Annotated in this window: 52 protein-coding genes, 5 tRNA genes, 1 other RNA gene and 2 pseudogenes (2 of these 60 cut by a window edge); 27 read left to right on the top strand and 33 right to left on the bottom strand. The window is 64.9% G+C overall.

Annotation, left to right across the window (positions count from 1 at the left end):
• Both CMASS_RS00840 and CMASS_RS00835 read left to right on the top strand, forming a co-directional pair.
• Window positions 1-1,208, top strand: partial view of a Mur ligase family protein gene (locus CMASS_RS00840; RefSeq protein ID WP_022863768.1) — the 3' portion only. The gene continues 91 nt to the left of window position 1, outside the view; the window shows 1,208 of its 1,299 coding nt (coding positions 92-1,299); its start codon lies beyond the left edge, outside the window; its stop codon occupies window positions 1,206-1,208.
• Window positions 1,201-1,962 carry a type 1 glutamine amidotransferase gene (locus tag CMASS_RS00835; RefSeq protein WP_022863767.1) on the top strand — a complete coding sequence of 254 codons (762 nt, stop codon included), beginning with the start codon at window positions 1,201-1,203 and terminating at the stop codon, window positions 1,960-1,962. The genes CMASS_RS00840 and CMASS_RS00835 overlap by 8 nt, the downstream gene beginning before the upstream one ends.
• 8 nt (window positions 1,963-1,970) lie before the next feature.
• Here the strand turns inward: CMASS_RS00835 and CMASS_RS00830 are convergent, their stop codons facing one another.
• Both CMASS_RS00830 and CMASS_RS00825 read right to left on the bottom strand, forming a co-directional pair.
• Window positions 1,971-3,137, bottom strand: a complete 1,167-nt coding sequence (locus tag CMASS_RS00830) for an aminotransferase class I/II-fold pyridoxal phosphate-dependent enzyme (protein WP_027018828.1) — start codon at window positions 3,135-3,137, stop codon at window positions 1,971-1,973.
• Window positions 3,137-3,871: a 6-carboxyhexanoate--CoA ligase gene (locus tag CMASS_RS00825; protein ID WP_027018827.1), complete on the bottom strand. Its 735-nt coding sequence runs from the start codon at window positions 3,869-3,871 to the stop codon at window positions 3,137-3,139. Before CMASS_RS00825 ends, CMASS_RS00830 begins: the two co-directional genes overlap by 1 nt.
• Before the next feature lie 114 nt (window positions 3,872-3,985).
• Between CMASS_RS00825 and CMASS_RS00820 the strand changes: the two genes are divergently transcribed.
• Window positions 3,986-5,236: an adenosylmethionine--8-amino-7-oxononanoate transaminase gene (locus CMASS_RS00820; protein ID WP_022863766.1), complete on the top strand. Its 1,251-nt coding sequence runs from the start codon at window positions 3,986-3,988 to the stop codon at window positions 5,234-5,236.
• Window positions 5,233-5,919 carry a dethiobiotin synthase gene (gene bioD, locus CMASS_RS00815; RefSeq protein WP_022863765.1) on the top strand — a complete coding sequence of 229 codons (687 nt, stop codon included), beginning with the start codon at window positions 5,233-5,235 and terminating at the stop codon, window positions 5,917-5,919. The genes CMASS_RS00820 and bioD overlap by 4 nt, the downstream gene beginning before the upstream one ends.
• Here bioD and recR read toward each other — a convergent pair.
• The 7 genes from recR to ffs form a co-directional block, all read right to left on the bottom strand.
• The gene (recR, locus tag CMASS_RS00810) at window positions 5,908-6,564 is read right to left on the bottom strand and encodes a recombination mediator RecR (protein WP_022863764.1); all 657 of its coding nucleotides are present in this window, start codon (window positions 6,562-6,564) and stop codon (window positions 5,908-5,910) included. The two genes, bioD and recR, sit on opposite strands and share 12 nt — an antisense overlap.
• Window positions 6,565-6,651: 87 nt before the next feature.
• Window positions 6,652-7,005, bottom strand: coding sequence for a YbaB/EbfC family nucleoid-associated protein (locus CMASS_RS00805; RefSeq protein ID WP_022863763.1), 354 nt, complete (start codon window positions 7,003-7,005; stop codon window positions 6,652-6,654).
• 70 nt (window positions 7,006-7,075) lie between these two features.
• Window positions 7,076-7,393: a hypothetical protein gene (locus tag CMASS_RS00800; protein WP_022863762.1), complete on the bottom strand. Its 318-nt coding sequence runs from the start codon at window positions 7,391-7,393 to the stop codon at window positions 7,076-7,078.
• A gap of 38 nt (window positions 7,394-7,431) precedes the next feature.
• Complete coding sequence (locus CMASS_RS00795; protein ID WP_022863761.1) at window positions 7,432-10,224, bottom strand: DNA polymerase III subunit gamma and tau; 2,793 nt, start codon at window positions 10,222-10,224, stop codon at window positions 7,432-7,434.
• Window positions 10,225-10,241: 17 nt separating this feature from the next.
• Window positions 10,242-10,721 carry a suppressor of fused domain protein gene (locus CMASS_RS00790; protein WP_022863760.1) on the bottom strand — a complete coding sequence of 160 codons (480 nt, stop codon included), beginning with the start codon at window positions 10,719-10,721 and terminating at the stop codon, window positions 10,242-10,244.
• 76 nt (window positions 10,722-10,797) lie between these two features.
• On the bottom strand, window positions 10,798-12,123 hold the full coding sequence (locus CMASS_RS00785; protein ID WP_022863759.1) for an aspartate aminotransferase type Ic: 1,326 nt from the start codon (window positions 12,121-12,123) through the stop codon (window positions 10,798-10,800).
• Window positions 12,124-12,276: 153 nt separating this feature from the next.
• Window positions 12,277-12,373: signal recognition particle sRNA small type (gene ffs / locus CMASS_RS00780), an RNA gene on the bottom strand.
• A 245-nt stretch (window positions 12,374-12,618) separates the two neighbouring features.
• Between ffs and CMASS_RS00775 the strand changes: the two genes are divergently transcribed.
• Window positions 12,619-12,707, top strand: a tRNA-Ser gene (locus tag CMASS_RS00775).
• Window positions 12,708-12,889: 182 nt separating this feature from the next.
• On the opposite strand, the pseudogene CMASS_RS00770 reads toward CMASS_RS00775, so the two are convergent.
• Window positions 12,890-13,315: pseudogene (locus tag CMASS_RS00770) on the bottom strand (IS1249 family transposase); the annotation flags it as partial.
• Window positions 13,316-13,357: 42 nt separating this feature from the next.
• Here CMASS_RS00770 and CMASS_RS00765 point away from each other — a divergent pair.
• Window positions 13,358-14,592 (top strand): IS3 family transposase gene (locus CMASS_RS00765; RefSeq protein ID WP_273665894.1). Its coding sequence is split into 2 segments (ribosomal slippage): window positions 13,358-13,646 and window positions 13,646-14,592, totalling 1,236 coding nucleotides; the frame shifts between segments, so codons are not numbered across the junction.
• A 21-nt stretch (window positions 14,593-14,613) separates the two neighbouring features.
• Here CMASS_RS00765 and CMASS_RS00760 read toward each other — a convergent pair.
• Both CMASS_RS00760 and CMASS_RS00755 read right to left on the bottom strand, forming a co-directional pair.
• Window positions 14,614-15,378 (bottom strand): annotated as a pseudogene (locus tag CMASS_RS00760) (IS256-like element IS1249 family transposase); the annotation flags it as partial.
• A gap of 414 nt (window positions 15,379-15,792) precedes the next feature.
• Complete coding sequence (locus CMASS_RS00755) at window positions 15,793-16,740, bottom strand: cation diffusion facilitator family transporter (protein ID WP_027018850.1); 948 nt, start codon at window positions 16,738-16,740, stop codon at window positions 15,793-15,795.
• 73 nt (window positions 16,741-16,813) lie between these two features.
• On the opposite strand from CMASS_RS00755, the gene CMASS_RS00750 reads away from it, so the two are divergent.
• Window positions 16,814-17,455 carry a hypothetical protein gene (locus CMASS_RS00750; protein WP_022863853.1) on the top strand — a complete coding sequence of 214 codons (642 nt, stop codon included), beginning with the start codon at window positions 16,814-16,816 and terminating at the stop codon, window positions 17,453-17,455.
• Here CMASS_RS00750 and CMASS_RS00745 read toward each other — a convergent pair.
• The 3 genes from CMASS_RS00745 to CMASS_RS10315 form a co-directional block, all read right to left on the bottom strand.
• Window positions 17,439-19,007 (bottom strand): cation:proton antiporter, encoded by a 1,569-nt coding sequence (locus CMASS_RS00745; protein ID WP_022863852.1) that lies wholly within the window; start codon window positions 19,005-19,007, stop codon window positions 17,439-17,441. The genes CMASS_RS00750 and CMASS_RS00745 overlap by 17 nt on opposite strands.
• A gap of 22 nt (window positions 19,008-19,029) precedes the next feature.
• On the bottom strand, window positions 19,030-19,950 hold the full coding sequence (gene gluQRS, locus CMASS_RS00740; protein ID WP_027018849.1) for a tRNA glutamyl-Q(34) synthetase GluQRS: 921 nt from the start codon (window positions 19,948-19,950) through the stop codon (window positions 19,030-19,032).
• 145 nt (window positions 19,951-20,095) lie between these two features.
• Complete coding sequence (locus CMASS_RS10315; RefSeq protein ID WP_169460817.1) at window positions 20,096-20,563, bottom strand: trypsin-like serine protease; 468 nt, start codon at window positions 20,561-20,563, stop codon at window positions 20,096-20,098.
• 440 nt (window positions 20,564-21,003) lie between these two features.
• On the opposite strand from CMASS_RS10315, the gene CMASS_RS00735 reads away from it, so the two are divergent.
• Window positions 21,004-21,312, top strand: coding sequence for a hypothetical protein (locus tag CMASS_RS00735; RefSeq protein ID WP_156831840.1), 309 nt, complete (start codon window positions 21,004-21,006; stop codon window positions 21,310-21,312).
• Between the two features lie 245 nt (window positions 21,313-21,557).
• Here CMASS_RS00735 and CMASS_RS00730 read toward each other — a convergent pair whose 3' ends face one another.
• Window positions 21,558-23,114 carry an SDR family oxidoreductase gene (locus CMASS_RS00730; RefSeq protein ID WP_240482830.1) on the bottom strand — a complete coding sequence of 519 codons (1,557 nt, stop codon included), beginning with the start codon at window positions 23,112-23,114 and terminating at the stop codon, window positions 21,558-21,560.
• A 34-nt stretch (window positions 23,115-23,148) separates the two neighbouring features.
• On the opposite strand from CMASS_RS00730, the gene CMASS_RS00725 reads away from it, so the two are divergent.
• Window positions 23,149-23,847, top strand: a complete 699-nt coding sequence (locus CMASS_RS00725; protein ID WP_027018848.1) for a queuosine precursor transporter — start codon at window positions 23,149-23,151, stop codon at window positions 23,845-23,847.
• Here the strand turns inward: CMASS_RS00725 and tgt are convergent.
• Together tgt and CMASS_RS00715 are read right to left on the bottom strand one after the other, a co-directional pair.
• Window positions 23,829-25,085, bottom strand: coding sequence for a tRNA guanosine(34) transglycosylase Tgt (tgt, locus tag CMASS_RS00720; protein ID WP_022863848.1), 1,257 nt, complete (start codon window positions 25,083-25,085; stop codon window positions 23,829-23,831). The two genes, CMASS_RS00725 and tgt, sit on opposite strands and share 19 nt — an antisense overlap.
• Complete coding sequence (locus CMASS_RS00715; RefSeq protein WP_022863847.1) at window positions 25,086-27,629, bottom strand: MMPL family transporter; 2,544 nt, start codon at window positions 27,627-27,629, stop codon at window positions 25,086-25,088.
• A 103-nt stretch (window positions 27,630-27,732) separates the two neighbouring features.
• Between CMASS_RS00715 and CMASS_RS00710 the strand changes: the two genes are divergently transcribed.
• Window positions 27,733-28,815 carry an App1 family protein gene (locus CMASS_RS00710; protein WP_022863846.1) on the top strand — a complete coding sequence of 361 codons (1,083 nt, stop codon included), beginning with the start codon at window positions 27,733-27,735 and terminating at the stop codon, window positions 28,813-28,815.
• 31 nt (window positions 28,816-28,846) lie between these two features.
• Here CMASS_RS00710 and CMASS_RS00705 read toward each other — a convergent pair.
• From CMASS_RS00705 to CMASS_RS00690, 4 genes are all read right to left on the bottom strand, one after another.
• A tRNA-Ser gene (locus CMASS_RS00705) sits at window positions 28,847-28,937 on the bottom strand.
• A 69-nt stretch (window positions 28,938-29,006) separates the two neighbouring features.
• Window positions 29,007-29,207, bottom strand: coding sequence for a CsbD family protein (locus CMASS_RS00700; RefSeq protein WP_022863845.1), 201 nt, complete (start codon window positions 29,205-29,207; stop codon window positions 29,007-29,009).
• 60 nt (window positions 29,208-29,267) lie between these two features.
• Entirely contained in the window at window positions 29,268-29,699 is a 432-nt protein-coding gene (locus tag CMASS_RS00695) for a nucleoside deaminase (protein ID WP_027018847.1), read from the bottom strand.
• Window positions 29,700-29,749: 50 nt separating this feature from the next.
• The gene (locus tag CMASS_RS00690) at window positions 29,750-30,244 is read right to left on the bottom strand and encodes a tRNA adenosine deaminase-associated protein (protein WP_022863843.1); all 495 of its coding nucleotides are present in this window, start codon (window positions 30,242-30,244) and stop codon (window positions 29,750-29,752) included.
• 39 nt (window positions 30,245-30,283) lie between these two features.
• Here CMASS_RS00690 and CMASS_RS00685 point away from each other — a divergent pair, with 39 nt between their 5' ends.
• Complete coding sequence (locus tag CMASS_RS00685; RefSeq protein WP_022863842.1) at window positions 30,284-31,312, top strand: prephenate dehydrogenase; 1,029 nt, start codon at window positions 30,284-30,286, stop codon at window positions 31,310-31,312.
• On the opposite strand, the gene CMASS_RS00680 is transcribed toward CMASS_RS00685, so the two are convergent.
• The 3 genes from CMASS_RS00680 to CMASS_RS00670 form a co-directional block, all read right to left on the bottom strand.
• Entirely contained in the window at window positions 31,309-32,049 is a 741-nt protein-coding gene (locus CMASS_RS00680) for an ABC transporter ATP-binding protein (RefSeq protein WP_022863841.1), read from the bottom strand. The genes CMASS_RS00685 and CMASS_RS00680 overlap by 4 nt on opposite strands.
• Entirely contained in the window at window positions 32,049-33,050 is a 1,002-nt protein-coding gene (locus tag CMASS_RS00675) for a FecCD family ABC transporter permease (protein ID WP_240482832.1), read from the bottom strand. The genes CMASS_RS00680 and CMASS_RS00675 overlap by 1 nt, the downstream gene beginning before the upstream one ends.
• A 189-nt stretch (window positions 33,051-33,239) precedes the next feature.
• Window positions 33,240-34,439, bottom strand: a complete 1,200-nt coding sequence (locus tag CMASS_RS00670) for an ABC transporter substrate-binding protein (RefSeq protein WP_022863839.1) — start codon at window positions 34,437-34,439, stop codon at window positions 33,240-33,242.
• Window positions 34,440-34,648: 209 nt separating this feature from the next.
• On the opposite strand from CMASS_RS00670, the gene CMASS_RS00665 reads away from it, so the two are divergent.
• The 4 genes from CMASS_RS00665 (at window position 34,649) to CMASS_RS00650 (ending at window position 41,211) form a co-directional block, all read left to right on the top strand.
• Window positions 34,649-35,929, top strand: a complete 1,281-nt coding sequence (locus CMASS_RS00665) for an alpha/beta hydrolase (RefSeq protein ID WP_022863838.1) — start codon at window positions 34,649-34,651, stop codon at window positions 35,927-35,929.
• Window positions 35,926-38,274, top strand: a complete 2,349-nt coding sequence (locus tag CMASS_RS00660) for a bifunctional lysylphosphatidylglycerol flippase/synthetase MprF (protein WP_022863837.1) — start codon at window positions 35,926-35,928, stop codon at window positions 38,272-38,274. The genes CMASS_RS00665 and CMASS_RS00660 overlap by 4 nt, the downstream gene beginning before the upstream one ends.
• A gap of 356 nt (window positions 38,275-38,630) precedes the next feature.
• Window positions 38,631-39,980 carry an IS256 family transposase gene (locus CMASS_RS00655; RefSeq protein ID WP_273665896.1) on the top strand — a complete coding sequence of 450 codons (1,350 nt, stop codon included), beginning with the start codon at window positions 38,631-38,633 and terminating at the stop codon, window positions 39,978-39,980.
• 70 nt (window positions 39,981-40,050) lie between these two features.
• Window positions 40,051-41,211, top strand: a complete 1,161-nt coding sequence (locus CMASS_RS00650; RefSeq protein WP_273665904.1) for an IS481 family transposase — start codon at window positions 40,051-40,053, stop codon at window positions 41,209-41,211.
• Window positions 41,212-41,344: 133 nt separating this feature from the next.
• Here the strand turns inward: CMASS_RS00650 and CMASS_RS00645 are convergent.
• From CMASS_RS00645 to CMASS_RS00635, 3 genes are all read right to left on the bottom strand, one after another.
• Window positions 41,345-41,417 (bottom strand) — tRNA-Arg (locus CMASS_RS00645).
• 94 nt (window positions 41,418-41,511) lie between these two features.
• Window positions 41,512-42,870 carry a magnesium transporter gene (gene mgtE / locus CMASS_RS00640; protein WP_420536145.1) on the bottom strand — a complete coding sequence of 453 codons (1,359 nt, stop codon included), beginning with the start codon at window positions 42,868-42,870 and terminating at the stop codon, window positions 41,512-41,514.
• 96 nt (window positions 42,871-42,966) lie between these two features.
• Window positions 42,967-43,058, bottom strand: a tRNA-Ser gene (locus CMASS_RS00635).
• A 67-nt stretch (window positions 43,059-43,125) separates the two neighbouring features.
• Between CMASS_RS00635 and CMASS_RS00630 the strand changes: the two genes are divergently transcribed.
• Window positions 43,126-43,533 carry a phage holin family protein gene (locus CMASS_RS00630; protein WP_022863204.1) on the top strand — a complete coding sequence of 136 codons (408 nt, stop codon included), beginning with the start codon at window positions 43,126-43,128 and terminating at the stop codon, window positions 43,531-43,533.
• Here CMASS_RS00630 and CMASS_RS00625 read toward each other — a convergent pair.
• Window positions 43,530-43,802: a MoaD/ThiS family protein gene (locus tag CMASS_RS00625; protein ID WP_022863203.1), complete on the bottom strand. Its 273-nt coding sequence runs from the start codon at window positions 43,800-43,802 to the stop codon at window positions 43,530-43,532. The two genes, CMASS_RS00630 and CMASS_RS00625, sit on opposite strands and share 4 nt — an antisense overlap.
• Window positions 43,803-43,828: 26 nt before the next feature.
• On the opposite strand from CMASS_RS00625, the gene CMASS_RS00620 reads away from it, so the two are divergent.
• The 5 genes from CMASS_RS00620 to CMASS_RS00600 all read left to right on the top strand — a co-directional run bounded on the left by CMASS_RS00620 (window position 43,829) and on the right by CMASS_RS00600 (window position 48,079).
• Window positions 43,829-44,980, top strand: a complete 1,152-nt coding sequence (locus CMASS_RS00620) for a molybdopterin molybdotransferase MoeA (RefSeq protein WP_022863202.1) — start codon at window positions 43,829-43,831, stop codon at window positions 44,978-44,980.
• A 2-nt stretch (window positions 44,981-44,982) separates the two neighbouring features.
• Window positions 44,983-45,456 (top strand): MogA/MoaB family molybdenum cofactor biosynthesis protein, encoded by a 474-nt coding sequence (locus CMASS_RS00615; protein WP_027018709.1) that lies wholly within the window; start codon window positions 44,983-44,985, stop codon window positions 45,454-45,456.
• On the top strand, window positions 45,446-45,913 hold the full coding sequence (locus CMASS_RS00610) for a molybdenum cofactor biosynthesis protein MoaE (RefSeq protein WP_027018708.1): 468 nt from the start codon (window positions 45,446-45,448) through the stop codon (window positions 45,911-45,913). The genes CMASS_RS00615 and CMASS_RS00610 overlap by 11 nt, the downstream gene beginning before the upstream one ends.
• A gap of 2 nt (window positions 45,914-45,915) precedes the next feature.
• Window positions 45,916-47,019 (top strand): ThiF family adenylyltransferase, encoded by a 1,104-nt coding sequence (locus CMASS_RS00605; RefSeq protein WP_027018707.1) that lies wholly within the window; start codon window positions 45,916-45,918, stop codon window positions 47,017-47,019.
• Between the two features lie 73 nt (window positions 47,020-47,092).
• Window positions 47,093-48,079, top strand: coding sequence for a hypothetical protein (locus tag CMASS_RS00600; RefSeq protein WP_022863200.1), 987 nt, complete (start codon window positions 47,093-47,095; stop codon window positions 48,077-48,079).
• A gap of 1 nt (window position 48,080) precedes the next feature.
• Here CMASS_RS00600 and CMASS_RS00595 read toward each other — a convergent pair.
• Window positions 48,081-48,168, bottom strand: a tRNA-Ser gene (locus tag CMASS_RS00595).
• 90 nt (window positions 48,169-48,258) lie between these two features.
• Here CMASS_RS00595 and CMASS_RS00590 point away from each other — a divergent pair.
• A complete protein-coding gene (locus CMASS_RS00590) occupies window positions 48,259-49,215 on the top strand; it encodes an NAD(P)H-quinone oxidoreductase (RefSeq protein ID WP_027018706.1) in 957 nt (318 codons plus the stop codon).
• Between the two features lie 11 nt (window positions 49,216-49,226).
• Here CMASS_RS00590 and CMASS_RS00585 read toward each other — a convergent pair whose 3' ends face one another.
• Window positions 49,227-50,471 (bottom strand): aminotransferase class V-fold PLP-dependent enzyme, encoded by a 1,245-nt coding sequence (locus CMASS_RS00585; protein WP_022863199.1) that lies wholly within the window; start codon window positions 50,469-50,471, stop codon window positions 49,227-49,229.
• Window positions 50,472-50,601: 130 nt separating this feature from the next.
• Between CMASS_RS00585 and wzm the strand changes: the two genes are divergently transcribed.
• The 5 genes from wzm (at window position 50,602) to CMASS_RS00560 (ending at window position 55,675) form a co-directional block, all read left to right on the top strand.
• Entirely contained in the window at window positions 50,602-51,453 is an 852-nt protein-coding gene (gene wzm / locus CMASS_RS00580; RefSeq protein ID WP_051126857.1) for a galactan export ABC transporter permease subunit Wzm/RfbD, read from the top strand.
• Window positions 51,454-51,477: 24 nt separating this feature from the next.
• Window positions 51,478-52,278, top strand: coding sequence for a galactan export ABC transporter ATP-binding subunit Wzt/RfbE (wzt, locus tag CMASS_RS00575; RefSeq protein WP_022863197.1), 801 nt, complete (start codon window positions 51,478-51,480; stop codon window positions 52,276-52,278).
• Window positions 52,279-52,291: 13 nt separating this feature from the next.
• Complete coding sequence (gene glfT1, locus CMASS_RS00570; RefSeq protein WP_022863196.1) at window positions 52,292-53,194, top strand: galactofuranosyltransferase GlfT1; 903 nt, start codon at window positions 52,292-52,294, stop codon at window positions 53,192-53,194.
• Window positions 53,195-53,270: 76 nt separating this feature from the next.
• Window positions 53,271-53,834 carry a hypothetical protein gene (locus CMASS_RS00565; protein ID WP_156831804.1) on the top strand — a complete coding sequence of 188 codons (564 nt, stop codon included), beginning with the start codon at window positions 53,271-53,273 and terminating at the stop codon, window positions 53,832-53,834.
• 248 nt (window positions 53,835-54,082) lie between these two features.
• The gene (locus CMASS_RS00560) at window positions 54,083-55,675 is read left to right on the top strand and encodes an alkaline phosphatase D family protein (RefSeq protein ID WP_022863194.1); all 1,593 of its coding nucleotides are present in this window, start codon (window positions 54,083-54,085) and stop codon (window positions 55,673-55,675) included.
• Here the strand turns inward: CMASS_RS00560 and CMASS_RS00555 are convergent.
• Window positions 55,672-56,169, bottom strand: a complete 498-nt coding sequence (locus CMASS_RS00555) for a GtrA family protein (protein WP_022863193.1) — start codon at window positions 56,167-56,169, stop codon at window positions 55,672-55,674. The genes CMASS_RS00560 and CMASS_RS00555 overlap by 4 nt on opposite strands.
• A 15-nt stretch (window positions 56,170-56,184) precedes the next feature.
• Window positions 56,185-56,291, bottom strand: partial view of a GtrA family protein gene (locus CMASS_RS00550; protein WP_027018704.1) — the 3' end only. Its footprint extends 283 nt past the window's final position; 107 of the gene's 390 nt are visible here — the last part of the coding sequence; the start codon falls outside the window, past its right edge — the gene reads right to left on this strand; the stop codon is at window positions 56,185-56,187.

Raw genomic sequence — 56,291 nt, 5'->3', positions numbered from 1 at the left:
CGGGCCGCGGTGCCGGCGGGATGATCGGTGGCCTGATCGCGGGCGCCATCGACCCGGACATCATGGCCTCCCTCGGCGGCGGGCGCCCGGCGGTGTTGGTCACCGGCACCAACGGCAAGTCCACCACCACGCGCATGCTTGCCGCGGCGCTGCGTAAGGACTGGACGGTAGCCACCAACGACGGCGGCGACAACATGGACGCCGGGATTATCTCCGCGCTGATGGCCAACAAGGACGCCTCCACGCTCGTCCTCGAGGTCGACGAGCTCCACGTCCCGCACGTGGCCGACGCACTCAATCCCACCGCGCTGGTGCTGCTCAACCTCTCGCGCGATCAGCTCGACCGCGTCGGTGAGATCAACAAGATCGAGCGCGCCCTGCGCGGCGCGGTAGAAGCGCACCCGGAGATGACCGTCATCGCCAACTGCGACGACGTGCTCATGACGTCCGTGGCTTATGACACGCCGAACGTCGTGTGGGTTTCGGCCGGCGCCGGCTGGCTGGGCGATTCGGTTACCTGCCCACGCACCGGTGGGCACATCGTCCGCACCGATGACGACTGGTACGCGGTGAAAAAGCTTCCCGATGGCCGCGAGTTCCGCCGCCCCGCCCCGACCTGGTCGGTGGATGCGGACAAGCTTTCCTCCCCCGACGGCGATTACGACCTCAACCTCACCCTGCCGGGGCGGGCGAACCGCGGTAATGCGACCCAGGCCGCCGCGGCGGCGGTCACCGCTTTCGACTCCGACCTGGAGCGCATCCTCCCGGAGATCGAGGGCATTGACGATGTCGCCGGGCGCTACTCCACCATCACCTACGGCGACCACGAGGTACGCCTGCTGCTGGCCAAGAACCCGGCCGGCTGGCAGGAGGCGCTGTCCATGGTGGACCGCGACGCCGACGGCCTGGTTATCGCGGTCAACGGCCAGGTGGCCGACGGCGTGGACATGTCCTGGCTGTGGGACGTGAAGTTCGAGGACTTCGGGGATCTCGCGGTGAAGGCTGCCGGGGAGCGCGGCACGGATCTCGCCGTCCGGCTCGTTTACGCGGACATCACCCACGAGCTCATCCCGTCCCCGCTCAAGGCGATCGAGGCCTGCCCGGCCGGCCGCGTTGAGGTGCTGGCCAACTACACCGCGTTCCGGGATCTGAAGAAGGATCTGGAGCGCGCCGCCAACGAGGAGAAGAAGGAGTCCCGCCGTGGCTAACACGCTTACTATCGGCCTGGTCCTGCCGGACGTACTGGGAACGTACGGCGACGACGGCAACGCCCTGGTCCTGCGCCAGCGCGCCCGCCTGCGCGGCTGGGACGCGGAGATCCGCCCCATCCGCCTCGGCGAGCCAGTGCCCGAGTCCCTCGACATCTACACCTTGGGCGGTGGCGAGGACTCCGCGCAGATCCTGGCTGCGGAGCACCTCATCTCGGACGGCGGGCTGACCCGCGCGGCGCAGGCGGGCTGCCCCATCTTCGCGGTGTGCGCGGGACTGCAGGTGCTCGGCGAGTCCTTCCGTGCCTCCGGGCGGGTCATCGATGGCGTGGGGCTTATCGATGCCACCACGTCCCCCCTCGCCGAGCGCGCCATCGGAGAGGTGGCCTCCGCGCCGGTCACGGACGGCTCGCCGATTACCGCCGAGCTCACAGAACCGCTCACCGGCTTTGAAAACCACCTCGGCGCCACCATCCTGGGCCCGGCGGCGCGCCCGCTCGGCACGGTGCGCACGGGCACCGGCAATGCGGATCAGGCCGCCACGGCCGACCTGCGCGACGGCTCCGCGCAGCGCACCTACGAGGGCGCTGTCCAGGGCTCGGTCATCGCCACCTATATGCACGGCCCGGCCCTGGCCCGTAACCCGCAGCTTGCCGATGCCCTCCTTGCCCACGCCACCGACCAGAAGCTCGGCGACCTCGAGCCGCTCGATCTCCCCGCGGTCGATCAGCTGCGCAAGGAGCGTCTGGGTTAAAAGGCAGATCATCTGCTCCGAAATTTCAGCTGGCTGCGCACGTCAGTAGCGAAGCCAGCCAACTGTTGCTCCGTGTGGGTCGCCATAACGGTGGCGCGAATGATGGCCTCGCCGCGGGGCACGCTAGGCCACCGGATCGCCGGGGCGAACCAGCCGCGCGCCCGAAGCCGGTCAGCCGCTGCTACCGCGTCCTTTTCTCCACCCACGGAGATGGGGACAATCGGCCCACTGTACGGGCTCTGAAATCCCAGGCGATCACGCAGGAACTGCGTGTTGTACCGCAATCGCTCCACGAGCTCGTTGGACTCTTCGAGAGTGTTCAGCGCAGTGACAATGGCTGCGCACACACTGGGACTGAGCGACGTGGAGTACACAAACGATCGGGCCTGCTGGCGCAGTAGCTCGGCAAAGTTCGAACCGGTAAGCACGCAGCCTCCCTGCGCGCCCAACGCCTTGCTGGCCGTGGCCACCACGATGTCGGGCTTTTCCTCCATGCCGAAATACTCGGCCGTGCCGCGCCCTTGATCACCGAGCGTTCCAATCGCGTGCGCATCGTCAACCATCAGTACCGCCCCGTGCGCGCGGCACACCTCCACAAGATCCGGCAACGGGGCGACGGTCCCGTCCATGGAGAACAGACCATCGGTAACCACCACCGTGTGAGGAGTCGCACGCTCCTTAAGAGCCGCAGCTACGGCCGACACGTCGCGGTGAGCCACTACCCTGACCGTCGCGCCACGCGCTTTGGCTAAGCGGCACCCATCGATAATGCTGGCGTGGTTTTTCGCATCGGAAATGATGGTGGTCTCCGGCCCAGCCACGGCCTGCAACACGGAGATATTCGCGTCGTATCCGCTGGCGAACAAGACGCCGTCGGGGTAACCCACAAAACGGGAAAAGGCCTTCTCTGCTTCGGCATGCACCGAGGTTGAGCCAGTCGTTAGCCGGGATCCTCCGGATCCGACCCCATACCGCTCTAGCGCACTCCTTGCTGCACGAATGACCCGCGGATGGGTAGAAAGCCCGAGATAGTTCGACGAGCTTAAAAGAGTGAATTCCTCGGCATCTATCTCAACGACCGGGTCCTGCGCCGTGGACAACGTGGCAGGCCGGCGTACAAGCCCCGCAGCGCGCCAGTGTTCTAACCGCGCTGCCGCCCATTCCTCCAGAGCCACTACTCCCCGATCCCCTCGACCAACACTGGCGCGCTTTCAAGGTAAGTAATGAGCCCATCCACGTCGTCGCTGCGGCAGAGGAAAGCGCGACCGCCCCGGTGGGAACCGCGCCTTTTAATGTTCGGAATGCGGTGATAGCCACCGTCATCCGCCACATACCCCGTCGTGTAGTCCGGATCGTCTGAGATGCAGACCTCCGCAATGATGTCGGGATGACTCAATACCTTTGTCGCCAGCACGATGGCCTCGCGGGCGGCACTTTTTAACGGCACGTCGCGCACCGTGCCGACATCGGCAGCCGCGGCGTCAGTATCCGCTTCACCCATGCGGGACACCCGAACGCCGCGCTGCAGGTCGGGCTCAAGGCGGGCGGCGGTGTCGGCATCGACAAGCATGGCGCCGCGCATAGTGCGTACGCGAATGAGATGCTCCCACACCTGTTGTGCATGCGGCGTGTGCTTTTCCAGCAGCTCCACCACCACGTGCCGCGCGTGACGGGTGTCCCTAGTTCCCATATCCACCACCGGCAGCGCCTTCACGCGCCGCACCGCAGCGGGATCTACACGGTCAACGGAGATGGTGATACTGCCCGGCTCACCCTTCGGGTGACACAACGCCCTTTCCACCATCTGGTGCGCGAGCCGGCCGAGCTGTGTCGCCGGAACAATATTTTCCGCCCCAGAGATATGCCGGCCGTCTTCTGCGGCACGCATTCGAACCGAATAGATAGACACGGACGTAGTGTATATACCGCCCTTGTACAGTGTTCAATTATGCCGTTGAACACTAGCAATAGAGATCCCCGCACGCCCTTACAACAACGTTTGGGCCCAGCCGACGTGAGCGCTATGGACACCGCCCACATCTGGCACCCGTACGCCCCTGCTGGCGTCAGCAATTACCCCGTCGCCTCCACGGAGGGGGTGTACCTGCAGCTTGCCGATGGCCGCCGCCTCATCGACGGCATGAGCTCCTGGTGGGCAGCCGCCCACGGGCACAGCCACCCGCGGCTAGTGGAAGCGGCAAAGGAGCAGATCAATGCGATGAGCCACGTTATGTTCGGCGGGCTTACCCATGAACCGGCCGCGCGGCTCACCTGCAACCTCCTCGAGCTCACCGGCCACGTTTACGACCAAGTCTTCTACGCCGACTCCGGTTCCGTGAGCGTCGAGGTAGCACTCAAAATGGCGTTGCAGTACCAGCGCGGGCGCGGCCACCCGGAGCGCGATACCTTCCTTACCTGGCGCTCCGGCTATCACGGCGACACGTTCGCGGCGATGAGCGTGTGCGATCCGGACGGCGGGATGCACTCCCTGTGGCGCGGCATCCTCGCCCAGCAAGACTTCGCCCCGGCGCCGCCGATTGCGGGATCGAGCGAGACAGAGATTCGCGATTACCTCGAATCCTTCGAGGACATGGTGACGGACCGAACGGCCGCCGTCATCATCGAGCCGGTCGTGCAGGGGACCGGTGGCATGCGGTTCCATGACCCCGCCGTCGTCCGCGGCGTCCGGGAGATCTGCGACCGCCATGACATCCTGCTCATCGCCGACGAGATCGCCACCGGATTCGGCCGCACCGGCCAGCTTTTTACCACCTTGAGCAACGACATCGAGCCGGACATCCTGTGCGTGGGCAAGGCTCTGACCGGTGGGTTCTGCACCCTCGCGGCGACGCTCACCACCCGCCACGTGGCCGCCACCCTGGAACCCGCCGCCATCATGCATGGGCCCACCTTCATGGCCAACCCGCTCGCCTGCGCCGTCGCCGCGGAAGCCACCGCCATCGTTGCCGAAGGGGCATGGGAAACCCAGGTCCCCGCCATTGAAGAAACGCTGGCCACCTCCCTCGAGGCGGCGCGGGGGCTTCCCGGCGTCACCGATGTTCGCATCAAAGGCGCCATCGGCGTGGTGGAAATGGACCACGCGGTGGATATGGCCACGACGACCCAGGCGGCCATCGACAAGGGCGTATGGCTGCGCCCCTTCGGCCGACTCATCTACGCCATGCCGCCGTTTATTTGCACGAGGGAAGAAACCGAGCGCATCGCAGCCGCCATCGTCGCCGCGGTTCGCGCGGAAGGGGCAAAGAACGCGTGATTGTTTTCGTTACGGGCACCGGAACGGACATCGGCAAGACCGTCGCCACGGCGGCACTCGGGGTAAAGGCCCGCGCAGAAGGCCTCGACGTCACCGTGGCCAAACCTCTGCAGACCGGTGAGCCGGACGGGCGCGGTGACGCGGCGACGATCGAGACGCTGACCGGCCTTCACACCATCGAGATGCGCCGCTACCCGGAACCGCTCGCGCCGAACCTTTCCGCCCGGCGCGCGGGGATGGCAGTCCCCTCTCCCGACGAGATTGGAGAATGGCTGCGGTCCCACGATTCCCGCGGTTCGTTGCTCCTCGTCGAGGGGGCTGGCGGTCTACTCTCGCGCTGGGGCGACGATCATTGCCTTGCCGATGCCGCCGGCGCGTGCGGCGCACCACTCATCGTGGTGACATCCCTCGGCCTGGGCTGCCTCAACACGGCGGAGTTGACCGTCAACGAGGCCCGCCGCCGCGGCCTCGACGTCCTCTTCCTCTTCGGCGGCAGCCTGCCCGCCCCAGAAGACATGGACACCGCTACCCGACTCAACTTGGAAGAAATGCCGCGCGTGACCGGGGTTCCGCTAGCGGGTTCCATGCCGGCTGGTTCCGGCCGGCTCGAGCGAGCCGAGTTCGAAAACGCCGCGCTGAATGCCACGGCGAGGATCGATCTCCGCAGCCTGTTAGATAGCTAGCCGGCCGGACAGGGCGCGCGAAAGCGTGAGCTCGTCGACGAACTCCAAGTCGCCGCCAAGCGGCATGCCAGACGCCAGGCGGGTGATCTTCAGATCCGGGAAGTCCCGCAGCAGGCGCACCAGGTACGACGCGGTGGCCTCGCCTTCGGTGTTCGGGTCGGTGGCAAGGATGACCTCGTGGATGTCCGGCGCGTCATCGTACTGCGGCTCCTCCGGCGTGGAATCCGCGAGTTCCCGGTCGGGCAGCACGCCGGCGATGCGCTGCAGTAGCTGGGAGATGTTGAGGTCTTTCGGGCCGATGTTGGACAGCGGATCGAGCGCGCCGCCCAGCACGTGGTAGCGCCCGGTGTACTCGCCGGTGCGCTCGATGACCTGGATGTCCTTCGGCTCCTCGACCACGCAGATGGTGCCGCGGTCGCGCTGCGAGTTGATGCAGATCCGGCAGACGGATTCCCGGGAGATGTTGCTGCAGATGCGGCAGAACGTCACGCCGTCGCGCACCGCCCCAAGCGCCTGCTGGAGGCGGTCGATGTCCTTCGGGTCCGTGTGCAGGATGTGAAACGCGATGCGCTGGGCGGATTTCGGGCCGACGCCCGGCAGGCGGGAGAGTTCATCGATAAGGTCCTGCAACGGTCCTTCAAACACGCGGCATCCACCCTTCCGTGCAGCTAGTTGTAAAACCGAAAAACTGGGCTGCAGCCCAGCAAGCTCCAGCCCAGTGTAATGCGGTGTTTACTGCATGCCGCCCATCAGGCCGTCCATGCCGGCGCCGCCGTTCATACCCTGCGACAGCGGGCCAATCTTGTCCTGTGCCAGCTGGCCGGCCTTCTCGTGGGCGTCCTTGAACGCGCCGATGATGAGGTCCTGCAGGCCGTCGACGTCCTCCGGGTCCACGACGGACTTATCGATGTTCAGGTCAACCAGCTCCGCGCCACCAGTCATAGTGACGGTCACCAGGCCGTTGCCCGCGGTGCCCTCGACGTTGGTGGCCAGGATTTCTTCCTGGGCCTTCTGCAGGTCAGCCTGCATCTGCGCAGCCTGGGCGATGAGTTCGTTCATGTCCGGGTTCTGGTTCGGCTGGGTCATGGTCAGTCCTCTTTTCTAATGGCTATCGTTCGCTTCGTTCGCGCCACAGTGTACCGCCCAACTCGCCGCTTCACTCGCCCTGCGGGGGGTTCGCTTCCCGACGATGCTCCCGCCACAGCTCAACCGCATTCAGTGCCGTGAGCACCACCGCCACTACCCGGGCCGAGGCGGGGCTCAGTATCTGGGGAAGGAGCCAGAGATAAAGAAAGAGGCCTAACAGAAGCGCGAGGACGCTGGTGAGCCACGCTGGGCGTACACCGAAGCACAGCAGCGCCCGCCGCGAAAGGGCCACGGCGACCTCCACGAAAGCCAGGGTCAGTACCAGCCCGACGAGGATGTAGACCCAGTCCACCCAGCCATCCGGCGATGCGGCCAACCATTCTGTCACTGACGTCCTCCTCCGACTGTTTCACAGCGGTCTTGCTCTTACAGCGGCTTTGCTCCCAATTCGCGGGACAGCAGCTCGACGGCCACCTCCGTGGCGCTGCGGTGATCGTGCTCGCCGGTCTCGCGGGCAGCCGACTCCGCCATCATCTGTTCTTCTTCGGTCGGCTGCATCGATTGAGACTGCCCGGCAGGAGACGGCGCGGCCCCGAAGGTGCTGCCGCCAGCGGCATTACCGCCAGTGCCGTTACCGCCAGCGGGACCACCACCGGCAGATGGCCCGACACCGCGGCTCGGCACGGAACTCATGTCGCCGGCGTATTCCGAATCCGGTGGCGGGGCATTGACGCCCTCTTCCGGATCGGGCTCGGGCGGCAGCGGAACACCGTTGCTGAACGTCGCGCCACGGGCTTCCTGGCCGCGCTTTTCCGCCACTTCTTGGGCGCGTGCGATTCGCGCCTGCCAGTCGTTGCGCGCAGGCGCGTCCTTCTTGGCGGCTGGCGTCGCGTGGTTCGTGGCGGGTTGCTGAGCGGCCGCATCCTGCGGCGCACCGGTAGCGTCCTGCGCCGCGGATTCACTGTCGCCACGGTGCACCCCGGTGTGCAGGCCAGAGCGCTCATTGCGGGGCGCATCGGCTCCCTGCCCCGCGTCCGCGGATTCTGCCTCGGGCTCTTCCGCGCCGCCTAGCTGACGCGGTTGGCCCCAACCGCTAGCAGTGTCGTCGCCGCCGGTGTCGCCACCGCGGGCGTCATCGCCGCCGCCTGCGCTCTCCACTTCCCCGGCCTGGACGGTGGGCTCTTTCTGCTCAGAAGGTGCGGCGGGCCCCGCGGGCCTCTCGGACTCCTCGTCGGACTCGTCGGCCTGCTCCCGCTTGTGCGGGTTCCACGCCGGCTTCGGCTCGCGCGGAGCACTCAGCCCCACCGCGGTCGGATCCGTGCCGATCACGCACTTCACCTTGAGCTGTGCGCCGAAGCTGTCGTTGAGCACCTCGACAATCGGCTCGTTGTTGCTCGGCGCGTTGAGCCGCTCAGCCAGAGCGCCCGTGGTGTGGCCGAGCATGAGCGTTGCGTCTTTGATGCCCAAAACGCGCGCCTCGGTGAGCATGATCTCCGCGACCTTGTTCTTCGCGCCGACTTCCTGGCGCACGCGCGTCCAGTTCTCGCGGATGGTCTCCGCCAAGTCGGACGCGGAGCGCTCCGGTTGCTCCGGTGCGTTCTCCTGCTGCGACTCGGGCTGCTGCCCAGATTGCGTTTTCGGCTGCGCTCCCGGCTGAGACTCGGCCTGGGTGCCTGGTGCGCCGCCCGGCCGCTCGACCTGCTCAGGCTGTGCTGCCTGCTCAGACTGTGCAGGCTGCGCGGATTGCCCAGCCTGCTCGCGCCGCCCTTCCGCGTCGCGCTGCGCTTCCTGCTGCGCGCCCGCGTCAGGCTGCTTTTCTTCCGTCGGCGTTGGCGCCTGCTCTGGCTGGGATTGTTCCGGCTGCGGCTGCGGCGCGCGCTGTTGCTGCGCCTGTTCCTGCGGTCGCTCTTGCGGTCGCACCTGGGACTGCCCGGGCTTCTCGTCGCTCTTCTGCTCGCGGCCGCGACGCGCGGCAGCGGCGGCAGCCGCGGCGGCCTGGGCTGCGGCAGCCGCGGAATTGCGGTCGCCGGCGGGGGCAGTCTGGCCCGCGCCTCCAGTGGCAGTCGTTCCCGCCGCAGACGAGCCCGGCGCGGCAGGAGCGGCCGCCGCCCCGGCACTGCTCTGGGCGACGCCGATGAGCATGCGGGCGCAGAGGATCTCCAGCAGAAGGCGCGGCGAGGTCGCACCGCGCAGGTTGGGGATCTCCTCGTTGAGGATCGCCGCGAGCTGGGTCAGCCGCTCGCTGTTGAACTGCTTGGCCTGGGTGGTCAGGGCTTCGGCGCGGTCAGTGGGGGCATCGACAAGCCCGGCATCGAACGCATCGGGAACCACCTGCAGAACCAACAGGTCGCGGAGGCGATCCAGCAGGTCGGTGGCGAACCGGCGCGGTTCGTGGCCGGCGTCGATGACGTCGCCCACCAGGCGGAACATGGTCGCCTTGTCGTTGTTCGCCAACGCCTCCACCGCGTTGTCCAACAGCGTGACGTCGGTGACACCCAACAGCGGGCGCGCGAGATCGTAGGTGAGGCCATCGGCACCCGCGCCGGCCAAAAGCTGGTCCAGGATGGACAGCGTATCGCGGGGAGAACCGCCACCGGCCTGGATGACCAGCGGGTAGACGGCGTCTTCGACCTGCACGCCCTCGGCCTGCACGGTGCGCTCCAACAGCCCGCGCATCGCCGGCGGGGTAAGCAGGCGGAACGGGTAGTGGTGCGTGCGCGAGCGGATGGTGCCGATGACCTTCTCCGGCTCCGTGGTGGCGAAGATGAAGATGAGGTGCTCCGGCGGCTCCTCGACCACCTTGAGCAGCGCGTTCGAGCCCGCATTGGAGATCATGTGGGCCTCGTCGATGATGAAGATGCGGTAGCGCGACTCCGCCGGCGCGTAGTAGGCACGGTCGCGCAGCTCACGCATGTCCTCCACGCCGTTGTGGGAGGCGGCGTCCAGCTCGGTGACGTCCAAGTTGCCGGGGCCGCCGGGCGCAAGCGAGCGGCAGCTGTCGCACACCCCGCACGGGGTGGAGGTGGGCCCCTCCACGCAGTTAAGGGAGCGGGCCATGATGCGCGCCGAGGACGTCTTGCCGCAGCCGCGCGGACCGGAAAACAGGTAGGCGTGATTAATCCTGCCGGCATCCAGAGCAGCCGACAACGGCTTGGTCACCTGCTCCTGGCCGACGACCTCAGCGAAGGTTGCTGGACGATACTTCCGGTATAAAGCCACGGGCGAGAGTCTACCGCCTAGTCATCCCCGCGGGACCAGTCGAGCAGGTCGATCTCCTCGTGGCCGACTTCCTCCTGGAGAGCGGCCACGCCCTCCTCCACCGCGTAGGCGTACTCAGCCTCGGTAAGCAGCACGAGCTGGCACACCACTGTGAGGCGATCGTCCTCCGGCAGCCGCGGGGTCTGCCCGCCCCAGAGGTAGGGCACGATGAGCATGCCGTGGCGAACGGTGTACGGCTTCTGGTCCAGCGCCGTGCCATCCGTCAGTTTGGGCAGCAGCACCCCTGGCTGCGCCGGGATGACACCGCCGAGCGAGCGCAATTTCTCCGCCGCGGCGACCACCGCCGCGGCCACCTCCGCGGTGCCGGTACGCGCAACGGCGAGTAGCTCGCACCGGACATCGACGCCCTCCTCGGTAGCGCTCAGACCGGTGTCGACCTCGCCGAACTCGGCGGTCACAGCCAGCGATTCCCCGCGGCCCAGATCGGACAGCGCCACCCGCCATCCCTCGACCGTTCGGAACTCCAGCGTGGCGGGAATCGCCTGGTCGAGCCAGTACGCGGTCTCCTCGAAGTTAATCGTCCGCCTCCTCCGAGGCGCCCTCTGCGTGGGCCACCTCAGGGTCGTTGCCTGCGTCGAGCTTTTCCAACGCCGCGTAGAGCACGCACGTGGCCACACCCTCCATGGCGACCTTCACGTCGTCTTCTTCCGGCATGGACGGAGCGAGCCGGATGTGGTGGTCATCCGGATCCTTCCCGTACGGGTACGCCGAGCCGGCCTGGGTGAGAACGATGCCCCCATTCTTTGCCAGCTCCCACACGCGGTGCGCGGTGCCGTTCGGGGTGTACAGGGAGATGAAATAACCGCCTTCCGGGCGCGTCCACGACGCGACGTCCAGCCCGCCGAGGCGCTTGTCCAGGATGTCGAGGACGGTCTCAAACTTCGGCCCCAGGATGCTGGCGTGGCGGCGCATCACGGCGCGCACCCCCTCGGCGGAGGCGAAGTACTCGGCGTGCGCCAGCTGGTTGAGCTTGTTCGGGCCGATGCCGCGCTTGCTGGCGATCTGGCAGTACCAGTCGATGTTCGCCGGGGAGGAAGCGAAGAACGCCACTCCGGCGCCCGCGAACGTGATCTTCGACGTCGAGCTCATCCCCCAGAAGCGGTTCGGGTGGTTGGCCTCGGCCGCGTAGTCCAGCACCGGGTAGATGTCCGGGAAGTTCTCGTTCAAGGTGTGGACCGCGTAGGCGTTGTCCCACACGATGCGGAAGTCCGGCGCGGCGGTCTCCATGGCAGCGAGCTCGCGTACGACCTCCTCGCTGTAGGACACACCGGTCGGATTCGAGAACGTCGGCACCGTCCACATGCCCTTGACCTGCGGGTCTTTCACCAGCTCGCGCACGCGGTCCAGATCCGGGCCGTCCTCGCGCATGGGGACGTTGACCATCTCGAAGCCAAAGAGCTCCGTGATCGAATGGTGGCGGTCGTAGCCCGGGACCGGGCAGATCCACTTGACCTTCTCCTCCTGCGACCACGGCCGATCCGAGTTCGGCGTACCGAAGGTGTAGGCCCAGGAGATGAGGTCAAACTCGATGTTGAGCGACGAGGAATCTCCGGCCAGGAGGTTTTCGGGACGCACGTGGAGCAGATCCGCCCACAGGTTGCGGATGTCCGTGATGCCCTTCAAGTTGCCGTAGTTACGGAGATCGTTTCCCTGCGCGTCGGTGTAGTTGTGACGGCCAGGCATCTCGAGGAGGTCGGCTGCGAGATCGAGCTGCTCCTTCGACGGCTTACCGCGCGTGAGATCCAGCTGCAGCTTCTTGCTTTCCAGCTGTTCGTAATCGCGCTTGACCTTGTCTTGCAATTCCGCGAGCTGGTCCGGGGCCAGTTCATGGAGCGACATGAGGAATATGCCCACCCTTCAACGAGAAAAGGAAATCGTATGTCCGGCACATCCTAATAAACTGTGACCTAAATTGCACCCACCTCAACCCGGTTTGGCGTGCCGCACTCCCCCAGAAGTGCTAACGGGACTTCAGTCCCGGCCCCCAAAACGAAAAAGGGGACCTCGCGCACCCGTCAGAGCCTGCTGACCCTTGCTGCGTTCCCGCCCTGGGGGAGTTCACAGGATGGACGCCACGCGAGATCCTGCCCAACAGTGTATCCACACCGCACCGGCTCCACCAAACTTGCGGCTTCCTACACCGCCGCCCGCGCTTGCCGATGCCACCTCCCTCCTCGCGCACCAACCCCTCCCCGCATCTACCTCTACGTGTGCCTCTACGTGTGCCTCGCACACCACCTACCGATCCGCGGAAAACCGTCGTGCGCTGCCGAAACTTTTCCAACAGGAAGGCGATTTTGGTCTGCGTTGCCCTCACTGCTAAAGTATCGCCCTGGAGGATTCGACTAGCGGCCTATGTCACACGCCTGGAACGCGTGCGGGGTTCACGCCCCTCGTGGGTTCAAATCCCACATCCTCCGCCAAGGGAGATTCCCCGGCTCTGCTCCGGCAGGGTCGGGGAATTTTCGTTTTCCGCCCACCGCTGCCGCCCACTGCTTCCGCCCACGGGGCCACGCCGACGGAACCTAAAACCTCTGGCGTGCAAGTTCGGTGCAGACTGGGGTTAAGGGTCAAAATGTGTGTCTGGCTCGGCGTGTCGCGGGGGTTAGATTTGGCCTTTTTGAATGCCGATTGAGTGGGTGTAGTCGGTGTCGATAGCGTTGTCGTAGAGGGCTGGGCGTCCTGTTTCGTGGTCGGCTTGGTTCTCGGTTTGGGTCAGGGTGGATACTTTGGCGAGTTGGCCCTGGCCCCAGTCGGACTGCCTGGCGATTCGTACTGGATCGTCAGGCAGTTCCGTTTTTAAGTAGAGCCACCAATCCAGCATGCGGCGTTGTCGTTCGCCTGATCTGCCGCGGTGGGTTCTGGCGAGCAGTTTGAGCTGGGCGTTGATGCCGCCTTCTAAGCTGTTGGTGGTGGATTTGATCCGCTCGGGCGCAAGGACTCCTGCTGGCGGGTTGAGGTAGACAAACAGCATCTCGGACCGCCAAAGATGGTTGAGGCTGTTGTAGGCCTTGCGCACGTTGTGAAGTGTCCCAGGTTTTGTTCCGTTTAAGTAGATGGGAAAATCTGGAATATGCCAAGAAAATTTGACCAGGATGCAAAGGACCGTGTGGTCCGTCTCGTGGAAGATCGCATCTTGGCAGAAAATATGTCGATGCAAGCCGCGTGCCAGGCAGTAGCTCCAAAGCTGGGGGTTTCATGGCATACGGCCCGTCAATGGACTCAACAGGCCCGTCGTGCGGGAAACATCCCAGAACCTGTGCCTGAAGATTTGGCCGCGGAAAACGCGAGGCTGCGTCGTGAAAATCAAGAGCTACGCGACACTAATGAGCTGCTGAAGGCCGCTTCAGCTTTTTTCGCGTCGGAACTCGACCCAAAACGTCGGAAATGATCCGGTTCATCGATGAATTCCGGGGTCGTTTCTCTGTCGAGTTCATCTGTAAGACGTTGAAGAATAACCGGGCTGGTGGGTTTATCACCTCGCGTGGCTATCGCCAGTCCAAGGCCCGTGGGTTAAGTGCTCGTCGCCTTCGTGATGCTGTGCTGGTCGAACGCATTAGAACTGTTCATCGGGATAATTACGGTGTCTACGGTGTACGGAAAATGTGGCATGCTCTCCGCCGTGACGGAATTGATATCGGTCGTGAACAAACTGCCCGTTTAATGCGCTTGGCCGGTGTTTCTGGCAAAGGCAAAGGCAGATCACCTCTCACAACCCGTAAGCCTAACGTGCCTGATCTGCGCCCAGACTTGGTCGAGCGTGAGTTCAAAGCCCCCGGCCCGAACAAACTGTGGGTGGCTGACATTACGTATGTGCGCACGAAGAAAGGCTTTGTGTATGCCGCGTTTGTCACCGACGTTTACTCCCGACGGATCGTTGGGTGGGCGTTATCAGACTCCATGCGCACCGAAGCGTTGCCGCTGCAAGCTCTTAATCAGGCGATCGTGTGTGCTGAGGAAACAACAGGTCTCATTCACCATTCGGATCACGGCTCGCAGTACGTCAGCGTGGTCTACAACGAGCGCCTTGCCCAGCACGGGATTGCCGCTTCCACCGGAACTGTCGGGGATTCTTATGACAATGCTCTGGCTGAAAACGTTAACGGCTCCTACAAGAACGAGCTGATCCATACTCGCAGGTGGGATGATGTTGTCGAGGTAGAAATCGCGACGTTCGAGTGGGTGTCATGGTGGAACGAGATGAGGCTTCACCAAAGCTTGGGATACCGAACCCCAGTCGAAGTGGAAACCGATTTTTGGAAGCAGAACCCGCCGCAAGAAATAATAGAAATCAAGGCAAATGCCTAGGAACAAAACTCGGGGCACTTCATTGTGGTGGGTCCACACGCGGGTCCATGCACCTGTTTTGGGGTCTTTGATCATGGTTTTCTCGTTCATCCATTCCCGGTAGATCGTTGAAAACTCGTGCAGTTGCACACCCCACGCGGCGGCTTCATCCAGTGTGGTGATCCGGGTCAGTTTCAGCGCAAGTCGGTAGATGGTGCGCCCGGCATCGGTGCGTGGGTTGGTGGTGGTGTAGCGGCGGACCACGCGTTGGGCGTGGACGAGGCAGCGTTGAATTTTCGTAGTCGGCCAGCACTTTTTGATTGCGCTGTATGCGCCTTGGCCGCCGTCGATGACGGCGATGAGTGGGGCTTCGATGCGTTCAAGCAGCAGTTGGTAGTCGCGGGTGGTTTCGTGTTTGCACCAGTGCCAGGCGATCACGTGGTCGATGGTCGCCGCGACGATCAGGCAGCCACCGGCGGTGTAGGTGCCATCGAGAAATACCTGGTCGTAGATCCGCTTGTGGTGGCCGGCGGTGGGGTCAGGCACATCAACGAGCCAGCACCACTTGAAGCGCCGCTTCATGGTGGCGCGGCTAACACCGTTTCGTTTGGCTAGGTCGTCGAGTGATATTGCGGTGGTGCAATGCTCGATGAACTGGGTGAACACTGCCGCGTTGGTGATGTCGTTTCGACGTTTGACGCTGGAGGCGCCGCATTGTTTGCAGCGCCATCTGGTGGTGCCTTTGCTGGTGGTGCCGTTGCGTTTCATTTCACCGCCGCAGTGGCAGCGTGGTTGGTTCTTCGACATTGCGACACCACACCACGCCGCGCATAGCACATCACGGCTGCCACACCGAGGATTTCCCGTCGGGGGCTAGATATATGCTTCCGGAGCATATACTTTCCGGAAACCTACAGGTCAATCCGTGAAAATCCGCGATTCCGGACACACTTTTTGACCCTTAACCCGCAGACTGGGCGAAACTTTGGGCACCAAATCCGGCCCTAGTCTGCACCGAATTTGCACAAGAGACTGGATCCACACCGCCGCGGCCGGGAACGCGCCCGCGGGTGAGCCCGTACATGCAACTAGATGACCCACTGAAACGAATTTCGGGCGACAAACCCGCTCTCAGTGGGTCAAGCAGTTGCACACCGAGGTAGATGGGCGGGCGGGCAGGCAGGCAGCGAGGCGGGTAGGCAATGAGGCGGGACGGGGAAGCTAGGCGTGCTTCTCCGGCGCGAAGTGGCGCACCTCTTCGGTCTCAAGCTGGAACGTGGAGTGCTGCACGGAGACCTCGAAGTGGTCGGCCACGCACTGGCGCACGCCCTGCAGGATGTCCAAGGCGTGGCCGTCGTAAAAGCAGCTTTCCTCCACCACGATGTGCGCCGAGAGCACCGGTAGCCCCGTGGCCACGGTAGAAGCGTGCAAGTCGTGGACGTCTTTGACGTGGTCAACCTCAATGAGGTGCTGGCGCACCTCCGCCAGGTCCAACCCTTCGGGCGCGTATTCCATCAGCACGGCGGTGGTCTCCCGCAGGAGCTTGACCGCCCGCGGCAGAATCAGCGCGGCGATGAACAAGCCCGCCAACGCATCGGCGCGGTAAAAGCCGGTGAACTCGATAATGACCGCCGCGACGATCACCCCGAAAGAGCCGAGCGCGTCGTTGAGGACCTCCAAGAAGGCCGCGCGCATGTTGAAATTCCCGTCGCGCGAGGACGCCAGGATCACGATGCCCAAGACGTTGGCCACCAGGCCAATGACACCGAAAACCAGCAGCTCCGTGCCGGGAACCTCGGGCGGCAAGAACAGGCGGCGCACACCTTCGACGGCGGTGTAGATACCCACCACGGCGAGCACTGCCGCCTGCACCAGTGCAGCGATGACCTCGATGCGGCGGTAACCCCACGTGCGATTCGTCGTCGCCGGCTTGAGCATCAGGCTCCCGGCGATGAGGGCGAGGAGGAGGCCGGAGGCATCGACAAGCGCGTGCGCCGTGTCGGTCAAAAGCGCCAGCGACCCGGTCCACCACGCGCCGGCGGCCTGCGCGATGACGATGCACAGCGTCAGCAGGAAGACCAGCAGCAAGCGGCGGCGAAAGTCCCCCGGGGCGCTGCCGCCCGCCGGATCCGAAGCGTGCGAGTGCGAGTGAGAGTGGCCGACTGACATGCCCGTCATAGTAACCGCAGCCACCTGGCCGCCTCGCTTTTATGCGGCGCGGCGACTGCCTATGATGTAAGGAATGAACGGCCCGTCTATCACCCAGAAGCTGCGCGACAACGGCGCGCTGGATAGCCGCGGCCGCTGGATTATCGGCTCCACCCACCGCCAAGGCGGGTGCTGGGAAGGCGAGCTTCCCGCCGGCCCCGACCTGGCGGAACAGCTCGCCGGCGTAGATCGCTTCCCGTGGCTGCCGGCCCCGCTGTTCGAGTCGGACGACTTCATCACCCGCTTTGACAAGGCCAGCCAGTACTTCCGCGCCCGGCGCGCGCAGGGGCTGAGCTACTCGCAGATGTACCGCGATGATCACCTCGCCGAGGCGATTTCCCTGGCAGTCGCGGAAACCACCTCACTGGATCTCGCGGTGCGGCTGAAAGACAAGATTGTCGATGCCGTGGAGACCAAGGTCCGCAGCGAGGGCAGCCGGGCCAAGCGGGCGGAGTTTCTCACCCGGCTGGGCGTGACCAGCCAGGACCTTTTGGAATTTCCCTACCGCGTTGCCGGGGAGAACAACCGGCGGTGGCGGGATTTTATCTCCCGGCACTTGCTCGCGGACATCGTCATGTTCGCCCAGGCCCAGACGCTTTCCCTGCCGTTCCCGCAAGCGACGGTGGCGGTCCAGGAGTGGGCCGCGGGGCTGAGCAAGCCTACTTCCGCCAGTTAATGTCACCGACGACCGCGAGCCGGTCGAACTCTTCGAGTACCTCGTCCACAATGGCCGGGTTGTAGCGGCGCTGGCGGCGCAGGTAGAGCAGTTCTTCCTGGGCGGCCTGGACGGCCTGGCGGCGCGTCAGCCCGATGCGCTTGCGCATCTCTGCCATGCGCTCCTGGCGCTCGGCGGCATTTTCGTGGTCCTCGGCGTCGGTGCCCAGGCGGTCGTCGAACCATTCCTGCATGGCGGCGACCGTCTCCGGCGGCAGCTCCTTGGCTTGGTCGCGCACCGCTTGCATGGCAGCGTGCCGGGCCTTGTCGGTGACCTCCTTGCGCATCTTGTCCTGCGCGCCCTTCGCCTGGCTGGACACGTCCAGCACCGACATCAGCCACGGCAGCGCCAGCCCCGGCAGGAGCATGGTCATAAACAGTACGGTCAGCGCGATAACCGGCAGCTCGTGGTAGTTGCCCACCACGCCGTTGGGGATGGAGAGCACCAGCGCCAGGGTGACCAGGCCGCGCATGCCGGACCACGTCATCAGCAGCACTTCCTGCCAGCGCAGCGGCGCGCCGGTGAGATGCCCGCGGCGCAGGTTCACCCACATGAACACGCTCATCCACACAAAGCGGACGACGAACGCGACGAGAGAGAGCACGATGCCCACCAGCACCGAGTGCCAGAAGTCCGTGCCCACCACCGCGAGCGCGTTGTTCGCAGACAGCCCGATGAGCCCGAAGGCGACGCCGGTAAACAGCATCTCCACGGTCTCCCAGAACGAGCGACCGGAGAGGCGATCCTCGGCCTCCACCACCGCGCGGGAGTTGAGTTCCACCGCGGCGATGACGACGACGATAACGCCCGAGGCGCCGATTTCCTCGGCGATGATATAGGCGGCGAACGGAACGACCCACGTCAGCGCGTTGCGCGCGGTGACGTCGTGGACGTGGTTAATAAACCAGGCGGCGAGCCGCCCGATGGCCAAGCCGAGGAGGCCCGCGATGATGGACGAGTAGAAGAAGTTGCCGATGCCCTGCGCGATAGTCACATCGTCGCCGTGGGTCAGTGTGTAGAGCGCCAGGTGGAACAGGACGATGGAGGCGGCATCGTTAAACAGGCCCTCGGTCTGCAGCACCGTGATGATGCGCCGCGGGATTCCGGCGGGCTCCGCCACCGCGTCGACCGCGACCGGATCGGGCGGCGCGATGGCCGCGCCCAGGACGATGGCGGCGGCGATGCCGAAGCCGGCCAGCAAGAAGTAGGCGGCCGTGCCCACCGCAAACGCCGTGGCCACCACCAACAGCACCGAGAGACTGACGATGGTCCGCCACTGCTCCCGGATAACTCCCCAGCTCGTGCGCCGCGCCAGCGCCCACAGAAGGGGCGGCAGGAAGATCGGCAGGATGAGGTCGGCCGGGATCTCCACCGCCGGGATGCCGGGGATAAAGACCGCGGCGGTCGCCGGGATCACCAGAAGCGCCGGCCAGGGCAGCCCCACCCGGTCGCCGATGGCGACGATGATGACGGTCCCGATGAGGAGACCGACAAGGACAAACAGCATTCCCATGTGTATTTTCTCCCTCTAGCTGTTACGAGCGCGCCCACACGTAGGGCTCGGTGGTCACCGAACTGGGATCGAACTTCTCCAACAGCTCCTGGGTGGACGCGCACCCCGAATACCCCAGCGAGGCGGCCATCTCCCCCACGATGTCAGAAACGCGCGCGCCGCCCCCGATAAGCTCGCGCAGCGTCACCGCGCCGTCGCGCTTGGACAACCGCTCACCCGCCTCGTTCAACACCAGCGGCACGTGGATAAATTCCGGCTCCGCACATCCCAACAAATGCGCCAGGTAGGCCTGCCGGGGTGCGGACGACAACAAATCGTCGCCGCGGACAATCTGTCCGACCCCCTGGAAGTCATCGTCGACCACCACAGCCAGGTTGTACGCCCAGTCCTGCCCCTGATCGGCGTTGCCGCCGCGGCGCACGATGAAGTCATCCACCTCGCCGGTGTACTCGCCGTGCAGCCGGTCGTAGACGGTGAAGTGGTCGGTCTCCGCCCGCAGCCGCAGCGCCGGCACCCGGCCCTTTTCGGCCAACTCCGCCCGCCGCGCCGCGCGCTCGTCCGGATTCAGGTCCCGGCAGGTGCCCGGGTACTGCCCCGGAATGGCGTGCGGGGCGCGGGAGGCTTCGCGGATGTCCTTGCGCGAGCAGTAGCACTCGTAGACGGGCAGCTTGTCGATGGCCGCCTGGTACGCCGCAGACCGCTGCGACTGGTAGAGCACCTCGCCGTCCCAGTCGAGACCTAAGGTCTCCAGGTCTTCCAGCTGACGGTGGGCCGAGTCCATGCTGGAGCGTTGCGTGTCGATGTCTTCGACGCGCACATAAAACTCGCGCCCCTCCGCGCGGGCGAACAGCCACGCGAGCAGCGCGGTGCGCAGGTTTCCAAAGTGCAGATCCCCGGAGGGGCTGGGGGCATACCTCGCGTCCTTCTTAAGAGTACAATTCACACCTTCCATGCTAAGCATGTTTACATCTTAGAAGTGCTCCTAAGCTCACTTATCCAACTGAGGTATGGGTAAACCTCTGTAGACCAAGTGGATATAGCGTCTCGTTTACCGCACTCGGGGTTATAATCTCCAGCTACGTGAATTGCTACCAGTTCTCCACCTGCATGAGCCGGGGCACCAGAATAACCCGGGCAAATACGCGAATACCCAACAGTTTTCCTACGATTAAGTGTTGCAACCGCTTTCCTTGAATAAGTCGCTCCGCGCCAGCGGATTCGACACGCAAGGGAACAGTCTCAGACCGAGTTGCACCGCTTCCAAAACCCGTTACTTTCAATCTATCTCCATGACGAACCGCTCCATCGGGGAGATCCAGGTGCTTTTCCGAAATCTCACGGTAGGATCGGAGCACCGCCAGGTCCGCATCAGAATCGGGCAAAAAGACTTTATCGACCCGCGAAATTGCCCCGTTAGAGGATTCCAATTGTATACCATCGGAAGATATCCCCTCTACACAATGGCTAGCCGTAACCCACAATCTGTCGCCGATTCCCACCGCGGAACACGTAAACGTTAAACCTGTCCCGTCTCCTCCAGAATTCTCATCCACCATTAACCTCGCCACATAACTTGCAGTTGCACCGCTTGCGAAGGATAGGGAAGTACTAAAACAACCGACAAATAGCGCAACGATCAGAGCGCACGTGATATGGAAGCGTACTCGCACCGCCATATGCTATAGACAGTCAACCACAATTGCCACATCACTTCCGGATAGACAACACCAGCGATGCCGCTGCGAGAATACAACCGGAGACGCCCGTCAGAAATAAATACCGCCGGGCGTCTTGGATCCGATCCAACGCATCAGCAGGAAGTACATCAGGAGCGTCAAGATAACCGGCCGCTACATGTACTGAGTTGAATGACGCTGCGAAAGATACAATTAAGCATATAGCTGACAGAAAGGTAGCGAGGCCCATTAATGTACGGAGTGACACTGTTCCCCCTAAATTCCTCATTGACGAACAATCGCGCACATTCAACCCCGCGATGAACATCAAAACCGTGGTTGATCGCATTATCGATCTCGCCAAAACGACAATTCCACTGCGTGCCTGTCGACTGAGTGGAGTAAATTTGATCTTTATCTCGATTCTGGAAATCAATGCGATAGTTGCAAATGTTCACCGGCGTTTCACACCAAGCAGACTCGGAGTCGATATGCAACCCTTTACCTTCCACGTCGTGGTGAAGCACCCCAGATGGTACACCAATAGTTTGTCCACCGATATTTACGTTGAAACCGCCTATCCCTGGTCCCCGCTAGCTCGCTCAAGAGCAGGTCCTTCAGGAACATAGTCGTAGCGGCTAGGGTCCACGTGCTGGGGCTTACCGCCCTGAATTGTGGATTCAGATTCCGCTCCCTGCGCCGCAGTCGCAGTCGGAACTGCGACTATCGTTGTTATCACCACTGAAACGTTTCTCAAAGCCTTACGTATCAAAATCGAATCACCTTCCGTTGAGCGAGGATCGGACGGCTTGAGGTTATCCCCCCCCCCAAAAAAACAGCAGTCTAGAGACCCATCTAGGGACGATTGCGAAAGCTAATCTCGGTCCCGATCCGAATGCGGGTGCAGCGACTTCCGCCTCGCCGCCCGCATGATGTTGCGCGCCATTGCGGGGAAGATAAGCCCGTGGAAGGGGTACACCGCCCACCAGTACGCGAGCCCGAGGAGCCCTTGCGGGTAAAAGAGGGCGGCCTGGCGGAAGGTGACGCCGGGATCGTCCACGTCGCCATCCGGGATGGCCTCCTGAACCAGCCAGGCGCGGCCGGAGACGCGCATCTCCGCGCGCAAGACGAGCAGGCGGGGCCGGCGCAGCCGCTCGACGCGCCACCAGTCAACGCGGTCGCCCTCCACGAGGCGGTAGCGGTCGCGCCGCCCACCCAAGCCGGGGCCGCCGACAACGCGGTCCATCACGCCGCGCACCCACCACATCCATTCCGGGGAGTAGTAGCCGTTATCGCCGCCGATACCCTCGATGACCTGCCACAGCTGGCGCGGGGTCACCGTGTCGGAATGCAGCGTCCGGTCATCGCGGTAGGTCGTCTGCCCGGCCCACTCCGGGTCCGCCGGGGACTCGTCTTCCACCTTGTCCACGTACTTCCAGCTCTCGTCCCAGGAGGTGGGCACCTCCTCGTTTTCGGCGCGCCACAGCGCACGCCGGACGCTAAGCGGGTAATCGGCGAGCCCGCCCTCCGGGTCGGGGATGTACTCGGCGATGTCGCGGTCCCCCGTGACCGCGTCTTCCGCCATCGATTCCCCAAGCGGCCGCGCAAGCGAGCTCGGTACGGGCGTAAACAGGCTGATCCACAACCCGGCGATCTTGTCGGTGGGCAGCGTGAACGGAAGTGCTTTCACCACGCGCCACAACCCGCGCTCCTTGGCGTAAAGGCGCATCAAGTCGGCGTAGGTGTAGACCACGCCGCAGCCGATGTCGATGGGCCGGTTGAGCGGCTCATCCAGATCCGCGGACTTAGTCAGGTAGTACAGCGCATCGCGGATGCCGATGGGCTCGATCTTGTTGTTGAGCCCGCGCGGCCCGATGATGAGGGGCAGGCGCTCCGCTAAGTGCCGGATGATCTCAAATGACGCCGACCCCGAGCCGATGAGCGTGGCCGCGCGCAGGACGATGGTGGACACCGCGCTGTCTAGCAGAATGCGCCCCACGCGCGCCCGGGAGCTCATGTGGGTGGAAAGATCCTCCAGCCGCTCCTTCTCCGGGTGCAGGCCGGACAGGTACACGATCTGTTTGACCCCGGTGGACTGGGCGGCCTGGGCGAGGATATTCGCGCAGTCTTCCTCCACCTTTTGGAAGTTGCCGGCGTTATCCCCCATGGAGTGCACCAGGTAGTAGACCACGTCGACGCCGTCGAGGGCCTTTTCCATACTCGCAGTGTCCGTGAAGTCCGCCTCGACGGCTTCTACCTGGTCGAACCAGGTGAATCGTTTGAGCCGATCCAGCTTGCGCGACATCGTCCGCACGGTGAAACCGGCATCGAGCAGGGCGGGAACAAGCCGGCCACCGACGTATCCGGTCGCTCCGGTAACCAGGATTCGGCGGTCAGTGTGGCGGGCGTGCACTTCGTGGTGGCGGTACATGCGGCCCATGCTAGAGATTTCCTACACTTACGGAATGTCCTCCACCAGCAGCCGCCACTCGTCCGCTGACCCAACGGGGGTCCGCTTCGTTCCCGTGCAGGCCACCCTCTACCCGTGGTTGGTCACCATCTTCGTGGTCACCTTCCTGATCTCGAACATCAACGCCACGAAGGGCGTGCAACTCGGACCACTGGTCACCGACGGTGCATTCTTCCTCTTTCCGCTCGCCTACATCACCGGCGACGTGCTCGCCGAGTGTTACGGGTTCAAGTCCACCCGACGAGCGATCTACATCGGCTTTGCGATGGCCGTCTTCGCCGTCGCCTGCTTCTACCTCGCCATTTGGCTGCCCAGTGCGGATTTCTACGACGGCCAGGAGGCCTTCGCCGCGACCCTGGGGCTCGTGCCGCAAATCGTGGCGGCGTCCCTCGCCGGTTATCTCGTAGGCCAACTGCTCAACGCTTGGGTGATGGCGCTGCTCAAGCGCCGCCAGGGCGAAAGGGGCCTCTCTGCTCGCCTCATCGCTTCCACGGTGGTCGGTGAGTTCGGAGACACCTTGCTCTTTTGCACCATCGCCGCCCCCGTCATCGGCATCGATTCCGTGAGTGCCTTCATCAACTACGTTGTGGTCGGTTTCGCGTGGAAGACCCTCATCGAAGTCGTTCTCCTGCCCATTACCACCCGCGTTATCGCGTGGGTGAAAGAGCGCGAAGACTACCGACCCGCTCCGTAGTATCTGCTCATAAACTTATCGCGGAACTCCTCGTAGTAACCACCGTCGATGGCGGCCCGAATATCATCGACAAGCCGGATCATGAACGCCAGATTGTGCATCGTGCACAGGGTGCCGGCGAGGAATTCCTTCGCCTTGAGCAGGTGGTGGATGTAGGCGCGGGAATAGTTCTCCGAGACGTAGCCGCCGAATTCCTCGTCGATGCCGCGGAAGTCACGCTTGAAGCGCGCCGCGGTGAGGTTCATCCGCCCGTCCAGGGTGTAGACCCCGCCGCGGCGGCCCAGACGAGTCGGTGCGACGCAGTCGAAGGTGTCCGCACCGGCCTCGATGGCGGTGAACAGATCGTCGGGCTCGGAAATGCCGAGCAGGTGCCGCGGCTTGTCCTCCGGCAGCTCATCGCACACCCAGCCGACGATGGTGCCCAGGTTCTCCTTTTCCAGCGCGCCGCCGATGCCGAAGCCGCCGAAACCGCGCTCGCCGCGAGCTTCCGCCTCCTCGGACAGCCGCACCAAGTCACGCGCGGCCTTACGCCGCAGGTCCTCGTACTGCGCGCCCTGCACCACGCCCCACAGCGACTGCTCCGGCTTGTCCGCCCGCTTTTGGGAAAGCCGCTCGTGTTCTGTAAGGCAGCGCTCCGCCCAGCGCGTGGTGCGCGCCAGCGATTCTTCCTGGTACTCGCGCGTATCGATGAGCGTGGTGAGCTCGTCGAACGCGAACATGATGTCGGCGCCCAGACCGTGCTGGATCTGCATGGACGCCTCGGGCGTGAACCGGTGCTTAGAACCGTCGATAACGGAGCGGAAGTCCACGCCATCGTCGTCCACTTGGGCGAGGCGCTCCTTCTTCGCCGCACGGATGTCCTTTTCCGTCAGGTCCGCAATATCCATGGCGAGCACCTTGCGGAACCCCACGCCCAACGACATGACCTGGAAACCGCCGGAATCGGTGTAGGTCGGCCCGTGCCAGTTCTCGAAGGCGGCCACGCCACCGGCCTCATCCACGATGTCGTGGCCCGGCTGCAGGTAGAGGTGGTAGGCGTTGGACAGGATCGCCTGCGCCCCGGTTTGGCGGATCTGCTCCGGGGTGAGCGTCTTCACCGTCGCCTTCGTGGCCACCGGGATAAACGCCGGCGTGGCGATGTCCCCGTGCGGGGTGTGGATAACACCGGTGCGGCCGTGTTTCCCCGCGCCCTGCGGCAGGCGGTTGGTCACCTCGAAGCTGAGCTTTTTGTTCTCCATCTACTTCCTCCGCCGAATCTTCCGGGCGCTCTGCTGACCGTTCTTCCGAGCGCTCTTGCGCGGCTCCTCACGGCGCGGGATCCGCCCGCGGCGCGTCCGGTCCGCCACGCTGCGAGACTTCGCGTGTGAGGCCTCCCATTCCTTCTCCAGCTCCGTGCCTTCGATATCCACCGTGGGCAGGATCTTGTCCAGCCACTTCGGCATCCACCAGGTCGCCCGCCCCATGAGGAACATCGTGGCGGGCACGAGCGACATGCGGACCAAGAAGGCATCGAAAAGCACGGCGGCACCCAGGGCAAAGCCGAAGATCTGGATGAACGGCAACGGCTGGGTGATAAACGCCGCGAAGACGGAAATCATGATGATCGCCGCGGCAGTGACCACGCGGGCGCCGTTGGAAAAGCCCTCGATGGTGGATTCTTCCACCGCGTTGTACCGCGAACCGGGCCGATCCCGCTTGCCCATCTTGAGATAGTGCTCCCGCATGCGGGTGACCAGGAAGACCTCGTAGTCCATGGCCAGGCCGAAGGTCACGCCGATGAGGAAGATCGGCATGAACGACAGCAGCGGCCCCGGCGCGGGCACCAGGCCGGTGAACCCTTCCTGCCAGAACAGGATGGTCACGCCGAACGCGGCGCCGACGGACAGCAGGAAGCCCAGCCCGGCCACGAGCGGCACCAACAGGGAGCGGAAGACCACGAGCAACAGCAAGATGGCCAGGCCCACCACGATAGCGAGGTAGAGCGGCATGGCCTCTTCGAGGCGCTCAGTGATATCCACCTGCACGGCGGTCAGGCCCGTCATGCCCACGGTCGTGCCGGTCGCGTCCTCGATCTCTGAGGTGGCGGACCGCAGCGCGTGTGTGGTGCGGATGGTCCGTGGATCGGTGGGCGAGGAATCCGGGGTGATCATGATCTTCGCCGCGGTGCCGTCCTCGTTGGCGCCCACGAGCTGCGCGTGCTTGACGCCGCCGACGCGGTCGAGCTGGGACGCGGCGTAGCTAAACGATGCAAACCGTGCCTTGTCCTCCGGCGACTTGGCCGCGTCCGGGGCGTCACCCTCCTGAGGTTCCTGCGCGTCCTGGGCGTCCTGCGCGCGCACGAGCGGCTGCAGCGCCGGGGACTCGGCGTTGATGTCGTGCGCATCCACCACCGCGAGCATCGGACCGTTCACGCCGGGGCCGAAGCCCTCGGAGAGCAGATCAGCGGCCTTGCGCTGGGTGGTGTCCGGGTTGGAGGTCGTATCCGCCGGGAGGGCGAGCTCCATCTTCAGCACCGGCGCGGTGAGCGCCACGAGCGAGAGCACGACCACGGCCATAGTCAGGCCCGGCACGCGCTGGACGAACTGCACCCAGCGCTTGCCCATGGTGGGCTTGTGCCGCGGGCGGTGCTGCTTTCGGCGCGAGGTATTCCCCGCCACGCCGGGGATTTTCCCCTTGAAGGCCTTGTCCCCGAAGGCTCCAAGCAGGGCCGGGATGAACGTCAGCGCCACGAGCACGGAGACAAACACCGTGCCGGCCGCCGCGAGACCCATCGCGGAGAGGAACTCGATCTTGGCGATGACGAGCGCCACCAGCGCCACAAACACCGTCGTGCCGGCGAAGACCACCGAAGAGCCGGCCGTGCCCACGGCCATGCCGGCGGCCTCCTCCCCGGACATGCGCTGCCGTTCCGCGCGGTACCGCGAGAGGATGAACAGCGAGTAGTCGATGCCGACGGCGAGGCCGATCATCACCGCCAGCGACGGCGTGATGTTGTTGAGCTCCGTGAAGTGCGTGGCGATGAGCAGCCCCAGCGCACCCAGGCCCACGCCGATGACTGCCGAGAGCAGCGGCATACCCGCCGCCACCAGTGAACCGAAGGTGAAGATGAGGACGACGAAGGCCACGCCCAGCCCGATGATCTCTGAGGTGGAGTTCACCTCAATGTCATCGCCGAAACCGGCGCCACCGGCCTCCACCTGCAGCCCCTTCTCACGGCCTAAGTTCATCGCCTCGGTGACGATGTTCTTGTCCTCGGCCTTGACCGAGTACGGGCTCTTCGCGTCAAAGGCAAAGGTGGTGTAGCCGATCGTCTCGTCGTCGTTGAGCAGCTTGAGGTTGTCCGCGTCCTGCTTGGCGGTGTCCTCCGGCAGACCCATGTCGATCTCCTGGTGGAAGATCTGATCCTGCAGCTGGGGTGAAAGATCCACCGGGTTGCCAAAGCGCAGGGAGTCGCTCATCTCGAGGTTGTCGTCGATGTGGTGGATGACCTCGTCGACGGCTGCCTTATTGTCCGGGTCCGACAGCTTGGACCCGTCCTGCGTGGCAAAGACCAGGTTCACACCGGGCGAGGATGCCGGGTTGCCGTCCTCCGGGAATAGCTCCATTGACTTTTTCGTCGCGTCGATCGACGGCGTACCGGAGATACTGAACTCGTCGGTCATCGGCCGCATGACGGCGGCGGCGATGCCGCCCACGATGGCGAGCAGGACTACCCACGTGGAAATGACAATCCACTTCCGGTGGTACGACCACTTTCCCAAGCGGTAGAGGAACTTAGCCACGGATTTTTACCTTTTCTCGCGATGTCATGGCTGCAAGCAGTGTTAAGCAACCATAGTAAGAGCACCGAGACACCAACAACTACCGCCGCCTAAAGTTAAAGCCATGGCTTTAGTCGACATCGCCCACAAGGCCGAGGATCTGGTCTACCGCAACCTGGAAAAGCACAAGGCGAAGAAGGGCTGGCAGCCCTCCATCCGCGCTTACCTCGGCTACGGCGACGAGAAGAAGGTGCGCGTATTGGGGCGCGTCTTGCTCCGCGACCCGAACGATCCGAACGCGCACCGCGCCGGCCCGGAGGACAACTACCCCACCAACGGCACGATCCGCCGCCAGGCGCAGCGCGGCTTCCGGCAGTTTCTCACCCTGCAGATCCCCGACCACCCCGTCAGCGTCACCGCCGGCGACCAGACGGTGCACACGCGCACGAATGCCGATGGCTACCTGGACGTCCAGGTGCGCCACCACGGCTTGGCACCCGGCTGGCAGGACGTCACCATCTCCGCCGCGGGCGCGGAGCCGGTGACGACGCAGGTGTTCATCGTCAAACCCGGCACGCGGATCGGTTTTGTCTGCGACGTGGACGACACGACCATCGTCACGCGCCTGCCCCGCCCGCTCATCGCGGCGTACAACTCTTGGTTCCAGCGCACCAACGCCCGTCAACCCGTGCCGGGCATGGCCCGCTTCATCAACGAGCTGACCCGTCGGCACCCTGACGCGCCGTTTATCTACCTGTCCACCGGCGCGTGGAACACCTTTGAATCTTTGGTCCGCTTCTTCCGCGATCACGGTTTCCCCACCGGGCCGCTCATCTTGAGCGACTGGGGGCCGACGCAGACCAACCTCTTCCGCTCCGGGCAGGAGCACAAGCGCGTGCAGCTGCGGAACCTGGTCATCGATTTCCCCGAGATCCAGTGGTTCCTCATCGGCGACAACGGCCAGCACGACCCGGTCATCTACGGCGGTTTCGCGGCCGACCACCCCGACCACGTCGCGGGCATTGCCATCCGGCAGCTCAGCTCCGAGGAGCACGTGCTCGCCCACGGCACGACCGCGCCGATTGAGAACTCCGCCCGCGCCAACACCGACGACATCCCCTACGTCATGGGGAAAGACGGCGACGAGTTGCGCGCGTGCTACGCGCAGAATCCGTTCCCGCGGGAGGAGCGTCACCGCGAAAACTAAAAAATCCCGCGGGTTCACCGCGGGATCCATCTGGCGGTGGCGGAGGGATTCGAACCCTCGGTTGGGAGTTACCCAACAATCGCTTTCGAGGCGATCACCTTCGGCCGCTCGGACACGCCACCGCGAAATAGGTTACGGCAGGCGTTGGACTGATTCCAAATCGCCTGCCGTATGCCGAAAGCTAGAGGACTTTAGTTGTCCTTGAACTTGCCAATAACCTCGTTGGCCTTGTCCTTCACGGCGTCAGCCGCGTCGGAAGCCTTGTCCTTGGCGTCGGAGATAACCTGATCGGCCTTGCCCTCGTTCTCCTTGGACTGGTCGTCAGCGACCTCGCCGTAAGCCTCCTTGGCCTTGCCCTTCAGGTCGTCAGCTGCGTTCTCGATGTCACCCATGGGGTTTCTCCTTTCGTTTAAGGTTTCGTAGAACTGTACGGCCCACTGTAGATCAAAACCTCAACGCAGCGAGTGAAAGAACGCTACTAGTTGGCTGGCCGCTTCCTGCTCCAAAATCCCGCCGCGTACCTGCGGGGTAAAGGGCGCGCCGGCCGCGCGGAGCACGTCGATGCACGAGCCACACGCCCCGGTCTTCGGTTCGAAGGCGCCGAAGACTACCGAGTCCAGCCGGGCGGCCTGGATGGCCCCCGCGCACATCGCGCACGGCTCGAGGGTTACCACGAGTTCGCACCCGGTCAGGCGCCAACCGTCGCCGTGCACCCGCACCGCGTGGCGGATCGCTTCCACCTCCGCGTGGGCGGTGGGATCCCCCAACTCCTCCCGGCGGTTGACCCCGTGGGCGAGCTCCCGGCCGGATGCATCAAAGATGACCGCGCCGACAGGAACGTCGCCGGCAGGGGTCGTGGCCGCCACTTCCAGGGCGCGTTGCATGCGAGACTGCGCCCGGCGGTGGCCCGAATCCGTGGGCAGCGCGAGCGCCACTAGTCCAGCTCGGCGGCGTCTTCGAGCTCGTCGCCGAAGCCCAGGTCACCGGCGATGCGCAGCAGCATGTCCGACGGCCAGTCCTCGTCGTTGTCCGCGATGTAGCTCAGCTGATCTTCGCTGATACCCAGATCCGCCAGGATGTCGAAGTCGCCGTCGGGGAACCCATCGACATCGTCAAGCTCGTCCGGATCCACGTCGGGGATTTCGATGTCACGCAGCTCCAGGAAGTCCGCGGCGAAGTCGTCGTCCACCGCCATCGTCGCGTCCGAGAGGAACACGCGGGTCTCCCCCGGGGTCGGGCGCACGATGACGAAGTAGTCGTCGTCAACGCACAACAGGGCGAAAGACACGCCCTGGGCGCGTAGGTTGCGCACGGCGTTGATGGAGGTGTCGGTGTCGGTGAAGTCGTCCGCGAAGGGCCGAACCACCCAGCTGCCTTCGTCGCGGGTCACGGTGACAGCAAACGAGTAGCCCTGGTCGTAGTCGCTCATATCAGGTGAGAATAGTCGGGTTGTGCCAAGATTGTCACTGTGAGTTCTCAAGATGTTCAGCGCCCCATTTGCATCGTCGGCCTTGGCCTCATTGGCGGCTCTCTCCTGCGCGATTTAGCCACCCGGGAACACCCCGTGTACGGCTACAACCACTCCACATCCGGTGCCCGCACCGCCATCAAGGAGGGCTATGACGTCAGCGATGACCTCACCGGGGTGCTGCAGCGCGCCGAGCAGGACACGGCCTTGCTCGTTATCGCCGTGCCGATGCATGCGGTCAGCGACGTCTTGGACGCCATCTGCGAACACGCGCCGTCGTGCGGCATTACCGATGTCGTCTCCGTGAAGTCGGCCGTCTACGACGAGATCTGTGCCCGCGGGCTGCAGTCGCGCTACGTGGGCGGGCACCCGATGGCGGGCACGACCAAAGCGGGCTGGAAGAACTCGCAAAAGGATCTCTTCATCCGCAGCGCGTGGGCCATTACCTACGACTACGCGGCACAGAAGGAAGAGGCCGGCGAGAAGGTCGACCAGCAGTGGATCGACACGTTCACCGACGTGGTGCGCATGACCGGCATGGTGCGCGCAGAAGCCGTCCCGGTGCGCGTGGACAACCACGATGCCGCCGTGGCGCGCGTGTCCCACCTGCCGCAGATTTTGGCCGAGGTGCTCGCCGTCGTGGGCGACCACGGAGGGATTCTCGCGCAGTCGCTCACCGCCGGCCCGTTCAAGGACGGCACCCGCGTCGCCGGCACCACCCCGAAGGTGGTCAAGCAGATGTGCGAGTCGAACGCGGCCGCGCTGGTCGGCGCGCTCGATGAGACGCTCGACCTCCTGCAAGAGGCGCGGGACTCGCTGGACTCGGCGGAGCCGACCATCGGCGACCTGGCCGAGACCGGCCACCGCGCCCGCACCCGCATCGACGCGCGCTCCGGTGCGCGCAAGGACTCCGTCTCACCGATCAAAATCTCGTCGCGGCCGGTGCTGCGCCTGCACCCCGGCGGCCACGGCTGGGTGGCTCAGCTCAAGCAGACCGAGTCCATCGGCGGGCGGATCGAAATCTTCTAAGCCACCGGCGTCGCAGTTACTTCTGCGGCCGCGACGGGGCAGACGATGGGCGTTCCGGCATCGTCAAGCACTCGCGCCCGCAGGCCGTAGACCTCCTGGAGGAGGTCCGGGGTCAGCACGTCCGCGGGCCGCCCCTGCGCGCACACGACGCCGTCGTTGATGACCAGCAACTCGTCGCAGTAGCGCGCGGCTAGGTTGAGATCGTGGAGCGCGACCAGCGCGACGGCCTTCCCGCCGGCCACCTCTTCGCGCACCAGCTGGAGCAGCTCCACCTGGTGGCGGAGATCCAGCGCTGACGTCGGCTCGTCGAGCAGCAGGATCTCCGGCTGGCGCACGAGCATCTGCGCCACGGCCACCAGCTGGCGCTGGCCGCCGGATAGCTCGCCCACGTAGCGGTCCGCCAGGTGCGCGATGCCCAGCCGCTGCATCACCTGGGCGGCGAGATCCAGCGAGTCATCGACCACCCGCATGCGCAGCCCGTGCGCGCGCTTGGTGGAAACCAGCACCGACTCGAACGCAGTCAGGGACGCGCTGGTGAGCAGATCCTGTGGCACGTAGCCGACGACATCGCGCAGCTCGCGCTTGCCCGCCAGGGTTTTTACCAGCGTGGACTTGCCGGCCGCGTTGGGGCCCAGAAGTCCGGTGACGGTGCCGTCCTGCAACGGCCGGGCGTTCACCCCGCGCAGGACCTCATGTTTGCCGTAGGAGACGTGGATATCACTGATGTGTAGTGGCATTAGCCCCTCCCCCACAGGTTGCGGCGGCGCAGGAAGATCATGCCCACGAAGAACGGCACGCCCACCAGGGCGGTGATGATGCCGATGGGCACTGCGACGCCCGGGATGATGGTGATGGACAGTGCGTGCGCGGCGGACAGCAGCAGCGCGCCGGCGGCCATGGACGCGGGCGCGAAGAAGCGCTGGTCCTCGCCGACCAACATGCGGGCGATGTGCGGGCCGACCAGGCCAATGAACCCGATGATGCCGGCGAAGGCGACGGCGCTGGCTGCCAGGAGCGAGGCCACGACGAGCGTGACGATGCGCAGCCGCTGCACGTTGATACCCAGCGCGGCCGCGCGGGCATCGCCCAGCCGAAGCGCGGTGAGCTTCCACGCGTTCGCCACGGTAAACGGAATGGCGATGGCGAGCGCGATGACCAGGATGAGGTTGGACGCCCAGTTGGCGCGCTGGAGCGAGCCCATGGTCCAGAACACGATCTGCTGGAGGGCCTCCGTGGACGCGCCGTACTGCATGAGAGACAGCAGCGCCTGGAAGAGGAACACCAGCGCAATGCCGATGAGGATCATGGAGTCCGCGCCGGCGCCGCGCCACATCGACGCGCCGATGACCACCGCCGCCGCGACCAGGGCGCTGACCCACGCCATCGCCGCGAGGTTGAACTGGGCGCTGGGCACGATCATCCACCCCAGCACGATGGAAGCCGCGCTGCCGAAAGCGGCCGCCGCGGAGATGCCGAGCGTGAACGGCTCCGCCAGCGGGTTATCCAGGATGGTCTGCATGTGGCTGCCCGCCAGGGACAGCGCGGCGCCGATGAGCACCGCCATGCACGACGCTGGCAGGCGCAGCCGCCAGAGGACGGTGCGCGTGGTGTCATCCACCGAATCCGGCGACCACAGCGCGCGCACCAGTTCCACCGGGCCCAGGTCAATCGGGCCGATGACCGTCGCGACGACGAACGCCGCAAGCGCCAGGACGAACAGCGCCGCGATGGCGAGCATTTTGCGGCGGGAGTTGCGGCGGTAGTTGGCGACGATGTCCGGCGCCGCGTCCCGCGTTATTTTCTCCTGCGCGGTCTCAGCCTGTGCGGCCTCCGCCTGCGCGGCATCGACAGCGGCGTCCGGTGCCGCGTCCGCGTGAGAAATGGTCCGTGTCATGAACGTGCGACCTCGTGGTGTTGGGGGCGTGGGCTACTTAGCAGAAACGGTGTTGAAGAAGGTGCCGCTGTACTCGAACGGGAGCCAGTTGTGGTGGAAGTCCGCGAAGTCCTTTTCCGGATCCAGATCGTCGAACTCCTCCGGGTGCAGCCACTTGGCGAAGGCCTCGAGCGCGAAGACGTTGTACGGAGAGTCGTAGAACTGGTGGTAGACGCCGTGCAGGTTGCCCTCCTTGGCCGCCTTCAGCTCTTCGAAGCCCGGGGTGCGCAGCAGGCCGCGCAGGGTTTCATCGGCCATTTCGGAGTCTGCGGTGTAGCCCATCTCCACGTGCGGTAGAACCTCCGGCTTCTCCGGGTTTTTAGCCCACGCGCCCCCGGTGGCGATGAAGTGCTCCGGCTGCTCCGCCAGGATCTTCTCCGCGGTCACGTCGCCGGAATCACCGGTCAGCAGGTGGTCGCCCAGGTTGTCACCGCCGGCGGCGTTGACCAGGTCACCCAGGTTGGAGTCCTTCACGGTGCCGCAGCAGTCCTTCAGGCCAGCGGCGCGCCAGACGAACGTGGAGGGCTTATCCTCCAGCTTGGCCGCGCGCTTTTCGATGTCGTCGACCTTCTTCTCGTAGAAGTCGGTGAACTCCTTGGCCTTGTCCTCCTTGCCCAGCAGCTCCCCCATGAGGGTGACGGACTTCGGGGTGTTGTCCAGCGGCTTCTGGCGGTAGTCGGTGAAGACGTACTTCAGGCCGGACTGGTCCATCTTGTCCAAAAAGCCCGATTCCTCCGCGGCCTTCTTGTGGTCCAGCGTCATGACGATCACGTCCGGCTTGTTGGCCAGGAGGTTTTCCACCGTGGTGTCGCCCTTGCCGATGTTGCCCACCGTCGGCAGGTCCTTGATCTCCGGGTCGACCTCCTCGATCTTCTCCTCGAAGGTCGGGGCCGCGTCGTGCAGATCAGAGCCCAGCGCGACGACCTTGTCGGCCGGGTTGTCCTTATCCAGAAGCGAGGTGGTGAACATCGCGCGCCCCTCCGCCAGCAGGATGCGCTCCGGCTGGTGGTCGAAGGTGACCTCGCGGCCGACGACGTCAGTCACGGTCATCGCTTCGTCGCCCGCGGCAGCCGACGTGTCGCCGGCGGAGTTCGACTCCGCGGCCGGGTCGCCGGCACAGGCGGTCAGGCCGAGGGCGGTCAGCGCCGAAAGGGCGACCGCGCCCGCCGATTTACGCAGGGTGGAAAGCTGCATCGCGTGGGTCCTCATTTCCAGTTGGTAACCAAGTATTAGTGAACTAAGTCTTACCTACTTTAGGCGACCCTATCTTAAGCAAACCTAAAAATCTTAAGCAAGTCTGAATTAATTACCCGCGATGGCCAGCCGTTTTCGCGCCAAAACTTCAGCACCACACCGGCCGCTTTCCGGTGTTCTCACAGGAACCGCTCCTATAGTCCCCGCGCGTGGAAATCCTTACTTCCCTGCGCGACGCCGTGGAGTCCATCCCGCTGGCCGGCACCGGCCCCACGATCGTCGTCGTCGCGCTCCTGCTTGTCTCCCTCGCCGTCACCATCCACGCCGGCCTCTCCTCCCCGCGGCGCTTGGGCCTTGTCGCCGGCGCGACCGCGGCACTCACCCTCCTCGCCTGGCTCGTCCTCACTCAGTGGTGGAAGCCCTTCCCCGACGCCCTGCCTCCCGCGCTCTACGGAGCGGGCGCCATCGCGATCGCCGCGCTGCTCGCCGCCGCACTCGTCCCGGAAAAGCGCCCGCGCCTTCTCATCGCGGGCCTGGTCAGCACCCTGTGCGCGGTGGCGGTGGCCAACCTCGTCTTCCAGCAGTACCCGGACGTCCGCTCCCTCGATCCGCGGCCGGTGAGCGTGGAGATGACCTACGACCAGTTCACCAAAACGCACAAGGCGCCCACCCTCAACGGCGAGAAAGTCGGCGCGCTGGTCACCACCGACATCGACTCGCCCACCTCGAAGTTCCGGCACCGCCCGTCCACCGCGTACGTGCCGCCGGCGTACTTCACGCAGCGCACCCGGACCTTCCCCGTCATCGTGCTGCTCGCCGGAAACCCGGGCTCGCCGGATCAGTGGGTCACCGGCGGCGGGCAGATGGCCGAGACCGCCGACGACTTCCAGCGCTCCCACGACGGGGTCGCCCCCATCGTCATCACCGTGGACGCGACCGGAACGACCACGAATAACCCGATCTGCGTGGACGGGCCTAACGACAAGGTGCAGACCTACCTCACCCAGGACGTCCCGCAGCAGCTCAAAGCCCAGTTCCGCGTCAATGCGGATCAGCGCACGTGGACCATCGGCGGCCTGTCCTACGGCGGCACGTGCGCGCTGCAGGTCGCCACCAACCACCCCGCGGCCTACGGGACTTTCCTGGACTTTTCCGGGCAGCCGGAACCGACCATCGGCACGCGCGCGCAGACGGTCCAGCGCTTCTTCAACGGCAGCGACGCCGCCTTCGCCGCCGTCAACCCCGAGGACCTGCTCCAGCACGAGCTGACCGACAAGACCGGGAAGTACCGCCAGCTCGCCGGGCGTTTCGTCGCCGGCGACGCCGACAAGGAGGCCGTGCAGGCGCTCCAGCACTTCCAGGAACTGACCACCGCCACCGGCATGTCCACCACGTACGAGGAAGTCCCCGGCGGGCACAGCTTCGCCGTGTGGCGCCGCGCCCTCCAAGACACCTTCGACTTCGCCGCCGCCCGAGGAGGCATCCAATGACACCGCACATCCGCCGCATCGTGGCCGCCGCGCCCGCGACGTGGGCGATCATCGCCTGCGTGTGGGTCTTGCGCGCCACCCACCACTCCGTGGGCTTCTTCCCCTCCCGCCCCGAACTTCTCACCTTCCTCACCTCCGGGCTGACCGCCCCCACCTGGGTCGGTGCGGTGCTAGCCACGCTGGCACTCGTCGGCATCGGCACGCGCGCCGAAAAGCGGCTAGGCACCGGCACGTTCCTGGTGGCTGCGGCCACCCTGCACCTCGTGGGGCTCATGGGTGGATCCCTGCTTGCCGCGATCCACCCGGCGTTTCCCGATGAGTACGTGCTCTCGCCGCTGCCGTGGCTCATCGGCACCGCCCTGGTGGCCAGCGATCGCCTACCGGATCTGTGGCACCGTCGCCTCCGCGTCGGCGCGGTGGGCCTGGCGCTGGCGCTGGTGCTTTACGATGGCGCCCTCGTCGACTACGCCCTCATCTGCACGACCGCCACCGGGCTGTTCTTCTCGCGCCGCGGGCCCAGCCTGGACAAACCGATAACCTCCATCCGGGAGCACCGCATCCTCATCGCCGTCGCGGCCACCGCCGTCTTCCTCGCGCCGGTCGCCGCCGAGTTCAACCCGCAGGCCCTCGGGCTGTTTTCCGGCGGGTCGTTCTTCATCCTGCCGGCGATGTCTGCCGCGCAGGCGGATCTCATCTGCGAGCTCGACCCGGGTTCGGTGGGCTGCACCCACGCCATGTGGATGCTGCGCACCGGCGGCATCGGCCCGGCGGTGGCGAACCTCATCCCGCTGCTGCTCGTCCTCATCTTCGCCTGGGGACTTTCCCGCGGCCGGCGCCTGGCCTGGTGGGGCATGCTGGCCACCCAGCTCGTCGTGATCGCCGCGCTAGTCAAGGAGTTTATGTACCTGCAGGATTCCGACACCCCCGCCTGGGCCGGGGTGTTGCTCCTCGGGTTGCTTATCGCGCCGTGGCTGACGATGACGGTCGTGCTGTTGTTCCAGCGCCGCCCGTTCCAGGTGCGCATGGTCGCCTCCCAGCGCCGCCGCTTTGCGGCCACCATGGCAGCGTGGGCCGCGCTGCTGGCGGCGGCCTGGTTGCTCGGCGCGGCGGCAGTGCGCGGCGGTTTCCGCGACGCGTCCCTCCTCGACATCGTCCGCGCGACGCCCCTGCGCTTCCTACCGCCGGTGGTCTCGAAGTTCTTCACCTCGGACGTGCTCCCGGTCTCCGATGCCGCCTGGTTCTTTACCGAGTGGATCGGCCCGGTCTTCTGGCTTGGCGCCGCGTGGATCTTCTACCGGGCGCTGAAGGCCGATCCGGACCCGGATGCCAGCGAGCGCCGCGCCGACGCCCGCGCCATCCTCACCGGCGGTACCGGCGACCATCTGTCCTGGATGACCACGTGGGCGGGCAACAAGCTGTGGTTCGACGACGACCGCGGGTTCGTTGCCTACCGCCTGCACAATTCGGTGGCCGTGACGGTGGGCGAGCCAGTGTCCCGGGGCGCGGATCCCCAGGACATCGCCACCCGCTTCGAGCGCGCGATGTACGCCGGCGGCGCCCAGGTGGCGTGGTATTCGGTGCGGCCCGAATTCGCGGCCGCCCGCGGCTGCCGCGCGGTCGCGGTGGCGGAGGAATCGGTCCTCGACTGCACCGCCGCCCCCGAATTCAAGGGCAAGAAGTTCCAGGACGTGCGCACCGCCCGCAACCGCGCAAAGAAGGAGAACATCCACTCGGTGTGGACCACGTGGGCGGACGCCGGCGCCACGCTGCGCAACCAGATCATCGAACTTTCCGAGGACTGGGTATCCAATAAGAAGCTGCCGGAGATGGGCTTTACCCTCGGCGGGCTGCCGGAGCTCGACGCCCCGGAGGTCACGCTCGTGCTGGCGCTTGACGATGCCGGCACCCTCCACGGAGTCACCAGCTGGCTGCCGGTCTACCGCGACGGCACACTGGTTGGCCTCACCCTGGACTTTATGCGCCGCAAGACCGACGGCTTCCGCTCGGTGGTGGAGTACCTCATCGCGGAGACGCAGGTCGCCGCGCACGACCAGGGCCTGGAGTGGATCAGCCTCTCGGGCGCCCCGCTGGTCTCCTCCACCGAGCCGACGACCATGCTGGAGCAGATCCTGGCGCGGGTGAGCTCCTACCTCGAACCGCTTTACGGGTTTAAGTCGCTGGCGGCCTTCAAGCGGAAGTTCCACCCCCAGCACCAGCAGTGGGTGCTGGGCTACCGCGACGAGCTCGCCCTGCCGTCCATCGCCCTGGCCGTGTCCAAGGCGTACCTGCCGGACCTGCACACCGGCGACGTGGTGAGCATCGCGCGCTCGATGCGGAACAAATAATCAGCCACCCGCGCCCACTGCGCGAGTTTTAGGGATTTTTCGGGCCGAAAACTGAAGATCCGGCACGAAAATGGCTGTTTTCACGCACGCGACGCGAAAGCCCCGACCCACCGTGTTACTAACGGTGCAATCGGGGCTGACGTTGCAGGTGATTTTGTGCGCCCGGAGGTGTCTGAAGTCATGACATAGTTTACAAATCTGTTCTGGGGAAACGTCACTGACAGTTGACAGGTGTGTCGGGACATCCTTTACATCCGCAGCCGGGGCAAAGACACGATGACAGTTGACAGGTGTGTCGCGGAGGGTGTCAGGAAGTTTGTGTGTGAGGCTCTGATCTAGAAGGAGTTTCACCGATAATGACTACGGTGTCACCGAAGAAAAACCATGACCCGGCAAAGGTCAATGAGATCAGCGAGAAGCTGATGGAAAATCCTGAGCTCGCCAGCTTGATCAGCGAGCTGTCGGCTTCCGCTGATGATGCAAGCGAGCTGGTCAAAGGCCTGCTACAGGCATCAATCAACGCTGGTCTGCAGGCGGAGATGGATGCGCATTTGGGCTATAGCCATTCTGACCGCAAGACCAAAGCCCAAGTCGAATCCGCACAGGGCAACAATCACCGCAATGGGTCGTACACCAAGACCGTCAATTCTGGCTACGGCGCGGTGGAAGTGACCGTGCCCAGGGACCGTGCCGGCACCTTTACTCCCCGGATGGTGCCCAAGGGCGCACGCCGACTCACAGAACTCGACGACATGATCGTCTCGCTATACGCCGGCGGGATGACAGTGCGCGATATCCAGCATCACCTCGCGACCACGCTCGGGGTGGATATGAGCCCGGATACGATCAGCACCATTACCGATGCGGTGTTAGACGAGGTCATGATCTGGCAAAACCGCCAGCTCGACGAGTTCTACCCGGTGATCTTCCTCGACGCGCTACGCGTGAAAATCCGTGACGGCCACCGCGTGGTCAACAAGTCCTGCTATATGGCGGTTGGCGTCGACATGGACGGCATCAAGCACATCCTGGGATTGTGGATCGCTGAAAATGAAGGTGCCGCATTCTGGGCATCGGTCTGCGCGGATCTGGCCAACCGCGGTGTCCAGGACGTGTTCATTGTCTGCTGCGACGGGCTCAAAGGCCTGCCGGAAGCCGTGGAAGCCACCTGGCCGAATTCCATGGTGCAGACCTGTATCGTGCACCTGATTCGGGCTGCGAACCGGTGGGTGTCCTACCAAGACCGCAAAGGGGTCTCCCGGGCGCTGCGTGAGGTCTACACGGCCGCAAACGAGGACACCGCCCGTGCCGCCTTGGATGCGTTCGAAGCCAGTGAACTGGGCCGGAAATACCCGCAATCGGTCAAAGTCTGGCGCGACGCTTGGGAGCGGTTCGTGCCGTTTCTACAGTTCCCGCCGGCGGCACGCCGGGTGCTCTACACCACCAATTCGATCGAGTCGCTGAATGCTGAACTGCGTAAAGCTACCCGTAACCGCGGCCAGTTCCCGAACGATACCGCGGCGTTGAAAACGCTGTGGCTGATGATCTGCAACATCGAAGACAAGCGCGCCGCCCAGCGAGCCAAGAAAGCGAAGCGCGATATCGAATGCAACGGCTATATTGAAGGAGCGAAAGCCACCGGGTGGAAACAAGCCATCAACCAACTAGCCGTGGCTTACCCCGACCGATTCGCGGACTACTTGTAAACCAAACCCCCGCACACAAAGAATCGGACACTCTCACAGTTGACAGGTGTGTCGCGTCATCGTTGACAGCATGAATAGTCCGAACCGCAATCTCGCGATCATCAAAGCTGTCCGTGAGCAACACCAACCAGTCGCTCGAGTCGCTACGCGTTTCAACGTGTCCCGCCAGTGGGTCTACGCCTTACTCCGCCGCTACGACACTGGCGGTCCACAAGCGGTAAAGCCGAAGTCGAAAGCACCGCACTCCAACCCACGCGCAGTATCCAAAAAGCTCAAGAAAACCATCATCAACATGCGCAAACAGCTCGACCACTCCGGGCTGGATTCCGGGGCAGAAACCATCCAGTTCCACCTGGAACAACAAGGTATGTATGCCCCATCTACCTCGACGATCGTGCGCATCCTCCGCGACCACGGCCTCGTGCAGCCAGAACCAAAAAAGCGGCCGAGAACCTCATTTATCCGCTTCGAAGCATCCCGCCCCAATGAATGCTGGCAAGCAGACATCACACACGCATATCTCACCGGCGGAAGACGCGTCGAAATCCTCGACTTCATCGACGACCACTCCCGACTGCTGCTGTCCATTACAGCCAGCCGGTCCTTTTCTGGGCCTGCCGTCGCCGACGAACTATCACACCTCATCAGCGACTTCGGCCCACCACAATCCACCCTCACCGACAACGGGCTGGTGTTTACCGCCCGCAACGCCGGGGCAAAAGGCGGCCGTAACGCCTTCGAAAAACTCATCCGCAACCACCGGATCCAACAGAAAAACGGCAGGCCAGGACACCCACAAACCCAAGGAAAAATCGAACGATTCCACCAAACACTCAAACGGTGGCTATCGCGCCAACCCACCGTCAACACCATCGACGAACTACAACAACAACTCGACCGATTCGCCGCCTACTACAACACCAACCGCCCACACCGAGCCCTCGGCAGACGCACCCCATACGAGGTCTACAACGCATCCACGAAAGCCAGCCCCGACGACAACCCCACCGAAGAATGGCGTACACGCAACGACAAAGTCGACAAAGCCGGCCGCTGCACCATCCGCTACGCAGGCAGGCTTTACCACCTAGGAATGGGCCGAAAATACACCGGCCACCACGTCCTGATGATCATCAAAGACCGCCACATCACCACATCACTCAAAGACACCGGCGCCATCATCACCGAGCACTACATCGACACCAGCCGCAACTACCAAGCCCCAATCTAGAAACACGGCGAACCCCCACTCAACTAACCCCCAGAAAACAAAAGGCGCCCACCGAGAAAAAAACTCGGCGGACGCCCATCTGTCAACGATGTCGCGACAGTTTTGTCAACTATGACGCGACACAGGACATTTGTGCGCCCGGAGGGATTCGAACCCCCAACCTTCTGATCCGTAGTCAGATGCTCTATCCGTTGAGCTACGGGCGCATGCTGCGAAGAATCGCTCTTTGCAACGAGATGTAACTATAGTCGGCTTCCACCCACGGAACAAAACAGCTGGTTAACGGCCGGTTACGGCGCGCTATAAGCCGAGCACGGCGCGGGCGATGAAGAAGTAAATGATAAGGCCCGCGGCGTCGCAGAAGGTGGAGATGAACGGATTCGAAAACACAGCCGGGTCCGCGCCGACCACCTTGGCCAGAATCGGCATGACACCGCCCACGGTGGCGGACAAGGTGCAAATGCCCAGCAGGGTCGTGCCGATGACGAGGCCGATGTGCATGTCGTAGACCAGCGAGGCGATGATGAAGCCGAGGATGCCCAGCGTCGCGCCGAGCAGCATGCCCACGCGCATCTCGCGCCACATGACCTGGAGGACGTCGCTCTTTCGGACATCGCCAAGCGCCAGCGCACGGGTGACCGTCGTCGCCGCCTGGTTGCCCGTGTTGCCGCCCGTGCCGGTCAACAGCGGGATGAACAGGGACAGCACCACGGCCTGCTCCAGCACAGACTCAAAGGAATCGAGCACCTTCACCGTGAGGATGGCGGAGACGGCGAGCACGAGCAGCCAGACGATGCGCGAGCGCACCAGCTTGAGCAGCGGGGTGGACATGTACGGCTGCTGCAGCGCCTCCGTACCGCCGGAACGCGCAGAGTCCTCACTGTCCTCTTCCTCCACGATGTCGGCCGCATCGTCCCAGGTGAGCAGGCCGATGAGGCGGTCGGAGTCATCGACAATCGGCAGGGCCAGAAGGTCGAGCGGCAAAAACCAGCGCGCGGTCTCCTCCGCGTCCGCCTGCGCGTAGGCGTAGATGGGCTCGTGCATCAGATCCTCGACCATGCGGCCGGACTTGGCGATGAAGAGCTCACGCAGGCTCATCACACCCACCAGGCGCCGGTCCTTGCGCACGATGGGCACCGTGTAGATGGTCTCCAGGTCCGGCGCCTCGCGCCGCAGCTTTTCCAGCGCCTCGTCCACCGTCATCTCGCGGTAGATGTCCGGCACCTCCGGCGACATGCGGCGGCCCACCGAACCCTTCGGGTAACCGAGCACCACCCCGGTGATGTCCTGGTCGGGCTTGTCCAGGCTGCGCAGCAGGCGGTCCGCGATCTCCGCCGGCAGCTCGTCCAGCAACGACACGCGGTCTTCCGGCTCGAGGGCGTCGAAGAACTCGTAGACGTCGGAGTTGCCCAGCTCGTCGATAATGTCCGCCTGGTGCGCGGCGTCGAGGGCGTCGAAAACAGCAATGGACTTTTCCCGGCTGAGCAGGCGGAGCACCACCGCCGCGCGCACGGGGTTCTGGCGCTCGACGAGGGCGACGACGTCCTGGATCGGCGGCTCGTCCAGAAGCGCCTGCATCTTCGGGGCGTCTTCCGGGTCGATGTCGCTGCCGGAACGCAGCATGAGCTCGAGCGCGCCGATGGTCTCGTCTACCGACATGGTCATTAGCTGCCACCTCTCGCCTGGATACCTATCGGCCCTTGACAATAGATGAAAAATGCCTCCCCCGCTTCTCGCAGGGGAGGCATCTGTATGTGGCGGAGACGAGAGGATTTGAACCTCCGGCCCTCCGTTAAGAGGGCAACTCATTAGCAGTGAGCCCCATTCGGCCGCTCTGGCACGTCTCCAGTGTTTATACACAGTACCTGCCGCACGTCAGCGCACCAAACTCAGAGGAAAGTTAGGCTGTTGCCCATGCGTTCTTTCCTCAACTTCCTCCTCCACGTCGTCTGCGTAGCCGCCGCCCTGTGGTTCGTGGTCAAGCTCATCCCGGGTCTCAGCATCACCCCGACCGCGGGCGGCAGCGAGGCCGGCGCGTTTGTCACCGTCGCCGTGGTCTTCGTCGTGGTCAACACGTTCATCGCCCCAGTCCTGCGCCTGTTCGGCGCCCCGATTACCTGCCTGACCTTGGGCCTTTTCTCCCTGGTCATCAACGGCGCGGTGCTCTACCTCACCGCCTGGCTACTCCAGTCGTTGGACCTGGGCCTGGGCGAGCTGCACATCTCCAACTGGTGGGCCGCCATCTTCGGCGCGATCGCCCTGGCCATCGTCTCCTCCATCATCAACGCGGTGACCAGCCCGCTGCGCGCGGCCGCGCGCTAACCCCCAGCAAACGGCGGGAGGATATCCACGCGACTCACCCCCGCCAGCGAAGCGGCGCGACCGCCAACCGTTTCCGCGTTGGCGCCATCGAGCAGGAACGAGCAGCGCTTGACGATGTCCGCCAGCCCCATCCCCGCGTCCGTCGTCCCTGCGTGGGTATCCGCCAGGTGGTCAACGAGCTCGCCCAGCGTCGCCGGGGGATTATCCAGACGCTCGTGGGAGGCGCCCGCGGCCGCCCGGGCGGCGGCGAAGTAGTGGACATCCAACATGGCGCTCACTATATATTCTGAGATCCATGCGTACCTATGACGATCACCTCGCGGCGGTGCGCGAGGCGGCCGGCCACCGCGGCACCGTCACCCTCCCCCTGCTGGAGGCGGTACAACGCCGGGCGCGCACCGCCACGGATACGGTGGCGCAATTCGACTCGCCGCGCTTCCACAACTCGCAGATGGACGGCTACGCCCTGCCCGATACAGCGGGCGGATCGTTCACCGTGGGCCCGACGATTGCCGCAGGAGCCGATGCCGCCGCGTTGTACCCGGGCGGGTTAGACGGCCTCGCCGCCCCCATCATGACCGGCGCGCCGGTCCCCCGCGGCACCGCCTGCGTCGTTCCGGTTGAGGACTGCACGCCCGGCGAGTTCGCTGAAGAAGGCGCGCAGGTGACCGCCCCCGCCAGCCTGGACGGGAAGTTCGTCCGCGCGGCCGGATCGGATGCCCGGCGCGGCGAGGTCCTTGTCCCCGCGGGCACGGTCGTCGATCCGATCGTGGTGGCCACCCTGGCCGGCCAAGATCTCACGAGCGTCACGGTCACCCGCCCGGCGCGCGTGGTCATCGTCACCGGCGGCAAGGAGATCGGCTCGCAGATCCCGGACTCGAACGGCCCGATGCTCGCCGCCGCGTGCGCCCAGGCGGGCATCGAGGTCGCGGATACGCTTCACACCGACGACGATCCCGGCGCGCTGCGGGAGCGGTTGGACCGGGCCATCGCCACGCATGGCCCCGATGCCGTGCTCACCTCCGGCGGGATCAGTCACGGGAAGTTCGAGGTGGTCCGCGACATTTTGGAGCCGCACGGCTGGTTCGGCCACGTCGCGCAGCAGCCCGGCGGCCCGCAGGGGCTGGCCGTCTACCGCGGCACGCCGTGCATCTGCATGCCCGGCAACCCGGTGTCTACTTTGGTGAGCTTCCGGCTCTACGTCGCGCCCGTGCTGGGCGCCGCCCCCGGCCCGCAGCGGGCCGCGCTGGAGGCTCACGAGCCGGTTGCGGGGTTGCCGCACAAGGAGCGGTTCTACCGCGGGGTACTGCGCGACGGGAAGGCTCGCGTCCTCGGTGGGGCCGGATCCCACCTCATCGCGCAGGCGGTGGGCGCGAACTGCCTTATCCGCATCCCGGCGGGACATTCTCTTCCCGGCGGCGCCGACGTGGTCGTCTACCCTTTCTAGGTATGCGAAAAGGTCACGTCATCGTCGCCAGCACCCGGGCGGCAAGCGGTTCGTTGACGGACACGTCTGGCCCCCGCGCGGTGGATTTCCTACGTGCGCAAGGGATTGATACTCCCGATGCGGCCGTCGTCGCGGACGCGGACATCGCTCAGGCGGTCGACGCCGCGCTTGCCAGCGCCCCCTCCGTCCTCCTTACCTCCGGCGGCACCGGGATTACCGGTGACGATCAGACGGTGGAGGCGGTGGAGCGGCACATCGTCAAGCATCTGCCCGGCATCGTCCACGCCTTTTGGGCGGAGGGGCTCAAGCACACCCCCACCGCGATCGCCTCGCGCGCGGTGGCGGGGATGACCACCCACGGCACCTTCGTGATGACCCTGCCCGGCTCCCGGGGCGGGGTGAAAGACGGCTGCGCCGTGCTGGAACCTGTCCTGGGCCACCTGCTCGACCTCGCGGAGGGCAACCGTGAGCACTAACCGCCCGGATCCGGACTACGTCGCCGCGCAGACCGGGAAGGTCGTCGGCGCGGTCATCACCGATAAACCACTGGAGCCGCTCGTGGCGCAGGCCCGGCGCGAGACCATGACCCGCGCGATGGGGGCGCTGGTCACCTTCGAGGGCGTGGTGCGCGACCACGATGGCGGCAACCGCGTCGCCGCGCTGGCGTACGAGGCGCACCCGAGCGCCCCCGCCGAGCTGATGCGTGTGCTCCACACCGTTACCGCCGCGCACCCCGTCCGCGCGTGGGCGGCCCACCGCACCGGGGACGTGCCGATTGGGCACGCCGCCTTCGTCGTCGTGGTCGCCGCCGCCCACCGCGGGGCGGCGTTTGCGGCCTGCGAGGAGATCGCCGACCGCACCAAGGCGGACGTGCCCATCTGGAAGGAGCAGGAGCTGGCAGAAGGCGGCACCCAGTGGGTGGGGCTCGAATGAGCCTGACCAACCAGCAGCTGGCGCGGTACGTCCGCCAGGTATCCCTGGCCGGTTTCGGCGGCGCGGCGCAGGAAAAGCTGCTTCGCGCCCACGTCCTCGTCGTTGGTGCGGGCGGGCTCGGTTCGCCGGCGCTCCTCTACCTCGCCGGTGCGGGCGTGGGCCATGTGACCGTGATCGATGACGACGAGGTCAGCCTGTCCAACCTGCACCGCCAGGTCATCCACTCCACTGCCGCCGTGGGCACGCCCAAGGTGGATTCCGCCCGGGCCGCGCTGGATGCCCTCAACCCGGAGGTGGAGGTCACTGCGATAAACGGCCGGCTCACCCGGGACAACGCGCAGGGGCTTCTTGCCGACGTCGACGTCGTCCTCGACGGCTCGGACAACCTGGCCACCCGCTACCTCACCTCGTGGGCGTGCGCGCGGGCGGGGATTCCCCACGTGTGGGCATCCATCCTCGGTTTCGACGCGCAGCTGTCGGTCTTCTGGGCAGGCCACGGACCGCTTTTCGAGGACGTCTTCCCCACCCCGCCCGCGCCGGGCACGGTGCCGTCGTGCGCGGCCGCCGGCGTGTTGGGGCCGGTGGTCGGTACTGTCGGTTCTGCGATGGCGATGGAAGCCATCAAGCTCGTCACGGGAATAGGCACCCCGCTCATGGGCCGGGTGGGCTACTTCTCCGCGCTCGACGGGACGTGGGAGTACCTGCCTGTCGTCGCGCACGCGGAGACCGCCCGCCGGGTCACTGCGGGGGTCGTGCTTGCCCGTGCTGTGCGGAACGCCGAACTGGAGGAGACCACCATGCACGACGACGTGAAAGAAGTAGACAGCATCCCCGACGGCGCGCTGATTATCGATGTGCGCGATCCGGAAGAGGTCGTAGAAGCAGCCATCCCCGGCTCCGTGAACTTCCCGCTCGCGGACATCGAGGACGGCGGCACCCCTCCCGGGGTGGAGCAGGCCCTCGACCGTGACCAGCCGGTCGTCTTGCACTGCGCCGGCGGCAAGCGTTCGGCCCAGGCCGTGAAAATCCTGCAGGAGCGCGGCCTCGACGGCCCGCTGTACTCCCTGCGCGGCGGCATCAACGCGTGGCTGGAGGACCAGCTCTAACCCCCGGGGATGACATGGATTTCAGCCCAGAGGTTGATGCGAACTTCCTGGGTAGCGGGTGAAAATTGCGGGTATGAAAAAGAAAATTCCCTGGATCCTGCACTGGATCGCCCGCCTCCTCATCTGCTTTATGGTCCTGCCCTACGCAGTCATGAAGCTCAACCTCATGCAGATGGGCGTAGTGGACTACTCCCAGTTGCTCATCACGCAGGGTGAGAAGTCCCCCATGGGCTTCCTCTGGACGTTCATGGCGCTATCGCCGGTCATCCAGTTCACCGCCGGCGCCGTCGAACTCCTCGCAGGAATTCTGGTGCTGTGGCGGCGCACCGCGTGGCTCGGCGGTCTCATCGGCACGGTCTCACTGGGTGTGGTGTGGCTGCTCAACATGACCTACGACGTACCGGTCAAGCAGCTGTCGTTCGCCCAAATGGTGCTGTTCTTCCTCGTCTTAGCGCCGTGGTTGCCGCGGCTTGGACGGTTTATTGCCGGCCGCCCCGTCGGCCCACTGGAGGAGCCGCGCCTTATCGAGTCGCCGAAGGTGCACCGCTTTACCCGGTGGTTCCCAGCCGCGGCCACCGTGGTCATCCTGGCCGGATCGGCCTACGCCGCCGCCGTGGGGTTACCGCACCTACTGCGCCCGGAGAGCACGCAATTGGCTGGCGTCTACGAGGTCACCCAGGACAGCGACCAACCCGCAGACTCGCTTGCCGATGACACCCGCTGGCACTACCTCGCCTTAGGCAACATGGACGCAGGCCCCGACCAAGAGCACATGTTCTCCCTCCGCCGCGTCAACGGCGACCTGCAGTACGGCTTCTACACCGTCGACGGTGATCACATCACCCTTGAGCTATCGGAGCCCATGACCAACGACGAAACGAATGCCGGTCCCGGATGGGACGAAGAGCCCGTGGAGACTGTGGAATTGCACTGGGAGACAACGGACGACGGCATGAGGTTCACCGGCGATGATTCCACCCGCGAGCTGGAACGCTACGAGCTAGGTGAGCAGCTAGTGAGCCGTCCATTTAGCTGGACGGGCACGCCGTACAACAGGTAGCTGGCGGAGACGGAGGGATTTGAACCCTCGGTGGGTTGCCCCACGCCGGTTTTCAAGACCGGTGCATTCGGCCGCTCTGCCACGTCTCCCGTGTCCTCGCCGAATGGCGAGACGTGAACAGCGTACCCGACCACCCGCGCGTAGCCGAAATGGGTTTTGCGCGTTTACTGTGGAAGGGCATGAAGGCAATCCAGCAGACGAATACCGACGATCCCCGCTCCCTGGAGCTGCGAGAAACCGAGACGCCGAAACTTCAATCCGGCGAGGTCTTGGTCAAAGTCGCCGCCGCCGGCGTGAACCGCGCCGACCTCGTGCAAGCACAGGGCAACTACCCGCCGCCGAAGGGCGCCTCCGAGATCATCGGCCTGGAGTGCACCGGCACGATTGCCGATGCCGGCGACACCGACCGTGAAGTCGGCGAAGAGGTCGCCTGCCTGCTGGCCGGCGGTGGCTACGCCGAGTACGTCGCCGTGCCCGAAGGCCAGCTTATGCCCATCCCGAAGGAGCTGAGCCTCACCGAGACCGCCGCGGTGGTGGAGGTCGCCACCACCGTGTGGTCCAACCTGGGGATGGTCGCAGGAGTCAAGGAGGGCGACCGCGTGCTTATCCACGGCGGCTCCGGCGGCATCGGTTCCTTTGCCATCCAGCTGTGCAAGGCGCTCGGCGCGGAGGTGGCCGTGACGGCCGGCTCGGCAGAAAAGCTCGAGTACTGCAAGAACTTGGGCGCCGACATCGCCATCAACTACAAGGAAGACAGCTTCGTCGACAAGCTCAAGGGCTCGTGCAACGTGATCCTCGACGTGGTGGGCGGGCCCTACCTGGAGGACAACATCAAGTGCCTGGCCACCGACGGCCAGCTCGTGGTCATCGCCGTGCAGGGCGGGCCCAAGGGCACGCTGTCACTGGGCCGGATGATGCCGCGCCGACTATCCGTCCACGCCACCACGCTGCGCGCCCGGCCAACGGAGATGAAGGCGGCCATCTGCCGCTCCACCGAAGAGCACGTGTGGCCGCTTATCGAGGAAGGAAAGATCACCCATTCCCTGACCAAGACGTTCCCGCTTGCCGATGCCGCCGCCGCCCACGAATACTTGGACTCCGGCGACTCCACCGGCAAGGTCGTCCTCGAGGTCTAAACGAAAAGCGTTTACGCCAGCGAGGCGAGCACCCGGGTTAAGTGCTCCACGTCGGCGGACGTGTTGAACGGGCCGAGCGCCACGGTGACCGCGCCGCCGATCTCGTCGACGCCCATGTTGGTCAGAAGCGGGGTGCGCGGGGACAAGGTGGTCACCAGCCCGTTGTCGAAGAGGCGCTGGTGCACCGTCTCCGCGGGCACGCCGCGGACCGCGAAAGAGATGCGCGGCAGGCGGTTGTCGGTCGCGTCCGCCGCGGCCTCCCCGGTCACGCCGAGGATGTGCACCGCCGGCAGGGTGCCCAGGAACGTGTACAGATCGTGGCCCAGTCCGTCGAGGTAGCCCTGCAGCGAGGTCATGGAGCTGACGATCCGGCGCCGCCGCGAGCCCTTCTGGCCCGCGACCAGGTCCGCGAGGTGGTCGGCCAGCGGGCCCACGCCGCCGGCCAGCCCGGCGGAGACTGGGGTTTCTAGCTGGCCCGCCCCGCTGTTTTCGCGCTCCGGGCTTAACGCGTCGATGCGGCGGAACATCTTGGTATCGCGGAAGATGAGCGCGGCGACCTGCGGTCCGCCCAGCTCGGCGAGATCGATGCCCAGGATATCCGCGTCGAGCTCGTCGGCGTCGATGGGACGGTAGGGCGCGAGGCTGGAGACATCGAGAAGCGTCCACGCACGGGACTTCTCGTGCACGATGTCGAAGATCTCCTCCGCCGGCGCGACGGTGCCGAGCAGCTCGTGCGAGGCGGAGAGGGAGACGAGGCGGGTGGAGCCATCGACAAGCTCCGCGAACTGGTACGCCGGCAGCTCCCCGGTCCCCAGGTCCGGCTCGGCCCACCGCACCTCCGCGTCGATGCCGCGGAACGCGCGGGCGAGCACCGGCGGATCCAGCCGGGACAGCACCACCGAGGAATTGGACCGCAACAGCGGCGAGATGACCTGGGCGAGCGCCTGGTACAGCGCGGGCAGGCTCGGGCCGAGCACGACGCGATCCGCACTTGCGCCGACGAGATCGGCCACGGCGATGCGCGCGCTGTCGACCAAGTTGTGGCCCTCGAGGCGGCCGGCCTCCGGGCGCGCGGAATGCGTACCGGTGGGGACGTCGAAGCTCGCGACGGCGGTGGACATGCGGAATGACCGGGCGACACCTGCCGCGACACGCTCCGCCAACTGCGGCGTGTCGTGCGCGTTCAGGTAGGTCCATCCGTCGGATAAGCCGGTATAGAGGCCGCGCACGCGGGCCGCGTCATACCGTGCTGGCATTGCCTGTCCTCCCCTTGGCCGTCACTTCGAACTCTCACTTTATACGGCACCGCCCAGCGGGCAAGAAATCTCCCGCGCTAGGGTAAGCACCGTGTCAGAGAAAGAAAATCTGCAAGCAAACGTTGAGCGCATGACTCACGTCCCGGAGGCGGATCACGCCCCCGCGTCGCGCTCTATGTCGTTTTCTGCTGCCCTGGGCGACCTCGTCCAGGGCGCCAAGCAGCGCGAACTGTGGTTCATGCTGGGCCTGCAGGACATCAAGCAGCGCTACCGGCGCTCCGTGCTGGGCCCGCTGTGGATCACCATCGCCACCGGCGTCATGGCCGCGGCCTTGGGCCTGCTCTACTCGATGCTTTTCCAAATCCCCGTGGCGAAGTTCCTGCCCCACGTCACCGTGGGCCTTATTATGTGGAACTTTATCTCGGGCGCCATCAAAGAGGGCTCGACCATCTTCATCGACAACGAGGGGCTGATTAAACAACTCCCCGCGCCCCTGTCGGTGCACGTCTACCGCCTGGTGTGGCGCCAGACCCTCTTCTTGGCCCACAACCTGGTCATCTGGCTCGCGCTCATCATCATCTTTCCGCGCGCGCTGGGCTGGGAGTTCTTCCTCTTCATCCCGGGCCTGTTCCTGTTGCTGGTCAACGGCGTGTGGGTGGCTATGTTCTTCGGCATCATCGCCACGCGCTTCCGCGACGTCGCCCCACTGCTCGAGGCCCTGGTGCAGCTGCTGTTCTACGTCACCCCGATCGTATGGATGACAGACACGCTGCACGAACAGGGCGGAGCGGTCTCCCAGCGCGCCCGCATCGCGGAACTCAACCCGCTGTACCACTACCTGGAGGTGGTGCGCTCGCCCATGATCGGCGAGCCCGTCGCCGCCTACCACTGGCTCATCGTCATTGCCTGCACGCTCGTCGGCCTGTTCATCGCCCTGCTGGTGATGAAGCGGTGGCGCTTCCGCGTGAGCTACTGGGTCTAGAAAGTCGACACGAGGAGTAATTCCATGGTTTCCATCGATACCTACAACGCGTGCGTCGACTTCCCCATCTTCGACGCGAAGTCGCGCTCGCTGAAGAAGGCAATGCTGTCGACGGCGGGCGGCGCCATCGGCAAGAACGCGGACAACACCGTCGTGGTGGAGGCGCTCAAAGACATCAACCTCCACCTCCGCGAAGGCGACCGCGTCGGCCTGGTCGGCCACAACGGCGCCGGCAAGTCCACCCTGCTGCGCCTTTTGTCCAACATCTACGAGCCCACCCGCGGCTCGGCGGATATCCGCGGCCGCGTCGCGCCCGTCTTCGACCTGGGCGTGGGCATGGACCCGGAGGTCTCCGGCTACGACAACATCATCATCCGCGGGCTGTTCCTCGGCCAGACCATCAAGCAGATGAAGTCGAAGATGGACGACATCGCGGAGTTCTCCGAGCTGGGCGACTACCTGGGCATGCCGCTGCGCACCTACTCAACCGGCATGCGCGTGCGCCTGGCGCTCGGCGTGGTCACCTCCATCGAGCCGGAGATCCTGCTTCTCGATGAAGGCATCGGCGCCGTCGACGCCGCCTTCATGGCCAAGGCCAGAAAGCGCCTGCAGGAGCTGGTCAAGCGCTCCGGCATACTGGTCTTTGCGTCACACTCCAACGACTTTCTGGCGCAGCTGTGCGACACGGCGCTGTGGATCGACCATGGGAAAATCGCAAAAGCCGGCGAGGTCGCCGACGTCGTCACCGCCTACGAGGGCGAAGAGGTCGGCGAGTACGTCCGCGACTTGCGCCGCCGCTTCGAACAGGAAGACAACGCGGGATAGCACAATGGGAGCCATGGATTTCCTTCGCGCATCCGGCAAGACCGCGGCGGTCATCGTCACGCACAAGCGCGCCGACCTCCTCCAACGCTCGCTTCACCAGGTGGTCCACCAGACCCACCCGGTGGACTGGGTGATCGTGGTGGATAACGGCGCGGAGAGCGTAGTGCGCGACATGGTCGCAGACTACGCCGGCGACCGCGCCGTCTACGTCCCGTCCCAAACCAACCTGGGCGGCGCAGGCGGATTCGCCCTCGGCTTCCTCACCGCGCTGGCGAAGGGTGCGGACGCCATCTGGTGCGCCGACGACGACGGCTGCCCCGCCGATCACGGCGTGTTGGAAGAGCTCTACCGCGTGGCCGAAAAGCACCAGCTCGCGGAGGTCTCGCCGGCCGTGTGCAACATCGACGACCCGGGCCGTCTCGCCTTCCCGCTGCGCCAGGGACTGACCTGGCACAGGCACTTGAGTGATCTGGAGGGCGATTTCCTGCCCGGCATCGCCTCCCTGTTTAACGGCGCGCTCATCTCCGCGCGTGCGATGGAAATCATCGGCGTGCCCGACTACCGCCTGTTCATCCGTGGTGACGAGGTGGAGTACCACCGCCGGCTGGCCAATTCCGGCCTGCCCTTCGGCACCGCGCTCACCTGCTCCTACCTCCACCCGGATGGCTCGGACGAGTTCAAGCCGATCCTCGGCGGCAAGATGCACACCCAGTTTCCCGACGGGGAGTTCAAACGCTTTTTCACCTACCGCAACCGCGGGTACCTGCTGGGCCAGCGCGGCATGCGCAAACTACTCCCCCAGGAATATGCCCGCTTCGGCTGGTTCTTCCTAGTCCAGCGCCGCGACCCGAAGGGCTTTTTCAACTGGCTCAAGCTGCACCGCCGTGGCCGGCGCGAGGACTTCCGGCGGCCGTAAGGACCCCGGACATTGACATCCCCCCGTTCGACTTTATTGTTTCGACGCCCTGTTAATCGTTCCGAAAGGAGATAAGATGCACATTCGAAAAGCCGTTTGCGCACTTTCGGCTGGATCCGTTCTGCTTGCGGCCCCTGCTGCGCTAGCAGAGCCATCTGATGCATCTAAGACGACCGAAGTCGAGCCATCTTCCCAGGACAGCGACGCCCAGTTTCGCTTCGAAAAAAATAGCGACTCTGACGGAGTTCTAAACCTGACGAATGCTCGTCTGTCCCTAGACGATGACGAGGTAAATATCGAATCTGCAGACGGAGAGGTGCTGGAAACGCTCCCACGGCAATTTTGGAATGGCGAAGAAGTGGTTGGGTTTACCTACAAACCCTCCGCTGACGGAAAGACCGTCCACATCCAGCAGCACTCCCTAGGCTCAAATGAAGAGAATCTCTACGAGGATCGCGGCGCGGTACGATGCGTACTGGGGACAGCCGGAGGAGCAATCGCCGGTGGCGTAGGTGGCGCCCTTGCCGGCGGCGCAGAAGGATCGATTATTCCAGGAGCCGGGACGGTGGCCGGAGCAGTCGGGTATGGCACAGCAAGCGCAATTGGTAGTGGTGCCGCTGCAGCTGCGGGTGCTTGCTAATGCGCAAATCAAGCCGGCTCTCTGACTCGGTCGTTGTTGCTCTCGCAGCTATGACTGGCGTGGTATCGGGAATCCTTGCTTGGGCGGATATTAACCGTCCATTCTTTATCTTTTCGCGTGTCTGATGGCTTTCCTACTCGTGACCTTCGGCTCGCGGATAGTCCGTTCCAACCGCAGTCAACGGGAATTTCCCCGGGATTAAACTCCGCGTCTTCGTGCCGTAATGCAGCGGGACTACGTTGACGGCTATGTGTATATCCCGCCGCTCCCTGCTCAAATCCGCCGGCGTTCTGGGCGCCAGCAGCCTCGTTGTGCCCAGCGTCGCCCGCGCCCAGTCCGTCCAATCCGCCAACCTGTCCTCCACCTCCTCCAACCTCTTCGGCGGTCTCCTCCCCGCCCGGCCCCAGATCACCCACGGCGTGGCCACCGGCGACGTCTCCACCGATGGCGCCCTGGTGTGGACCCGCGCCGACCGCCCCGCCCACATGATCGTGGAGGCCGCCACCAATCCCGACTTCGCCGGCTCCCGCACCTTCAAGAGCCCGAACCCGCTGACCCCGGACACCGACGGCACCGGCCGCCTGCGCCTGGTGGGCATGGAGCCGGGCCAGCAGGTTCACTACCGGGTTCACCTCGAGGACATCGATACGGGCCTTGCCTCCGAGCCGGTCGTAGGCACCTTCAAGACCGTGCCCAACCAAGCCAGCGACATCCGCCTGCACTGGTCGGGCGATGTCGTGGGCCAGGGCTGGGGCATCAACCCGGACATCGGCGGCATGACCGGCTGGTCCACCATGGCCGACCGCCAGCCAGACCTCTTCATCCACTCCGGCGACACCTGCTACGCCGACGGCCCCGTCGAGGAGAGCGTGACGCTTGACGATGGCCGCGTGTGGCACAACCTCACCCACCCCGCCAAGGACAAGGTGGCAGAAACCCTCGACGAGTACCGCGGCCAGTACCAGTACAACCTGCTGGACGAGAACTACCGCCGCTTCAACTCCGAGGTCGCCCAGATCATCCAGTGGGACGACCACGAGACCGTGAACAACTGGTACCCGGGCGAGATCCTGGACCTCGACGAGTACACCGAAAAGGACGTGGACACCCTCGCCGCCCGCGGTTACCAGGCGTTCCACGAGTGGCAGCCGTTGGACGAAAAACTCGCGGTAGACGGCCGGGTGTACCGCCGCCTCCCCTACGGCCCGCTGCTGGAAATCTTCGTGCTGGACATGCGCACCTACAAGTCCGACAACCGCACCGCCTCCGACATGGGCGACAACGGCTCGCAGATCCTCGGCGCGGAGCAGAAGCAGTGGCTTATCGATGCCGTGAATAACTCCACCGCCACCTGGAAAATCATCGCCAACGACCTGCCGCTCGGCATCGTAGTGCCGGACGGCGACGACAAGGAGGGCCCGGCCAACGGCCAGCCCGGCGCCCCCGGCGCCCGCGAGACCGAGATCGCCGAAGTCCTGCGCGGCATCAAGGACGTGCCCAACGTCGTGTGGCTTACCGCGGACGTGCACTACACCGCCGCGCATCACTACTCACCTGACCGCGCGTCCTTCCAGGACTTCTCGCCGTTCTGGGAATTCGTCTCCGGCCCGCTCAACGCCGGGGCGTTCGGCCCCAACGACATGGACGACACCTTCGGACCCGAGGTGGTCTACGTGCACGCGCCGGGCAAGGACAACGCGAACTCCTGCCCATTCGACGAGTACCAGCACTTCGGGGAGGTCGACATCGACGGCGCAACAAAAGAGATGACCGTCCGCCTGATGAACACGAAGGGCACCGAGCTGTACACGCAGACGCTCACCCCGAGCGAGCGGGGCTAGCTAGGGTCGGTGTTCTGAACGTAGCGCGGGCGCTTCTTCCGGAAAATGATCCAGCGCTGCACCAGGAAGTTGATGGCGGTCGCCGCGCCCTGCGCGACGAGGAAGGCGACCGCCAGGGCGATGTTTTTGTCCCAGCCCAGGCTGCCGTCGAGGAAGTGGTAGCCCCAGCGGTACATCAGGATGTTGACCAGGTAGGTCAGCCCGTAGGTCGTGGCCACGGCGGCGAAGCGCGCCAGCGACGGCTGTGCGTTGAAGGTCCACCGCCGGTTGAGCAGGTACGCGGTGAACGTGCCCACCGCGAAACCGATGGTGCGGGATCCGACGTCGCCGAACATCCCCAGCGCGATCTGGAACACCCACGTGAGCGCCAGGTCGATCACCGCGGCGATGCCGCCGGTGATGAGGAACTTGGTGGATTGCGCCTTCAGCGAGTTCGACTTGCTGAAACTCGCGGCTTTATCCTTCGTGGTCTTTTCCTTCGCCGTCTCTGCCATGCTCGCGCCTTCCCCTTACCGGTCTTTGAAAATCAGCGCGCGCTGGATAGCGAAGTTGGTGATGGTGGCCACGCCTTGGGCGATGACGAAGGAGATGATGTCCTTGGTTAGCCCCTCGAAGC

The sequence above is a fragment of the Corynebacterium massiliense DSM 45435 genome, from assembly GCF_028609805.1.
In the GTDB taxonomy this organism is placed as follows: domain Bacteria; phylum Actinomycetota; class Actinomycetes; order Mycobacteriales; family Mycobacteriaceae; genus Corynebacterium; species Corynebacterium massiliense.
This window is presented reverse-complemented; position numbering and strand designations above follow the sequence as displayed.

Bases quoted from the DNA above. Each gene is read 5' to 3' on its own strand.
- CMASS_RS00600 (WP_022863200.1), top strand. From the start codon at position 47,093: ATGAAAAAGAAAATTCCCTGGATCCTGCACTGGATCGCCCGCCTCCTC.
- CMASS_RS10315 (WP_169460817.1), bottom strand. From the start codon at position 20,563: ATGGTGGATGAGAATTCTGGAGGAGACGGGACAGGTTTAACGTTTACG.
- CMASS_RS00620 (WP_022863202.1), top strand. From the start codon at position 43,829: ATGCGTACCTATGACGATCACCTCGCGGCGGTGCGCGAGGCGGCCGGC.
- CMASS_RS00820 (WP_022863766.1), top strand. From the start codon at position 3,986: ATGGACACCGCCCACATCTGGCACCCGTACGCCCCTGCTGGCGTCAGC.
- CMASS_RS00630 (WP_022863204.1), top strand. From the start codon at position 43,126: ATGCGTTCTTTCCTCAACTTCCTCCTCCACGTCGTCTGCGTAGCCGCC.
- CMASS_RS00735 (WP_156831840.1), top strand. From the start codon at position 21,004: ATGAACATCAAAACCGTGGTTGATCGCATTATCGATCTCGCCAAAACG.
- CMASS_RS00655 (WP_273665896.1), top strand. From the start codon at position 38,631: ATGACTACGGTGTCACCGAAGAAAAACCATGACCCGGCAAAGGTCAAT.
- CMASS_RS00565 (WP_156831804.1), top strand. From the start codon at position 53,271: ATGCACATTCGAAAAGCCGTTTGCGCACTTTCGGCTGGATCCGTTCTG.
- CMASS_RS00725 (WP_027018848.1), top strand. From the start codon at position 23,149: ATGTCCTCCACCAGCAGCCGCCACTCGTCCGCTGACCCAACGGGGGTC.
- CMASS_RS00745 (WP_022863852.1), bottom strand. From the start codon at position 19,007: ATGGGAATGCTGTTTGTCCTTGTCGGTCTCCTCATCGGGACCGTCATC.
- CMASS_RS00750 (WP_022863853.1), top strand. From the start codon at position 16,814: ATGAACGGCCCGTCTATCACCCAGAAGCTGCGCGACAACGGCGCGCTG.
- CMASS_RS00650 (WP_273665904.1), top strand. From the start codon at position 40,051: ATGAATAGTCCGAACCGCAATCTCGCGATCATCAAAGCTGTCCGTGAG.
- CMASS_RS00785 (WP_022863759.1), bottom strand. From the start codon at position 12,123: ATGTCGCTCCATGAACTGGCCCCGGACCAGCTCGCGGAATTGCAAGAC.
- wzm (WP_051126857.1), top strand. From the start codon at position 50,602: ATGACTCACGTCCCGGAGGCGGATCACGCCCCCGCGTCGCGCTCTATG.
- CMASS_RS00730 (WP_240482830.1), bottom strand. From the start codon at position 23,114: ATGTACCGCCACCACGAAGTGCACGCCCGCCACACTGACCGCCGAATC.
- CMASS_RS00805 (WP_022863763.1), bottom strand. From the start codon at position 7,005: ATGACCCAGCCGAACCAGAACCCGGACATGAACGAACTCATCGCCCAG.
- CMASS_RS00625 (WP_022863203.1), bottom strand. From the start codon at position 43,802: ATGTTGGATGTCCACTACTTCGCCGCCGCCCGGGCGGCCGCGGGCGCC.
- tgt (WP_022863848.1), bottom strand. From the start codon at position 25,085: ATGGAGAACAAAAAGCTCAGCTTCGAGGTGACCAACCGCCTGCCGCAG.
- CMASS_RS00690 (WP_022863843.1), bottom strand. From the start codon at position 30,244: ATGAGCGACTACGACCAGGGCTACTCGTTTGCTGTCACCGTGACCCGC.
- CMASS_RS00755 (WP_027018850.1), bottom strand. From the start codon at position 16,740: ATGTCAGTCGGCCACTCTCACTCGCACTCGCACGCTTCGGATCCGGCG.
- CMASS_RS00675 (WP_240482832.1), bottom strand. From the start codon at position 33,050: ATGCTCGCCATCGCGGCGCTGTTCGTCCTGGCGCTTGCGGCGTTCGTC.
- CMASS_RS00695 (WP_027018847.1), bottom strand. From the start codon at position 29,699: ATGCAACGCGCCCTGGAAGTGGCGGCCACGACCCCTGCCGGCGACGTT.
- mgtE (WP_420536145.1), bottom strand. From the start codon at position 42,870: ATGTCGGTAGACGAGACCATCGGCGCGCTCGAGCTCATGCTGCGTTCC.
- CMASS_RS00555 (WP_022863193.1), bottom strand. From the start codon at position 56,169: ATGGCAGAGACGGCGAAGGAAAAGACCACGAAGGATAAAGCCGCGAGT.
- wzt (WP_022863197.1), top strand. From the start codon at position 51,478: ATGGTTTCCATCGATACCTACAACGCGTGCGTCGACTTCCCCATCTTC.
- CMASS_RS00710 (WP_022863846.1), top strand. From the start codon at position 27,733: ATGGCTTTAGTCGACATCGCCCACAAGGCCGAGGATCTGGTCTACCGC.
- CMASS_RS00700 (WP_022863845.1), bottom strand. From the start codon at position 29,207: ATGGGTGACATCGAGAACGCAGCTGACGACCTGAAGGGCAAGGCCAAG.
- CMASS_RS00560 (WP_022863194.1), top strand. From the start codon at position 54,083: ATGTGTATATCCCGCCGCTCCCTGCTCAAATCCGCCGGCGTTCTGGGC.
- CMASS_RS00590 (WP_027018706.1), top strand. From the start codon at position 48,259: ATGAAGGCAATCCAGCAGACGAATACCGACGATCCCCGCTCCCTGGAG.
- CMASS_RS00670 (WP_022863839.1), bottom strand. From the start codon at position 34,439: ATGCAGCTTTCCACCCTGCGTAAATCGGCGGGCGCGGTCGCCCTTTCG.
- CMASS_RS00680 (WP_022863841.1), bottom strand. From the start codon at position 32,049: ATGCCACTACACATCAGTGATATCCACGTCTCCTACGGCAAACATGAG.
- CMASS_RS00615 (WP_027018709.1), top strand. From the start codon at position 44,983: ATGCGAAAAGGTCACGTCATCGTCGCCAGCACCCGGGCGGCAAGCGGT.
- CMASS_RS00660 (WP_022863837.1), top strand. From the start codon at position 35,926: ATGACACCGCACATCCGCCGCATCGTGGCCGCCGCGCCCGCGACGTGG.
- CMASS_RS00585 (WP_022863199.1), bottom strand. From the start codon at position 50,471: ATGCCAGCACGGTATGACGCGGCCCGCGTGCGCGGCCTCTATACCGGC.
- glfT1 (WP_022863196.1), top strand. From the start codon at position 52,292: ATGGATTTCCTTCGCGCATCCGGCAAGACCGCGGCGGTCATCGTCACG.